This is a genomic window from Natrialba asiatica DSM 12278 (assembly GCF_000337555.1).
Classification (GTDB): domain Archaea; phylum Halobacteriota; class Halobacteria; order Halobacteriales; family Natrialbaceae; genus Natrialba; species Natrialba asiatica.
In genome coordinates, this window is record NZ_AOIO01000033.1 from 54,881 (window position 1) to 112,551 (window position 57,671).

Genomic DNA, 57,671 nt, shown 5'->3' on the forward strand with positions numbered 1-57,671 from the left:
CGGACATCGTCGAGCGGTTCTCGACGGCCGCGATGAGCCTCGGTTCGCTCTCGCCGGAGGCCCACGAGAACAACTCGATCGCGATGAATCGGATCGGGGGCAAGAGCAACACGGGCGAGGGCGGCGAGCCGCCGGAGCGGTTCGACACCGAGCGCGAGTGCAACGTCAAGCAGGTCGCCTCGGGCCGCTTCGGCGTCACCTCGACGTACCTCTCGTCGGCCGACGAACTCCAGATCAAGATGGCCCAGGGGTCAAAGCCCGGCGAGGGCGGTCACCTCCCCGGCGAGAAGGTAAACGAGATGATCGCCCACGTCCGCAAGTCGACCCCGGGCGTCGGCCTCATCTCCCCGCCGCCGCTGCACGACATCTACTCCATCGAGGACCTGAAACAGCTGATCTTCGATCTGAAGGCGGCAAACGAGGAGGCGGACATCAACGTCAAACTCGTCTCCGAGGCCGGCATCGGCACGGTCGCCGCCGGCGTCGCGAAGGCAAACGCCGACGTGGTCCACATCTCGGGCCACTCCGGCGGCACGGGTGCCTCGCCGCGCACGTCGATCAAGAGCGCCGGCCTCCCGTGGGAACTCGGCCTCGCCGAGGCGAACCAGATGCTCAGTGCAACCGGCCTGCGCGACCGCATCCGCGTCTCCGCCGACGGCGGGATGAAGACCGGCCGCGACGTGGCCGTCGCCGCCCTGCTCGGTGCCGAGGAGTACGTCTTCGGCACCGCCTCGCTCGTCACCTCGGGCTGCGTGATGGCCCGCCAGTGTCACAAGAACACCTGCCCGGTCGGCGTCGCCACCCAGCGCGAGGACCTGCGCGAGCGGTTCCCCGGCGAACCCGAACACGTCATCAACTACATGACGTTCATCGCCCAGGAACTGCGCGAGATCATGGCCGAGTTAGGGTTCGAGACCGTCGACGAGATGATCGGGCGGGCGGACGCGCTCGCCCAGCGCGACACCGTCGACCATCCGAAAGCCCGCTCCGTCGACCTCTCGGCCGTGCTGGCCGAACCCGCCGGCGACGTCCGCCGGAAGATCCGCGAGCAAGATCACGAACTCGATGCGCAACTCGACTACGAGTTCATCGACGCCGCCGCGGACGCGCTCGATGGCGGTGAACCGGTCGCGCTCTCGGCGGACGTGACGAACGTCGACCGCGCGGTCGGGGCGATGCTCTCGAACCGGGTTACGAGCCGCTACGGCGAGGCCGGCCTGCCGGAGGACACGATCACGGTCGATCTCGAGGGGACCGCCGGCCAGAGCTTCGGTGCGTTCCTGGCGAGCGGGGTCTCACTGCACCTGAACGGCAGCGCGAACGACTACGTCGGCAAGGGCCTCTCCGGCGGCAAACTCACCGTTCGGACGCCCGACAGGGCGAGTTACGATCCGACCGAGAACATCGCGATCGGCAACGTCGCACTCTACGGCGCGACCGACGGGCAGTGTTACATCAACGGCGTCGCGGGCGAGCGCTTCGCCGTCCGCAACTCCGGTGCCAAGGCCGTCGTCGAGGGCGTCGGCGACCACGGCTGCGAGTACATGACCGGCGGCGTCGTCGCCGTCCTCGGCGAAACCGGGACGAACTTCGCGGCCGGCATGTCAGGCGGCGTCGCCTACGTCTACGACCCCGACGGCGAGTTCGCCGCCAGGGCGAACACCGGGATGGCGACGCTCCACGAGGACCTAGAGGAAGAAGACGAGGAGATGCTGCGGCGACTCGTCGAGAACCACGTCGCCTACACGGGCTCCGACCGCGGCGCGGACCTGCTCGACGACTGGGAACGCGCCCTCGATGCGTTCGTGAAGGTCATGCCCGAGGCCTACCGCGAGGCCATCACCGAGCAGGGATCGGACGACGTCCGCGGCGAACTGCCGGGAATGGCCGAGACCGAACTCGAGGCCGAGTCGACCGGATTCGCTGCGAGCGACGACTAGCCCATCCCGCGCCGAACGATCGGTTCCGCCGTCACCGTCAGTTTGCGGCTCGGATCAGTCGCGGCCGAGCGTGTGGAACTCGTCGTTCGGGCGCATCTCCGCGAACATCGCCATCCGATTGCTCAGGTTGTAGAACGCCGTTACGGCGGCGATATCCCATATTGCCTCCTCGCTAAAGCCGGCATCGCGGAGTCGTTCGAGGTCGGCGCGTTCGACCTCGGTCGGGCGCTCGGTGAGCGTCACGGCGACGTCGAGCATCGTGCGGTGAGTCTCGTTGATATCCGCCGTTCGGTAGTTCGCGACGAGCTGGTCCGCCAGTTGTGGATCATCGGCGTAGATGCGGACGAGTGCGCCGTGGGCGACGTTACAGTAATAGCAGTGGTTGACGCCGGAGACGGCGACGACGATCAGCTCGATTTCCTCGCGCTCGAGCGCCGCGTCCTCGACGAGCGCGTCGTGGTACTGGAAGAACGCCCGGAAGTGCGACGGCTTGTACGCGAACGCCGAGAAGACGTTCGGCGTGAACCCGGCCTCCTCGGTTTCGGCTTCGATCCGCTCCCGGAGGTCCTCTGGAAGAGCCGCGAAGTCGGGGACGGGAAAGTTTGCCATCGCGTCGTCCGCGAGCGTCGGTGTTGCGTCCGTCGCCGAATCGGTGTCGTCGGTGTCTGCCATACCTGCCAGTTCACACGTCGGGATAATAACTCACGGGCCCTGTCCGCCCACTCGTCCGCATCGCTGGGTACTGCTACGGAGGATACCGCGACGGAAATCTGAACTCGCTCCTCGTGCGCTCGGTACGGCGTTCCGTGAAGAAAAACGGATTCGCTAGCCAGCAGCGACCGGTCCGGCTATCCGGATCGTCTCTCGTCGCGGTCTTCGTCCCGGTCGCCAACGGGATCCCGTTCGTGGACGTGGCGTCGGTTGCTCATATCGCTGGTTGCGTCCCGATCACTGCTCGTATTTCTTCCGTGCTCATCGTCCCCGCGCGGCTCCCGATCCGACGTGTCGGTCCAGTGCCCTCGCTCCGATCGGTGTCCCGCCTGCCGGTACTGGAGCCCGCCGCCGGACTGGTTCTGCGGCGCAGTTTCCGTCTCCGATCCCGAGCGATCGCCGTCGTCGAGTGAGCGGGCGTCTCGTCTCCTGCTTCGACGGTCCAGTTGACTGCGCTGTGGGTGTGGTCGCCGCTGCGGATCGGACGTTGCCGCCGGCTCGCGCCGGGATCGCCGTTCCTCCGGCGGTTCCCGTGACTGGCGCCGCTCTCGGTGCTGTCCTTTCGCCTGTCTCTGTCCTCGGGTGCGTTCCTGACGTCCTTCCCGATCGCTCCCTCGCTCCGGTACTCGATCCGATTCCCACTCCGACTCTCGGTTCGGCAGTCGACGAGTTCGGCCTGGCTCCTGACTGTGCCGTTCCGCTCCTTGATGCCGGCGCTCGTCACCTTTTCGCCGAGGTTCTGGCTCGGGCTGCTGTTGCGACGTCGACTCCCGGACCCCCTGGCTACGCCGGTGCCGGCCCGCCGTCGCCTGTCCCTGTTCCCTCCGTCGAGTATTCTGCGGGCGGTTTCCCTGCAGTCTGTCGTCGGGGGCACCCGGCTGCTCTCGCCGTGTCACCGACCGATTGCGCCCTCGGCGGTCCGGTTCCGAGTCCGGGGACCGCCGTCGGTGCTCCTGTGGCTGTGCACGATGGGATCGGCTCGACTCACTCGTACTGAACTCGGGTTGGGCTCGGTGGCTGCGACGCTGAGGGGGGTCATCGTGTCCACCGACGCGTCGCTGTCGTGGCTCGGGTTGGGGGTGGTGACTCCGCTGGTGCTGTGACTCGGGTTGTTGTCGGCGCTGATCGCACTGTCGGGAGCGAGCCCGTCGATCGGTCCCTTGATCGCCGCGAACTCGGTCCCGGCCCCCTTTGTGGGAGCGGTCCGGCTGTCGGGCCTCACCGCCGTATTCGAGCGAGTCCGCGTCTTGAACGTTCGTTTCGAACTGGCTGTGCTGATCCAGCCGTCGAGACTGGCCGTGCTGGGCCGATCGGCCCGCCGGCTCCGGGTGACGACCCGGCTCGTTCTCGGGCATCCGTCGCTGTCGCTGTTGTTGCGGTGGCTGTTGTGGGGGTTGGCGGTGCCCACGTGGTTGGTCTCGTTCCCGCGGTTCCGACTGCCTCGAGCGCTGTGACTGTTGGGGAGGCTGCTGGCGCGGCTGCTGGAATCGCCGTTGTTGTGATCGTCGCCGGGGCTGTCGCTGTCGTGTGGTCTCCCGAGGACGTTCCTGTCGTCGGCCTTCTCGCCGGCCGCGGTCAGTCTCTCCCTGCCGGTCGTGGCGGGCTTCACCGCCGTACTCGAGCGAATCTGCGTCGTGAATATCCGTTTCGAACCCTCGTCGATGGTCGCTCTGAGAGCGATAGCGGGAGCGGTTGCGGTCCGAATCCGACGACCGCGTTCGCCCCTGTTCGTACTGCCGAATATCGCCGCGAGGGCGTCGTTCTCCGAACCGACCTCGTTCCTGTCGGTCACGTCGGTTCGATGACTGGCGGCGCTCGTCATCCCGCGGCCAGCGGCTCTGTTCTTGCCGCGGTTGAAGGTCCCGTACCCGGCGTCGGTACTCCTCACGAGCTGGGCGCTCGTCTCGGTCCGTGGTCGGGCGCTCCTGTTCGTCCGTCCGTCGGTGTCGGCGTTCGTTGCGGTCGTTCATGGGTCTCGATCGTGTGAAACGGAACTGAATTCCGGTCGTCCGTCACCGTGCGACGCATGCGTCCGCCGACTGCAGTCCGTCCGTCGGCGGTGCTATGCAGATCGTGCGGATAAATCCTGAGCGCGCGTAAGCGTGCATCCCTCCTGTCGGCTCGTAGCCCGCCAACGACTCCCGCTCGCGCCCGAGACGGACCGTTCCGCTATCGTTTTCCGCCATCCTCGAGTGGATCACGTATGGACAGCGCACTCGTCATCGGTGGGACGCGCTTTATCGGCCGACAGCTCGTGTCCGACCTGCTCGACCACGGCTACGACGTGACGCTTCTCAATCGTGGCACGCACGAAAACCCCTTCGTCGACGAGGACCGCGTCGATCACATCGAAGGCGACCGGACGAACGACTCCGCGCTCGAAGCCGCGGTAATGACCGCCGATCCCGCCGCCGTCTTCGACTGCGTCGCCTACCAGCCAAGAGACGTCCAGGCGGCGACGCGGATCTTCGCGGACTGTGCGGCCTACGTCTACGTCTCGAGCGGCGCAGCCTACGGCCGCGAGGACATCCCCAAGCGGGAAAACGAGACGCCGCTCGAGCCCTGTACTCGGGAGGAAGCGACCGACGACACCACGGCGACCTACGGCAAGCGCAAAGCCGAGGGTGATCGTGCGATCGCAGCCGCTGCCGAGCGCGGCGTAAACGCCATGTCCGTTCGTCCCTGCATCGTGTACGGTCCACACGACTACACCGCACGCCTCGACTTCTGGATCGACCGCGTGAATCGCTTCGACCGCATTCTCATCCCGGGGGACGGCACCAACATCTGGCACCGCGCCTACGTTGACGACGTTGCCAGCGCGCTCCGACTCGTCGCCGAACGCGGCGCGGCCGGCGAGGCGTACAACGTCGGCGACCGCCGCCTCGTCACGATAGAAGAGATGATCGATCTGATCGCCGACGCGCTGGAGACGACCGTCGACATCGTCCACGCCGGCCCGCGCGAACTCGCCGCCGCAGAGATCGAACTCGCTGACTATCCGCTCTATCGCGAGTACCCGCACGTCCTCTCGACGGCGAAACTCGCCGACCTCGGCTGGGAGTCGACACCCCCCGAAACGGCGATGGATCAATCCGTTGCGGACCACCTCGCAAGCGACCGGACGGGACGCGAGAACGGGCCGGACCGCGACGCCGAAGCGCGAGTTCTAGAAATTCTCGATACGGTCTGACACTGCCGAGTACAGTACGGACAGCGGGACGGATCGGCGGGCGGTCGTGTCGGGTCGAAACTGTCGTGAATGCCGAGGATGCCAAGGATGTCGCGGATGACAAGAAAAAACACGTATATCCCGTGGGTGAATCAGGGCAACTATGTTCGAGAAGTCGACGTGGATTCGCCTGCCACGAAACGTCGTCGTCGGGCACGGCGTCCGGTCGTCGGTCGTCGAGGTCGTCGACGAACTCCACCTGCAGGGCCGACCGCTCCTCGTCACGAGTCCGACGCCGCGAGCGGTCGCGGCGGAACCGGTCGCCGCCGATTTCGAGGCCGCGGGGATCGATCCCGCGATCGTCACGATCGAGTCCGCGACGTTCGAATCCGTCGAAACCGTCATCGAAGCCGCCGAAGCCGAGGCCGCCTCCTATCTCATCGGCGTCGGCGGCGGCAAGGCGATCGATATCGCGAAGATGGCGAGCCACCACCTCGACGTGGGATTTCTCTCGGTGCCGACGGCGGCGAGCCACGACGGGATCGTGAGCAATCGCGGCTCGGTCCCGGACGGCGATACGCGCCACAGCGTCGCGGCCGAACCGCCGCTGGCGGTCGTCGCCGACACCGAGGTCCTGGCCGAAGCTCCCTGGGAGCTGACGACCGCCGGCTGCGCCGACATCATCTCGAACTACACGGCGGTGATGGATTGGCGACTCGCGAAGCGGCTCAAGAACGTCGAGTTCTCCGAGTACGGGGCCGCGCTCTCTGAGATGACCGCGGAAATCCTCGTGGACAACGCCGATCACGTCCGGCCCGGCCTCGAGGAATCCGCCTGGGTCGTAACGAAGGCGCTCATGTCCTCCGGCGTCGCGATGAGCATCGCCGGCTCCTCGCGGCCGGCGAGCGGGGCCGAACACCTCTTCTCGCACCAGCTCGACCGGCTGGCACCGGGTGCGGCGCTGCACGGCCACCAGGTCGGCGTCGGCTCGATCATGACCGCCTACCTGCACGGCGGCGAGCGCGGCATCTGGCGGGACATCCGCGACGCCCTCGACAGCATCGACGCGCCGACGACCGCGGCTGAACTCGGACTCGACGACGAAACCGTGCTCGAGGCGCTGACGACGTGCCACGAGATTCGCGACCGCTATACGATCCTCGGTAACGGGATGGACGAGCAAGCGGCTCGCGAGGTAGCGACGAAGACGGGCGTTATCGACTGAGCCGCATCGTCACAGTCACCGGCCCGCCGGAATCGTCGGCACGACGCGGAACAGTGAACGGCGTAACCGATGGCTTCGGTGCGCCAATGCCGCGGTGTTTCGGCGCCGCGTTACTTGCGTCGCGATTTGGTACATTCAAAAGAATGACTCGATAAGGGCCAAGAACGTTTACTTACGAATGGCGTTTATCGTCACTGAACCGCATGGACCAGCGCGACTCCATCGTTCGCCTCGATCTCACGAACGAGTCAGTGACGAGCGAACCGGTGCCAGAGGGCTGGCTTCGAGCGTACGTCGGCGGGAAGGGGCTCGGCGCGCGGTACCTGTACGAGGAGGTGTCCCCCGGTACCGATCCGCTCGGCGACGCCAACGCACTCTGCTTTCTCGTCGGCCCGCTGACCGGCTACCTTCCGGGTGAACAGCGGTACGTCGTCGTCACCAAATCACCGTTGACGGGAACGTTTCTGGATTCCTACGCCGGCGGCTCGATGGCGGCTCGACTTGCGGGCTCGCTCGGCCGCCACGTCGGCGTTCTCGTTACCGGACGCGCCGAGCGACCGGTCGCCCTCTCGATCGCCGACGGCACCGTGACGATCGAGTCGGCCGACGAATGGTGGGGACTCGACGCTCGAGAGACGGACGATCGAGTTCAGGACGCGAGCGTCGCCTGCATCGGTCCCGCGGGCGAAAACCTGGTCTCGTACGCGACGATCGCGTCCGACGGCGGCGAGCATCACGCCGGACGCGGCGGTGCGGGCGCGGTCATGGGTGCGAAACGGCTGAAGGCTGTGGTCGCCCACGACGAGCCGCCGACGGCCGACGACGAACTTCGCGCGCTTCGACGCCGGGACGTGGCGGCGTTCGCCGACGACGAGACCGGCCGCTGGCACGCCGCCAGCGAAACCGTAGAGACCATCGATTTCGCGAACGAAGTCGGCGTCTTGCCGACTCACGGCTGGCAAGAAGGGACGTTCGAGGGAACCGACGACATCGGTATCGAGGCCGTCCGCGCGGCCGCGTCCGATCGGGAACGACCCAACAGTCCCGTTCCGGGCGGGTTTCGCGTCGAGAGCAGTGTCGGTGACGGTGACAGCGACGGTACCACCGAGAGCGTCCCGCGCGGAGCGACGCCGATCTCGCTCGGCGCGGGGCTCGGTATCGACGAGTTCGACGCCGTCGCGACGCTCGGCTCGCTCTGCGATCGGCTCGGCCAGGACGTGATTTCGAGCGGCAATGCGGTCGCGTGGGCGATCCGCGCGAGCGAGGAGGGCCACCTCGATCGCGACCTCTCGTTCGGCGACGACGACGCGGCGCGCGAACTCATCGAAGAGATCGCCGCGCGCTCGAGTTCGCTCGGCGACGCGCTCGCCGACGGCGTCGAGGACGCGGCCGCGGCGTACGGCGGCTCGGCGTTAATTCCGTCGATCAAGGGGATGGCGTTGCCGTCGTACGATCCCCGCGGCGCGTCGGCGATGGCGCTCGCGTACGCCACGAGCGACCGCGGCGCCTGCCACCGGCGGGCGCGACCGGTCGAAGCGCAAGCGCTCGCGGGAACGGAGTGGTCGGTCGGCGATCGGGTGGATGCCGTCATCGCGGAACAGGATCGGCGAGCGCTCCGCTGGAGTCTCGTCGCTGACGATTTCGTCGCCGAGGCGCTCTCGCCCGACCGTATCGAAGAGTGGCTCGCCGCGGTCGGCCGCAACCCGATCGCCCTCGATCGGATCGGCGCACGCATCTGGACGCTCGTTCGCCTTTTCAACGTTCGCGAAGGGTTTTCTCGGGACGACGACACGCTTCCACAGCGGTTGACCGAGCCGATCGACGGCGGGCCGAACGACGGGGCTGCGATCGATCCCGCGTCGTTCGAAGCGATGCTCGACCGCTACTACGAACGCCGCGGGTGGGACGACCGCGGCCGGCCGACGACGGCAACGCTGGAACGGCTCGGCCTCGACGAGTTCGACGAGTTCGACCGCTCCGACCAGGCGGGTGAGACGCGATGACCGACCGACTCGATCTCGACNGGCCTCGACGAGTTCGACGAGTTCGACCGCTCCGACCAGGCGGGTGAGACGCGATGACCGACCGACTCGATCTCGACGAACTCGATGCGGGCGAGGAGGGCGAAGAGTGCGAAGAGACGCCCGACGCGAACCCGGGTGACTGGTTCTGGCGCGGCGAGGGAGATCCCGTGGACGAACCGGAGCCGAAACGCGTCGCCGGGCCCACCGCGGACGTAGAGGACGTGGAGGGCGCGGGCGAGGAGGACGCGCACGCGAAGAACGACGGCGGTGAACGGGACGCGGACGAGTCGGATCCGACGCCCCAACCTGCGCCCCACGTCCCCCGAACGGACGCGGGAAAACCGGCCGGGATACCGACGGAGTACGGGGGTGCCGGTGCTGGTGGCCACGCTGGCGGCGACGTCGGTACCGGCGCGTCGGAGGAACCGCCCGCCGAACCGCGACCCGCGGGGTCGGCCGCGGACGGACCGCACGGAGGCGGCGTCGACGACATGACGATCGCGTTCACCTACGATGCCCTTCGTCGGATCGCAAACCCGGCGGCCGTCTTCGCGGACGCTTCGACCTGGGCCGACTGGATCGGAATCGTCGGCGATGTCGACACGCACCACATCACATCGTTCCAGCGAACGCACGCCCTCGACGCCGACTTCTTCACCGGTAGCGGGACGAGTTCATCCGAGCGGCTCCGCGGTATCGATCGCACTTCGATGTTCTACGCGGAACGGATGGTCGTCGTCGGCAGCGCCGAATCCGACGAAACGATCGCCGAGGCCGCCGACTGGGAGTACGTCCCGGTCGAGAGCGCCGCCGAGAAAGCGGACTGGGATCTACAGGGGTGACTGTAACGACACGCGATCGGCGCGGCGGTTCTCGCCCCTAGAGCAGGAACCCGCCGATCAACGCGGCGATGAAGAGGACGGCGACAATCGTGAGCGCCTCGTACCGATAGCCTCGCCCTTCGGCGGTGTCGGGCGTTCCGAAGACGACCCCGACGAGTCCGCCGACGGCGACGACGAGGACGGCGATGGCGTAGATCGAGTACAGGAGGCTTGCCATACTCTATCACGCCACGCGAATCGACGTAAATCCACGGGCGAGTCGTCGGATTTCCGACGGCATCGTACGCAGCGCACGCGCGATGCTGGTCGTGAAACTGAAACCACGAAAACCCCGAGTCCGGCCCTCAATCGTCGCTGGTACTGGGAGACTCGTCACCGGCGGGTTCGCCGCCCGGCTCACCGCCGTCGGCGGCCGTGCCGGAAGCGCGCTGTTCCCGACGCCGGCGCAGGTAGCGCGCCCGCAACACGTTGCCGTACATCGAGAGCACGAGTCCGAGAAGTAGTACGAATATCCCCGTATTGATGCCGATCGTTCGCAGAACGCTGCCCTCGGCGAACACCAGCGTCTCCGGAACCGGATAGCCGCCGTAGTCGAGGCTGGCCATGAGGACGCTGACGATGCCGACGACGACCAGCACGCCCGCGACGTTCGTTGCCCACCGCCAGGACGGACGGAGCCGAAGTCGCTCGATCCCGGTCGTCTCGTACTCGTCGGGGTCGTCGTGGAAGTTCGGCGTCTGATCCTTCGGGAGGAACGCCTTCATCTCGACCGGGTAGAACGCCGGATGGAAGCCGTGCTCGAAGGTGTGGAACATCACGCCCATCAGCATGATAATCCCGAGCAGCCCGTGGAACGCGACGAAGGCCATCGCGACCGACTGGGAGTTATAGAACTCGATCAGCCACGTCTTCTGCCAGATGAGCAACCCGGAGATCATCAGCAACACGAGTTCAATCGTGAAGATCCAGATGACGCCCTTGCCGACGTAGGAGATCAGCGGCACCTCGTCGGCCTTGTACCCCGCGAACTGGCGGGCCGCCGGGTGGCGCTCGTCGGCCCGTCCCAGCGCGAATTTGATGTCCTGGATGAACGCCGCTACGTCGTCCGGGCTCGGGAGAACCGCGCTGAAGTTGGCTCGACTGGCCGAGCGAATGAGCATGTAGGGGACCCAGAACCCGGTCAGGGCGATCAGCGAAAAGCCGGCGAAACGGTGGATCGAGAGCACCCCCCGGTTGCCGCCCATCAGTTCGACTACCCACCACAGTTCCGTGTTGAAGGCGATGGCGTACCCCGTGAAGAACAGGAGGAACACCGCCAGGGCTAGCAACGAGTGGAATATCGTCGTGGCGCGTGAGAATTTCCCGTGATCGAGGTTCGTCACGCGCGGTCACCTCCACTGGCAGCGGCACCATCGTCGCGCGACGGCCCGCTACGGTCATCTCGGCCCGACCCGCCGTCCGGCGCTGTCGCCGGCTCTGGCTCCTGCGTGCGCGTCCCGCTCGGCGGACGCATTTGCGTCGCCAACCGGCGGAACGCCGCCCAGTGGATAAACAGCATCAGGAGGATGAAGATCCCCAGGACGACGTCCGCGAAGTGAACGATTGCGATCAGGGCATCGAGAACGGGTTCGGTGTTGCCGAGGACCCAATCGGCACCGACACCGCCGCCGTCGACGGTCGGCCGAACTCGCAGGACGGACTCGAAAAACGGGCCGCGCCCGGAGACGAGCGCGACGGCACCGACCGCCAGCGCGAGACCGATCAGGGCGCTGATCCAGAACGCGATTCGATCCGATCGATCGCCGGACGCCGATTCGGCGGTTTCCGGTTCCGGTTCGCTCTCGCGTTGCTCGGTGGCGGATTCCTCGGCGTATCCCCCGTCGGCCTGTTCGTCGCGGGCATCGCGGATCGATTCCCCGGATTCCCGGGCCGATTCCGTGTCGCCGGGAGCGTCGGCGTCGCTCGAGGTATCCGGTACGTCCGCTGGCGAGTCGTCGCTCGGGTCGGTCGGCCCGCCGGCGCGGTCGTCGTGGTCGTCGGGTGGTCGTTCGTCGCTCATGGTCGGAAGTCACTGGAAGAGTTCAGCATCGTCGGCCCCGAAGATGATCTCCATGGCCTCGTTGTTGAAGAACGGTTGGCTGTCGCGTTGCTCGAGTTCGTCGGCGATTTCGCCGGCGCCGCCGACGAGGATGGCGTCGGTGGCGCACTCCTCGGCGCAGGCCGGTCCCTTCTGGGACTCCTGGCGCTCGCGACAGCCGGTGCATTTGTCCATGATGCCGCCGGTGCCGAAGATCTGTGCGACGCCGTCGTTGCTGTCGGGGAACTGCGGGGCACCGAACGGACAGCCCGACAGGCAGTACTGACAGCCCACACAGAGGTCCTCGTGGACAGTCACGAATCCGTCGTCCTCCTTCTGGAGGGCGTTCGTCGGACAGACCGAGACGCAGGGGGCGTTCTCGCAGTGGTAGCACTGCATCGGCAGACTCGTCTCGCCGGGGTTCTCGCCCGCTTCGAGCCGACCGGTCTTGTCGGCGTTTTCTCCCTGCGGTCCGGCGACCCCTTCGGCCATGGTCGTGATGTCGATGCGCTGGTTCTGGATCTCACGGTCCCAGGTGCGTTTACAGGCGACGACGCAGCCGCCGCAGTCGATACAGGCCTCGACGTCGGGGAAGATCCGCATTCCCTCGCCGGTGCTCATGACGCCCTGGCTCAGTACCTGGCCAGACGGGTCGTCCTGTTCTTGTCTCATAGTTGTTCAGCTCCGTCGTGCATGTCCCACTCGCGGACGTCGTACTGTTTCTGCGCGCCGAGACCGAGTTCGTCTTGCGGGTAGTCGATGAACGCCATGTCGAGGTCGTCGACGACTTGCTGGGTCGCCTTCTGGACGTGAACGACGCCCGATTTCGTCTCCTGCATCTGGGTCTCGGCGTCGAATCCGCTCGGCGTGATGATGTTCGCGCTCTCCCCGATCGCCAGCGGTTCGGTGTCCCCGGGCCAGTTGGGGCTCTGGTCCTCGCCGTGGAAGACGCCGCCCCAGTGGTAGGGAAGGAAGATCTCCTCGTTGTTGACACGGTTGGTCACCTTGGCCTTCACGAGGATCGATCCCTTGTCGGCCGAGGTGACGACGACGTGGTCGTCGCCGCCGACGACGTCGAGTTCCGTCGCCAGGCCGGGGCTGATTTCCGCGTACATGTGTGGCTGGCGGTCGGCGGTGTACTGGTTGTTCCGCGTCTCGGCACCGCCGCCCTGGTGTTCGACCTGCCGGCCCGAGGTGAGGATCACGGTCCGGCCGCTCTCGGCGTCGCTTCCCAGTTCCGTGTGAACGGCCTCGGTCGCCCGTTGCTGGACGGTGGCATTGTTCTGGTCGAGCCGCCAGAAATTGGTCTGTTCGCCGTTTGCGGGCCATTCCTCGGTGAGATCCGGTCGCGGGCTCTCGACGGGTTCCCGGTGAACCGGCACCGTGTCGAGGAAGTTCCAGACGACCGCCCGCGCTTTCCCGCGGCCGGTCGGCGGATCCGGCTGTGCGGCGTCGTACTCCTCGTACTCCGCGGGGTCGACGTCCACCTCGTCGCCGTACTCGTCGGCGATCGCCTGCGCCGCATCGTATACCGATTCTTCCTCGTCGAGGGCCATCTCCACCGGGAGCGTCTGCGTCGAGGGGTCCGTCGGGTCGTCGGGAAGTATCGTCGAGTAGCCGGGGTACGATGGGACGCCCTCGATCTCCTGGTCGTCCCACCACGGTGCCTCGAACGATCCGGCGATCAGGTCCAGGCCGTCCTCGCCGTCCTGATCGTAGGTCTCCTGGAGCGGATACTCGTTATCGACGTTCATCTCGTCCCACTCCTCCGGCGTCGGCGCCTGCGTGCCCCAGTTCTCGCGGAAGTCGTGTCCCCCCTCGCGGGGATCGGCCTCCTTCGTCCAGATGATCGGCGAGCCGGGATGATCGTCGCCCCAGTACGGCCAGGGGAGCGACCAGTAGTCGCCGTCGACCGGCGTCCCCGTGTTCTCGGCCCGCAGATCGTCCGTGCTGAACGCCCAATCGTACTCGTGGTGCTGTTGGAGTTTTTCGGGCGATTGCTGGTAGCCGATCGAGCGCGTTCCGAGGTTGATCTCCCGGAGCGCGTCTTCGTAGGAGGTCCGTCCGTTGTGAACCTCCGGGCCGGTTCCCCAGTCGAAGTGCTCGCCGAAGCCCATGTGCTGGGCCAACTCCTGGAAGATTTGCAGGTCCGGTTTCGAGTTGTGCGCCGGCGTCGCAACGCGCTCGCTCCACTGGACCGATCGGTGCGAGTTCGTCACGGACCGCACGTGCTCGTACTGACTCGAGGCGGGCAACAGGAGGACGTCGGCGTCGTCCGGCAGCGTGCCGGCGACGGCGGGGAAGACGTCGACGACGACCAACAGGTCCAGTTCCTCCATCGCCTGTTTCATCCGATCCATCTCGCTGATCGAGTTCGCCGAGTGTCCCCAGAAGAAGGCCATCTTCAACGGCTCCGGCTGGTACAGATCCGACTCGAGCAGTCGGTCTTCCTGCCCGAGCGCCGCTTCGTACCAGCGGGCGACGGTCAACCCCCGCTGGAACATCATCGACTGCGGATCCGCATCGTCGATCGGTGCCTCCTCCTGGAGGCCCTGTTCTTCGCCCCCTTCCTCGTCGTCTTCCTCCTCGTCCGGTGGTTCACCTTCGTCTTCCGACTCCGATTCTCCCTCTTCGACCTCGGTCGGGACCTCGAGCCCCTCCCACATCTCGTCGGGCATCCGCTCGAATTTCTCGTACAGCTCCTCGAACGACGTGCTCCCGCTGGTCCAGGGGCTCCGATCCCAGACGTCCGTCCAGTGATCCCACGAGCCCGGCGAGTCGACGCCGTAGTAGCCCGGCAGGATGCTCGAATCGACGCCGAGGTCGGTCGCGCCCTGCACGTTCGCGTGGCCGCGCATAACCTGCAGGCCGCCGCCAGACCGGGCCGCACTCCCGGTCGCGAGGCTGAACAGCGCGTACGAGCGGATGTTCTGGGTTCCGTTGTTGTGCTGGGTCCCGCCCATCGCCCACTCGACCTGAATCTGTGGACTGTTCTCGACGATCAGGTCGCCGATCTCCTCGAGATCATCCTGCCCGATCCAGGTGATATCCGAGACTGTCTCGAGATCGTACTGCTCGAGTTCGGTCTCGACATCGGGCCAGCCCATCACGCGGTCGCCGAGGAACTCGTCGTCGAGTTCGCCCTGCTCACGGACGTAGTTGAGCAACCCGAAAACCAGCGCGACGTCCGTCCCGGGGCGGAGCCGGTAGAAGTAGTCGGCGTGGGCCGACGTCTTCGTGTACCGGGGATCGATCGAGACGATCGTTCCGCCGCGGGCCTGCCCTTCGAGGATGTGCTGCATCGCGATCGGGTGGGACTCGGCAGGGTTCTGCCCGAGGATGATGAGCAGGTCGAAGTTGCGATAGTCGTTGATCGTGTTCGTCATCGCGCCGAAGCCCCACGTATTGGCGAGGCCGGTGACCGTCGGCGAGTGACAGATCCGCGCCTGGTGGTCGACGTTGTTCGTCCCCATGAACGCCGCGAACTTGCGGCTGGCGTAGGCCGCCTCGTTCGAGTGGTGGGCGCTCCCCAGCAACATCACGCTCTCGCGGCTGAACTCGTCGATCGTCTCCTCCCAGGTGTCGGCGATCTCCTGGTAGGCCTCGTCCCAGGTAACCCGCCGCCACTCGCCGTCTACCTTGCGCATCGGGTGTTTCAACCGCTTGGGCGAGTGTTCGGTTTCGAGAATCCCCGCTCCCTTCGAACAGAGCGAGCCGTTGTTGATCGGATTCTCGAACCAGGGTTCCTGGGCGACGAAGGAATTACCGTCCTTGACCGCCTTGAACCCGCAGCCGACGGCGCAGTAGTTACAGATCACCTTCGCCATCTCCGCGTCGTCCGGAACCCCGTCGTCCGGTTCCTGCGTGCCGCCGAGGGCGTGTCCCGCCGCGCCACCGCCGAGGAACACGCCGCCGGCGAGCGCGCTGGCTTTCATGAACGAGCGCCGATCGAGATCGATCGTGACGGGATCGTCCTCGACGCTCATGACACTGCACCTGTTTCCGCGTACCGTCCTGTTCGCTCCAGGATCATGCCATGGATACTCATACCTAGGAGTACCGTTCTACATCAAACGGTATGAATATTTGCTTAAGGAACCTACGTGGAAATTATGGTGTAGTTATATTATTCGAATATTCATCCGATATACGCATACATTTTCGACGCTATTACTAATCTCTGAGGACTGTGTGTCTGAACGGTCATAACGCTATTACCTTGTCATGGTATAGCACAACTGGATGAACGTTGGGAGTTTCGTCTGCTCCTGTGCTAATACGTGTTCCACCGACCTCGAGGGTGTTCGAGAAGGGATCGAAGGGGTCGATGTCGCGGCAAGTTCGAGTTTACTCTGTGCGGACGGGGTGCCCGCGATGGAACAGGTGATCGACGAGTACGACCTCGATCAGTTGGTCGTCACCTGTCCGGAAGCGACGGCACAGCGGAAACTCGAGCGCGTCGCCGAACAACAGGGGATACATCCGGATGCGATTTCGTTCGTCGATCAGCGCGAGAGCGCGGGCTGGGTTCACGACGAGAGCGGCGCGACGGCCAAAACTGCCCGAATCGTCAACGCTCGAACGGCCGGCCTCGAAGCCGAGTCCGCCTCCCGATCCGTCTCCGCCGAGGCCGGCGACAGCGTCGCGGTCGTCGCCGATCCCGAAACCGCGGCCGCACTCGCCGACGACGCCGCCGTCACGCTGATCGCCGACGGGAACGAGTACGTCGGGTCGACGGCCAACCTCGACGGCGTTACGATCGAGCGCGGTCGAGTCACCGACGTCGACGGCCGGTTCGGCGAGTTCACCGTCCGTCTCGAGTCGCGGGTCACCGAAGACTGCGTCTCCTGTATGAAGTGCGTCCGCGAGGGACCGGACGAGATGGTCACGCGCTACCCGGTCGACATCGATCCCGAAGCCCCCGACGGCGAGTGGACCGGCGTCTGTCCCACCGACGCGATCGAGACGGACGGCGTCGAACGCAGCCTCGAGTTCGATCAGATCGTCTATCCCGCCGCGACCCGCCGAACGCGGGGCGGTCGCATCGGCTTCTACACCGCGCCGATCGACGCCGCGACGATTTCGGCGGTGAAAAAGCACCTCGGCGGGATCGAGAAACCCGACCACCTCGACCTCGAGATGGACGTTTGCGCGGCGGGTGACTCGAGTCAACCGGGGTGTACCGAGTGCGTCGAGGCCTGTCCTCACGACGCGGTCGAGCGGACGCGGATCGACGAGGTCGAATTTCACAAGGACGCCTGCCAGAACTGCGGGGCCTGCACCAGTTCCTGTCCGACGGGCGCGACGATGCTCCGCGAGCCCTCGAACGAGCGGCTCGCCCGCGAGGTCGAGGCGCTGTGCCGGCCGACCGACGCGGAGGGCGGCCGACTGCTGAACCGATCCGGGTCCGACGTGGAGCGCCCGATCGTCGCCTTCGTTTGCTCCGAGGAGGCCGACGACGCGCTGGCCGAGTACGGCCGCCTGGCCGCCGCGGGCAAGGCGGACATCGAGTATCCGCCGATTCTCCCCGTGCGCGTCAACTGCGCGGACACCGTCGGCGAGGCCCACGCCGTGCACGCACTGGCCTGCGGTGCCGACGGCGTCGCGATCGTCGGTTGCGGCGACGACTGTCACCACTCCGGCCCGGATCCGAAAACCGAACTCGTCGACCGGCTCAACCGGGCCAGTCGGGACCTCGAACTGGGCGAGCGGTTCGCGTTCTTCGCGCCGGAGCCCGACGGTCACGAAGCCTTCGTCGAGGCGATTTCGACGTTCGCCGCTGAACTCGAGACCTCGCCGATTCCCGCCGGCGAACACGAGGCAGCCGGCGAGATCGACACCGCGGAACGAAGTTCCGCGAGCGGCCGGACGCAGTCCGGCGATGCCGACCGGGAGCACCCGGCGTTCGACAGCCACGGCTGGACCTTAGAGAGCGTCCGCGCGATCGTAGAACACGTCGACCCGGATCGGGAGGTGATCCGCGGCCTCAAAGACTTCGGACGGATGGAAGTCGAGGACGGGTGTACGTTCACCCCGACGTGTTCGACCCTCTGTCCGACCGACGCGATCCGCCGCAACGAGGAGACGGCCACGCTCGAGTTCAACCACGAACAGTGCGTCAACTGCGGGCTCTGCGAGGAGGGCTGCGTCGAAGATGTCATCACGGTGCGCGACGGGCTCGATAGGTCACTGCTACCGGAGAACCGCGACGGAGAGCCGTGGATACCGGTCTTCGAGGGCTCGATGCGCGAGTGTGCCAACTGCGGCACGCCGTTCACGAGCGAGGGATCCGCCCGGAAGATCCAGGCGGAGGTCGGCGAACTCGTCGCCGGGATCGCCCCGAACGCGTCGGGCAGCATCTTCGACTACTGCGGCGACTGTCGTGCACAACTGCTGTACGACCGGGGTGAGAGCGAATGAGCGTCGACCAACGCGCGCTGTACGTGGCGCGACTCGAGCTGGTGAACTTCCTGATCGACGCGTTCGCGGACGCGCCGAGCACGGCGTTCGTCGAGACGCTACTGGACGACGGAATCACGGTCCCCGACGGGAGCGTCGGCGAAACGCTCGATCGCGGCTTCGAGCGGTTGGAGACGGTTCTCGACGAAAACGAGGGACGCGATCCCGAACTCGTCCAGGACGAACTCGAACGCGAGTTCACGCGCTTATTCGTCGGCCCGCGGCCGCCGATCCTCCCGCACGAAACGTACTACCGCGAGGACACCGACTTCCGCGGGACTGGGCTCACCGAGGTCGAGGCCGGCTACGGGGCGGCCGGTTGGTCCCCGCCCGACGACTATCCCGAGGAGAACGATTACGTCGCCGTCGAACTCGCATTTCTCCGGAATCTGATCCGGCGACAGCGCACGGGCGACGAGGAGACGTTCGGCTACCAGCGAGTCTTCCACGAGGAACACCTCTCCGCGTGGATCGATGACCTCGCCGCCGATATCCGCGAGCGAACCGACGAGCCGTTCTATGCGGCCGTCGCCGACGTTCTCGAGGGGGATATCGCGTTCGAAGAAGAGATCGCGATGCAGATGGCCTGAGATCCCGTTCCGTTACCGTTCCGCGGCCGTCTCTTCGGGATTCGGCTCGCTTTCATCCTCGCCGTCGTCGTCGACGAACTGCGCAAGTACGTCGTCGGAGAACGAGACATCTCCGTCCCGTTCGCCGTCGTTGACGTAGTGCGGTGCCGTGTGCGTCCAGACCTTCCTGCCGCGTTTCTTGTCGAGACCGGCTTTCGTTTCCCAGTCCGTGTGGGTCATACGTTCATGTGTGACGGTACCACGGATATACTTTTGTGACGGTGAACTCGTCCGTCAGGCTTCCTGATCCGTTGGAACGATCGAAACGGGCGACCTGCCACGGCACTGCTCACTCACCGTCCGGGACGCGGATCGGCTGGCGGTGAGCCCGACCCGCCTTCGTCTTCGAGGAACGCCCGCGCGAACAGATCGACGTGCAATTCGAGGACATCCGCGGGGTCGATGCCGTACGCGTCAGCCTGTCGCTCGAGAAACGCCTCGAGTTCTTCGCTCGGTTCGTGCCGAATTGTGTCGCCATCGACGTCGAACGCTACGTCGGTCGCACCGGCGACGAGGTGTTCGATCTCGAGCAGCGCCTGCTCGGCTTTGACCTCGAGTGCGTCCGTCTCTTCCATGAGGCGGTCGTCGCCCCAGTCGGCTGCAGCGGTGCGAAACCGATCGCTGACGGTGATCGACAGCGTCATGACGCTTCCCCCTTCCTGTTGCACGCAAGCGGCGAGCGGGACCGGCTGTCGCCGTTCTGCCGGATCCGATACCGATCACCGCGCTCTCGGGATCCGAGTCGATTCGACTGTCTGCAGCGGGAACGAGGATGTGTGTAGCCGTCGACCATCGAAGTACAATACGAGCTGACGTTCGAGTCGGGTAGCGGGCTACTCATCGGGTGGCCACTCCTCGGGTGTCGGTTCCGGTTCGCCGAGTTCACCGAACGCGACGAGGATGAGAACGAGAAACGCGGCCATCACGAGCAGGCCCATCACGCCGCCGAATCCGTGCTGTCCGACCCAGTTACCGGGAGTAACTCCTCCCATCTGGGTGACAATGCGAGCTCCGATCAGCCCGGTCCACACCGCGGCGAACAACAGTCCGAACGCGACGAGCGAATTGTGCTCGACTGCAGTTCGAAGTCCCATAGCTCTCTCATCACCCTCCACCGTGAAAACGTACCACGGCAACAGTAAGCAAACCCCACAGTCACGGGTTTGAACCGATCGGCGAACCGATCGGAGGCTATCGGTGACTGGTCAGGTGAGGATCTCCGCGCTTTCGGGTGAGAGACCGACGGAAACATCCTGTCTCGTTTTTTCGGAGATTTGATCGAGATTCCGCGTCAGCACCTCGAGAACATCGTCGGGCTCGGGATAGACGAGGACGTTCCCGTCGTCGTCCTCCATGACGAGTTGCGTGTCGTTGATCTGCACCTGCTCGTTACCGATGCTCGCGACGTAGACCGATAGCGCTTCGGCACCGCCGGTGTCGCCCTCCTCGACCATCGTGACGTACAGCGAGTCGATCTCGATCAGGTCCTTGTACTCTCGAATCGTCCTGGCGCAGGCGACCATGTCGTTCGTCACCGCCGTCTTCTGCGGATTTCCATGATCCCCGTTATAACAGTGCTTACAGACCCGAAGCTCCATTCGCATGCGGGATGATAACAGACGAGGACTATTATAATCGCCCGTTTGTGAGCTAATGTCAAGGGACGGCTCCTTCGTCCCCGGAACTGAATGGACTCGCGCTCCGAGATGGCGCGTCGACCCGAAATCAGACGTGTTCGTCGAGGAAGTCGGCAATCGCCGAGTACGCCTCGATACGGTTCTCGAGTTTCGAGAAGCCGTGTCCCTCGTCGTCGAAGACGAGTTTCCGTACCGGAACGCCCTGTTCGCCGGCCCGATCCGCGATCTGTTCGGCCTCCCCGACCGGCACGCGCGGGTCGTTCTCGCCGTGGAGGACGAACAGCGGGGCCGCGATATCCTCGATGTTGTTCGTCGGGGAAATCTCCGCCAAGAACTCGCGATCCTCGGCGAGGCTTCCGTACTCCGCCTCGCGGAGTTCGCGCCGCCAGTCGCCGGTGTTCTCGAGGAACGTGACGAAGTTGGCGATGCCGACGATATCGATGCCGGCGGCCCAGAGTTCGGGATACGTGGTCAGCGAAGCGAGGACCATGAAGCCGCCGTAGGAGCCGCCCTTCGCGATGATGCGGTCGGGATCGACGGCGGGGTGGTCTTGCAGCCACTCGACGCAGGCCTTGATGTCGGCGACCGAATCCATGCGGTTCTCGACGTCGTCGAGGGCCGCGTAGTCGGCCCCGTAGCCGGCCGAACCGCGGACGTTCGGCTCGAAGTAGGCGTAGCCCCGATCGAGGAAGTACTGCTTGACGCTCGAGAAGGAGGGGCGGCGCTGGCTCTCGGGGCCGCCGTGGATGTCGACGATAACGGGCGTCTCGCCGGCACCGTCGCTGCTCTCTGCGCCGGCGCTTCGATCGTCCGGAAGCGTGACGAATCCCGGCACTTCGAGCCCGTCGAAACTCTCGACGTGAACCAGTTCGGACTCGTCGAACGTCTCGCGCGGGATGCCCGCCGTCGGCGCGTCCGTCCACCGTTCGGCCTCGCCGGACTCGATGTCGACGACGAAGACGTTCGTGTTGACCGTATCCCCGGTCGTCGACAGCGCGAACCGCTCCGCGTCCGGACCGAAGCTTACGCCGCCCGACACGCCGCCCGGCAGGTCGGGCGCGGGGAACTCCTCGAACGCCGTCGGGTCGTCCGCACTGAACTCGCCGACGGTGAGTTCGGTGTACCCCTCGACGTTCTGGGAGTACACGAACCGCCCGGTTTCGTCGTCCAGCGCGATGCCGTCGACGTTCCACTCGTCCGCGACGACGGTCTCGAGTTCAGCCGAGGCGACGTCGAGGTAGGCCAGCGAGAGGGTGTCGGCGTCGCCGCGGTCCGTGACGAGGTAGATCCCCTCGCCGTCGGGTGCCCAACTCGCACTTTGATAGCGAACGTCGCCCTCGTGTGGTGTGAGGTGCTCGATCTCGGTCGTCTCGAGGTCGAGAACGTACAGGTCCTGGTCGAAGTTCGAGTAGGCCTGGGAGACGAGCAGTCGGGAGTCGTCCGGACTCCAACCGGCGAGCGAGAGCCAGCCGTCGCCCTCGTGGAGAAGGGTTGCACCCTTTCCGCGTTCGTCTCGGTGCTGGACGTACACGTCGAAGACGGCTTCGTCGCGGCGGTTCGACGTGAACGCGAACCGCTCGCCGTCGTGGCTCCAGCCGCCCCATCGGTGCTTGGCGTCGGGCATCGCCGTCAGATTCTCGATTGCACCCGTCTCGGCGTCGAGACGGAAGAGTTGGGCGCGCTCGTTCCCGCCCTCGTCCATCCCGAAGATCAGTTCCGGGCGCTCCGGGGACCACGAGGCGAACGTGACGCGCTCGTCGGCGAACGTCCGCTGTTGGGGCCACTCGCGCGGGCCGTCGAGCGTCCAAACCTGCGGGGTGCCGGTCGTGTCCATCAGAAACGAGAGTTCGTCGCCGTCGGGGCCGAACGAGACCCCGTATGCGCTGCGAATGTTGAGATAACGATCGATTTCGTAGGCTGCCATAGCAGACGGTGCGTGTGGCGGGCCGGTAGTCGTTTGGGTTCCGGAGACGGAGCCCCGACAATAGCCGGTGGCTACCGTCATTTCAAAATTGAAACTGTCACGGCGTCCGCCGTTCCCACCGTAGTCCCCGCCGAGGCGGGCGACTATCTCCGTTTGCGTTCACTTTCAACCGCGCTCGAATCGAGTGCCTGGCAGGCGTTGATACTTGTAGCCCTGGCATGCGAGTGACAGCCTTCGGCTCGTCACCCACCGAATTGCTGTGCTTAACAAAGGCCACACAGGGGAAGCAACGACCAATGACTGGCGCGGACGCAACCGACGAACCAACTACTGAGGGGAACGGTTCAGTGGGGGTGGTCATGGTCACGATTCTGGTCGTTCTCGTCGCGTTCGGGACGACTGTCGCTGTCGTCGGCCCGGAACTGGGCGGTGGAGACGGTGAGCCCTCGACGGGAAGTGGATTCGGCGTCCTTGAGACGAACGGCGACGACGACGGGGCCAGCGGTGCATCGACGAACGATACCGGATCGACCACACCGAACTCGGGCGAGCGGGAAGAAGACGAAAACGGGTTCTCGATGGGGTCCGGTGAGGATGCAGATGACGAAGGTGCGGCTGATGAAGATTCGGATAGCGAGACCGGGGATGAAAACGGAGAGAGCGACGACCGAGAGACCAGTGATGAAGACGATGGGACGGACGAAACGGAGGATGAAAGCGAGGAAGACGGTGATGGTGAAGATGCGGCTGACGACGGTGAGGGTGAAGACGAGGATGGTGGCGGAGAGGATGAAGACGAAGGTGACGACGGTGAAAGCGGGGATGAAACTGACGACGGTGACAGTGACGCCGGAGCGGACGAAACCGACGGGAGAAACGGTGATCGTGGCGAAGACGAACGCGAGGACGAAACCGACGAGAACGATGACGGTGACGCCGAGGACACCGGCAACGAGGAGACCGACGACGAAACAGAAGGCGAGAGCGACAGCACCGACGCTGAAACGGACGGTGCAGACGAGACCGGCGAGACGGAGACACCCGGCAACTCACAACCCGACGAGGACAGTTTCACGGATCGACTCGACTCGGCTATTGAGGGTGCGATGAACGATCTTCGCGAAGACATCGCTGACGAGAACAGCGACGAATGAGACCGTTGAGCGACAGTCCGCGAACACCCGATTATGGCTTTCGGGCCGTCGCCGCAGGGCAGCCATTCGCAGCCGATCAATTACTGAACCCGTTATTCGGTCCTTCCGCTATTCATCGGCGCTGGCGAAAGCGGGAGTGCTCACCGGCGTCCGTCCACCGACCCGTCGCGTATCTAAGTCGAACTCGGGCGACTGCCAGGTTTCCCAGTGGTCCTCGTTTTCAGGCTCCCCGAGGGCGTGCAGGACTTCCACCCTGAGCGTGTACGTCCCCTTCGGAACCGGCCGCATGTTATCGCTCTCCCCGGCCTGCGTCAGTCCCATCCACGGGAACTCGTAGTACGTGTCTGGACTATCGCTTCGTGAGAGGTACCGATCTTCCATCGCGAGATACTCGTGCCCGCGCTTCTGATCGACCGCGTATATCCGCATCTCACGCGGGAAGTGCCCGAAGAACGCCTCGACGATCGGATAGTCACCTTCCGCAACGGTGAACTCATAGCCTTCCTCGACCGGTTCGGTGATCGGATTCCCGTCTTCATCTTCACCAACGATCGCCGATACTCGCGGTTCTTGCTCGACGAACTCGTCGACACTCTCATAGTATCCGAACAGTGGGAGCTCGTGATAGTCACCATCGTAACCGGCGTATGGAACCCGAAGCGTCGCTGCGGTCTCGTCCGTTGGGTCAAACTCGATGTAGCCGCCGTACTGGTGATTCGGGAGCCCAAACGCGGGCGCAGTCAGGTGGACATCGACTTCCGCAGCGCCGCCTGCAGGCACCGCGACGGTCTCCGGCGCTTCGAGCGTGCTTCCGGCTCCGTAAAACGACGGTGCGAACGTGTTACCCGCGGTACCGATCGCGCCGACGTGAGCGATCGAATAGACGATTTCCTCGTCACCATCGTTTCGAATCGTCACTGTGGCGTCGGTTCCAGCCCCATCACCGACAGCGATCTGTCCCGGAGACACCCCGTGGTTGGCTTCAATCGCCTCGTCAATCTGGATCATCCCAGCACCTTGTCGGAAGCTATGATCCAGGCCGAGATCCGGCGCAAGCGACCACGGCGCGGGTTCGGCCGTATTCTGGAGTCGATCGCGTACCTCGACCGGATCGAGACCCGACTCGGATTCACACAACAGTGCGACTGCGCCAGCGACGTGTGGGGCGCTCATCGATGTTCCCGACAACATCGCGTACTCGTCTAGCGCCAGTGGATACGTGGAGGTAATCAGGCCCCCCGGCGCTGTGACGCTCGGGCCGAACTCGAGTTCAACATCCTGCCCGTACGAACTGAAATCCGACAACAGGCCGCCGTTCGGATTCGGAACGGTCGCTGCGTCGCTTGTGAACTCGAGCGAGACGTCGGTACCGTCTTCGAGGAGCGCCGCGAGCGATTGACCGTCGGTATCGCTGAGCCCGGCACTCCAGACGCCGTCGACACCGGCGTCTTGGACCGTCCCCGAGAAGAGTCCCGAGACGTTATTGTAGATCACGACGCCCGTGGCACCGGCTTCGACGGCGTTCAGGTACTTCTGTGCGAACGAGCAGTGGCCGCGCTCGATCAGGGCGACATGGCCCTCGGGGAACTCGTCGAAATCACCGCTATCGCAGCCGAAGTAACCGCTTTCACCCTCGAGTTCACTCGCGCTGGGGAGTGCGAGTGGCGCAGATTCACCCTCGGTTGGGGGTCGTTCTGCGCCGGTCATCTCGAGATACGGGACCGGCTCGGTACGGTGGTCGACGCCGAAAAGTTGCGCTTCGAGGTGGGTGTTCTCGGCACTAGCGACGCTAATGATATCGTGGCCGTTCGCCGGCGCACTCATGCTCCAGGTACCGAGTCCGCCATCGTTGCCGGCGGAGTTGACGACGACGACGCCCTGTGCGACGAGTTCGTTACTCGCTGCTGTCGTCGGGTACTCCTGCCCCCACGCCAGCGTTGCTCCGAGTGACATGTTTACGATGTCCATGCCGTCTTCGTAGGCGTCCTCGAGAGCCGCGACGATAATGTCGGCTGAACTCGAGCCGACGTCGAATATCTTGTACGCGCCGAGTGCCGTATCGGGGGCGACGCCGGAGACACCGTCTTCGGCTGCTGCATCCGCACCGACGATTCCGGCGACGTGGGTCCCGTGTCCCTGTCTGTCCATCGGATCGGGGTTCGGGTTCGGCTCCGAGGTAGCCGGATCGCTAGCGTCGAAGCCCTCGCCGACGTAGTCCCAGCCGTGGCTGATTCGGGGATGGTGTTCGCCGTCGGGGTCAGTGACGGTGCGGTCGTGCTCGGCGACAGCAGTATACGTCCCGTTTTGGTTTCCACTGCCGCCGAGGTCCGGATGGTTGTAATCGATGCCCGTGTCGACGACTGCAACGCGTTGACCGGCGCCGGAGTATCCGAGTTCGGACTGGGCGGTCGCAGCACCGGTCATTTCGAGTGCGGTGTCGAGCGCCGGCGATGCGTCTTCGGGCTCGGGATGGTCGACGATCGCAACCGGATACACCGCGTTGACGCTCTCAAACGTGCTTACCGTGATGGCGGTCGCTAGATCGGCGTCGACTGATAAGCCGTTCCACAGCGTGGTGTAATCGAACTGCTCCGTAAACTGGGCCTCCTCCCGACGAGCCTGTGCGCGCAGATTCGCTCGTTCGGATGCGTGAGCGTGCACGTTGCCGCCGCGAGCAGTCGGCGGTGTGTCTAGCTCGACGAACCATCGATTTTGCGCCCACCGGTCCGGGAGGTCATCACGATTCTCCCACGGTGGGGAGCGTTCCGGATCGATCGATACATCGTCTACCGAGTTCGTGTCGGCGAGCGTCGTTCCCGAAAAAACCGCCCCGAGGCCGACCACACTGGCGAGTTTCAGCGTCGTTCGTCTGTCGATTCGATGCTCGTCACCCTCCTGAAAGTTATCATTTACCATGGTTATCCGAGCGGCGGTAAACCGTCGAGCGTGTGTCCTCAGACCGCTGAGACGGGCGATCGCTCCTCGATCCGGTATCGGTCAGTCAATCGCGTTCTCGGTTAATTTTTCCTGACAGTCTCCGCTCAGTGAAATTATATGAAAGAATACACTCGTTACTCTAGTGGAATAGGAAATTGATTCCGGTAATTCCCATAGCCGACCGCTGGCTATCCAGCTGCGAAACCCGATGATCCTCGATCGTATCGATCCAGCGGCGTCCCTGATTGTCACGTCGTGCCGTCCGGCAGTATCCTTCGGACCACCTGTAACGGATTACACGCCGATCGCATAGCCGTCGCGTGATCAGGTGTGCAGCGACTTGCAATGGCTACTATAGCAATCGTCCTCGAACCGGAACCAGTCCGGAAACACAACCCGTTCGAGACGCAAAACGTCTCTCCAGGGAATAGATCCGTCTTCAAACACTTCAGAAGCGTTCGGCCGGCGCTGCCCACAGAGCGGATTGGTCGAGTACGAAAGAAGTGATTTTTTATCCTCTCGCTTCGTGGCCGTGGCATATGCGCGTCGCGTTCGTCTCCTCCGAAACGGTTTTCCACCACGACACCGAGGCGAACCAGCGACTCCAGACCGTTCTCGAACTCCTTCGAGACGCCGGCCACGAGATTCACGTCTACTGTACCCAATTCTGGGACGGCGAACACTCGGCGTTCGAACGCGAGGACATCACCTATCACGGCGTCTCCGTCGGCCCCGACGCCCGGGCGTCGTTTCTCGTTCGGCTGCCGTTCGTCCTCGCCGCTTCAAACCCCGACATCATCCACGCCAGTGCCGACCGACCAAAACAGGCTCTCGCCGCCAGTGTGGGCGCAACGCTCGCTCGAGCCCCGGCCGTGGCCGACTGGTACGGCCACGGCGGCCTCCCGACGGACCGCTGGCGACGACTCGCCGCGCGTTCGGTCGACCGGAATTTCGTCCCGTCGGAACTGGTCGCAACCTGGGTCCGCGAACTCGGCGTCGCCGAACGCGCCGTCGACACGTTTCCGAACCCGATCGATATCGACCGCATTCGCTCGGTCACGCCGGGCGAGCGCACCGACGTCCTCTACGCCCGTCGCCTCGACGACGGCGCGAACCTCGAGAGCCTCCTGCTCGCACTCGCCGAACACCGGACGCGAGACTGGCGAGCCACCGTCATCGGCGACGGCCCCGAACGAGCGACCTACGAACAACTTACGCGAGACCTCCGCATCGAAGACCGCGTCACCTTCGCCGGCGACCTCTCGCTCGACGACCGGATCGCCGCCTACCGCGGTGCCCACGTCTTCGCCCAGACCGCAGAACGCTGTGTCTTCCCTACCGAAATGCTCCGGGCACTGGCCGCGGGCTGCGTCGGCGTCGTCGAATACCACGCCAACTCGAGCGCCCACGAACTCGTCGAAGGCTGGGACCGCGGCTTTCGAACCACCAGCGAAGACGAACTCGGCGACGCGATTCTCGACGCCGGTGAACTCGAGTTCCGCGACGTCGACGACCACTTCGCGACGTACGACCGAGACGACGTTCGCGACCGGTATCTGACGACCTACCGGGCGCTACAGGAGTCGGCGGGTATTTTCTGATCGCGAAGACGGGCAGACGGGTATATAATCGTCTGCTGAGAGGGCGTTCGTATGAGCGACGACGGGAGAATTGCAACCGACGGCATTGCTGAGCGAGAGTGCGGCGAGCCACAGCGCGAACCCCCCTGCGAGTTCTGCCACATCGCCGCCGGAGACGAACCGGCTGCCCGCCTCTACGCCGACGAGCAGACGGTCGCGTTTCTCGATCGACAGCCGGCCGTCACGGGCCACACCCTGATCGTACCGCGCGCACACGAGGGAGAACTCTTCCACCTCGACGCGGCGGCAACGGCTGCGGTGTTCGAGACGGTACAGACGATGACCGACGCGCTCGAAGCCGCGCTCGAACCCGACGGATTTAGCGTCTTCTACACGAGCGGACCGCTGGTCGGGACCGTCGAGCACGCGCACGTCCATCTGGTCCCGCGGTTCGAAGACGATTCCGTGTCCCTGGCGCTGTCGCGCCGTCGCCTCGGCGAGTCGGATGCGAGTGAACTCGTCTCGGCGATTCGAGAATACTGCTAGTCGGATCGAGCGTCAGAGTTCGAATTTCGCCGCGGCGGTCTCCATGTCCTTGTCGCCGCGACCCGAGAGATTGACCAGGATCGTCTCGTGGTCGCCGCGTTCGGCGAGTTCAATCGCGCGGGCGACGGCGTGACTGGACTCGAGCGCCGGGATGATCCCCTCCGTTTCGCTCAGTTCGCGAAACGCAGCAAGCGCCTCTTCGTCCGTAATGCCGGTGTACTCACAGCGGCCGACGGCGCGGAACATGGCGTGTTCGGGGCCGACGCCGGGATAATCCAGGCCGGCCGAGACCGAGTGTACCTCGACATCGTCGTCGAGGACGCGCGTCTTCATGCCGTGGATGGTGTCGTCCGTTCCCTTCGCGAGCGGGGCCGCGTGTCGGCTCGAGTTCGTCCCTTCGCCGCCGCCTTCGGCACCGTAGAAGTCGACGTCGTCGTCGCGGAAGGCGTGGAAGAGTCCGATGGCGTTCGAGCCGCCGCCGACGCAGGCGACGGCGGCGTCGGGGAGGCCGCCGGTTCGCTCCTGAAACTGCTCGCGGGCTTCCGTACCGATGACGCTCTGGAAGTCCCGGACCATCCGCGGGAACGGGTCCGGACCGACGACGCTGCCCACGAGGTAGTGGGTGTTGTCGACGTTTTCGGCGAAGTCCTCCAGCGCGGCGTCGACGGCGTCCGCGAGCCCCTGCCCGCCGCGGGTCACCTCGTTGACCTCGGCTCCAAGCAGCCGCATCCGGAAGACGTTCATCGTCTGGCGCTCGGCGTCCTTTTTCCCCATGTAGATTTCCGTCTCGAGACCGAGCAACGCGCCGACCATCGCGGTCGCGGTGCCGTGCTGTCCGGCTCCGGTTTCGGCGATGAGTCGGTCCCGCCCGGCGCGCTTCGCGAGTAGAGCCTGTCCGAGACAGTTGTTGATCTTGTGTGCGCCGCCGTGGAGCAGGTCCTCGCGTTTGAAGTAGAGTTCCGCGCCGTAGCGCTCGCTCAGGTTCTCCGCGTAGTAAAGCGGCGTCGGTCGTCCCGCGAACTCCTCGAGATAGCCGCGAAACGCCGTCTCGAACTCGTCGGTCGCCGCCACCTCGTCGTAGGCGCTTGCAAGTTGCTCGAGCGGCTCCTGTAGCGGCTCCGGGACGTATCGCCCGCCGTACCCTTCGAACTCGCCACCGCTCTCGTCTCCGCCGAACTCTCGTTCAGGCATATATCCGGCTTGTCGGGCCTCACCGGCAAGTAAGTTCTGCGCTCGGAGCGCCGACGGATCGCCCTTACAGCGGTTCGCGAAAGAATAGGAAAGTATCTCCGTTACCTTCGACGGACGTTCGATTTCGACGCAGCGGTACGGCGACTCGAAGGCTGCGGACCGCTCACGCCGACGGGAACGCCAGTAGAAGCACCGCGAGCGACAGTATGCTGGCGACGAGCAGCGCCAGCAGCACGACGAACGCGGGCGTCACGCCGGTCTGTCGCAACTCGTCCAGCCGGATTTCGGTCCCGAGGCCGACGAACGCGACCAGGAACAGCCAGTTGTATGCGTTCTCGAGCGAGGCCCGCTGTGCCGCCGAAAACGCGCCGAGGCTCGAGAGCACGGCGAGCACGAGGAAGCCGAGGACGAACTTCGGGAACTCGCTCCAGAGCGTTCGAATCGTCGAGCTCGCGGCGCCGGCGGACGGAGCGCTACGATCGCCGTCCGTGCGATTCGCTTCTCGGGCGTAGTAACTGGCGTACGCGAGGACGACGACGCCGATCAGCGCGTTGCGCGCGAGCTTCGTTATCGTCGCCCACTGGCCGGCGATGTCCGAGTGGGCGAAGCCGACGGCGACGACGGGCCCCGTCGAGAACATGCTGATTCCGGCCCAGATGCCGAACACTCGCCCCGACAGACCGAGCAGGTCGCCGATCACCGGGTAGATCGCGATCGTCACGGCGTCGAACAGGAGCACCGTCGCCGCGGCGTAGGCGACGTGTTCCTCCCGGGCGCGGATCGCACCAGCGACGGCGACGACGGCCGAGACGCCGCAGATGCTGCTTCCCGCCGCGAGCAGCGAGCCGAGCCGATCGGTCAGCCCGAAGACGAACCGCGAGAGGAGTTCGACGACGAGCAGCGTGGTTCCGACCACGGCAAGGATCGCGAGGAGGACGAGCCAGCCGGCGTCACGGACCGCGCCGAGGGAAACGGACGCGCCCATGAGGACGATACCGGCGCCGAGCCAGAGTTTGTGCGTCGCGATGCCCGGTTCGAGACGGGCCGGAACGCCGACCGCGTTGGTCAGGACGAATCCGAGCGCGATGGCGAGGAGCAGGTGGTTGAACCCGATAACTGGAGCGAGCGCTCGGGCGAAAAACGCACCGATACCGAGGACGGCGAGCCCCGGAAGGAGCCGGTGAACCGCCATCCGTCACCAAGGGATCTGCAGTTCGAGTAGGCCGGTCGTGACGATGATCGTCGCGGCGACGACGCTCTGCGAGTCGCGTTCGAGTCCCGTCCAGCGGGACCGAACGACTGTGACACCGGACTCCCATCGATCGAGCGACATTCGTTCGGATGCACCGGACCCGCGAACTTAACGCTTGTCGATTCGTCAGTGATGCAGGTGTATATTGCATCTTTCTGTGACGCGTGAACGTGCCGACGAGACGGCTCTCCGGTCGCTGACACGTGCTCACTCGGTCTATATCCGGTTCCCGCTCGTACGACGAAGTCTTCCCGCCGAGGACGCCGAGAACAGTAAGGACGACACGGACTTCCTCGATCGAGCCCACGAACTCCTGCGTCGAGCGAGCGACGCGGCCGACCGAACGGTTCAGAAATCTGGTCGACTCGCTCAACGAGGGGACGTCCGAGGAACAGGACGGGCACAGGACGCAGACGGAACCGGGACCGAAACCCGACCGGATCGACGAGGTGGCGAAAAAACTCGACGGGCTCGAGTCGGAGGCGGCGGGGACGGCCAGCGAGCACATCGCAGCAGATCGGGACTGCTGTCCGGAGTACCTGGACGGGGTCGAAGAGGAGGACGGAGATGAAGGCGGGAACGGGAACGGAGATCGAGACAGGTGAACAGAGAGCGGAGACGTGGGTAAAGACCGGGACGGGGTGAGCGGAGGGCGGAACGAGGACAGGAACAGAAACGGAGAACGGGACGGGCGGCCGAATGCCGATCATCCGTCACCCGACGCGTCAGATTGCTACCGGTCGACGCTTCCGAGCACGATATCCAGACTGCCGAGCGAGGCGATCAGATCCGGGACGTACTCCCCCTCGGACATCTCGGGGAGCGCGGAGAGGTTGTGAAAGCACGGGCTCCGAATCTTGAACCGGGCCGGTTTGTTCGACCCGTCCGTTCGGAGATAGATGCCGAGTTCACCCTTCGCGGACTCGACTGCGCGGTACGTTTCGATGTCCGGGTCCGGTTTCAGCGTTCGCGGGACGTTGCTCTGGACGGTCCGCTCGTCTTCCGGCCAGTCCTCGATCAGGTCGAGACACTGCTGTACGATCTTCGCCGACTCCTCGACCTCTCGCATGCGGACGAGCACCCGCGCGTGATTGTCGCACCCGTCCGCCGTGACCACATCCCAGTCAAGGTGTTCGTAGTAGCCGTACGGATCGTCTCGCCGCAAATCGTAGTCGATGCCGGATGCGCGGGCCACCGGCCCCGTACAGCCGTAGTCCTTCGCGACATCGGGTTCGAGAACCCCCGTGTTGACCGTCCGAATCTGGAAGATTTCGTTACCGCTGATGAGGGCGTGATACTCGTCCATCTTCGCCGGCAACTCGTCGAGAAACGCCCGGCACTTGTCGATGAACTCGTCGCGAGGCTCCGGCAAGCCCCAGGCGACGCCGCCCAATCGGAAAAAGTAGAACATCATCCGCTGACCGGTCAGATCCTCCAGGATGTCCTGGACGACCTCGCGGTCGCGGAACGCGTACTGGAAGATCGCCGTGAACTCGCCGTACACGTCGAGTGCAAAGGTGCCGAGCGCGAGGAAGTGACCGAGCATCCGGCCGAACTCGGTCGCCATCGTGCGAAGAATCTGCGCGTACGTCGGGACCTCGATAGCGGCCACATCCTCGATAACGCGGGCGACCGCCCACTCGTTCGGCAGGTTCGCCGTGTAATCCCACCGGTTCGAGTAGGGGATGATCTGGTAGCGATAGGTCCCCTGTTCGCACATCTGCTCCTCACAGCGGTGGAGGTAGCCGACATCCGGGTCGACATCGACGACCGTTTCGCCGTCGAGGGTCGCCTTGAGGTGCAACACGCCGTGGGTCGCCGGATGGTGCGGTCCGATGTTCAGGACCATCGTATCCGTCTCGGTTCTGTGGTCGGACTGGAGCGGATTCGCGTGTTCGGCGTATTTGACGACTTGCGGTTTGGTCTGGTCGTACTCTCGCGACAGCGGATGGCCCTGCCAGGAGTCGGGAAGGAGGATTCGCCGCGGGTCGGGATGGCCCTCGTACTCGATGCCGACGAGATCGAATATTTCTCGTTCGTGCCAGTCAGCGGTCCGAAAGACCGGCTCGGCGGTCTGAGAGACGGGCGCGTCCGTCGGAAGCTGAACGACGAGCGTCACCTCGTGGGTTCGCCGGTCGTATTTCGTCACGTGCAGGAGCGACTCGTAGCGATCCTCGTACTCCTGGCCCGTGATACACGAGAGGTGGTCGAACCCCGCCTCGTCCCGAAGGATGGTCAACACCGTTTGCACGTCGTCGGGTCGGATGACGAACGCGGGCGCGTTCTCGTGGTCGTCCCGCCCGACGGTGTACCCAGCCAGCAGCGATTCGAGTTCGGACTCGTCGACGCCATCCTCGCGGCGGTGGTCGTACTCGGGATCAATCTCTGCGCGGGTGCGCTGTGATGGGTCGCTCATACTGGATCGGTCGCCGACGTGGCGACGGTTCCTCGGAGCTACAACCGACCGTAAAATGAGAATTTTCCCGCCTTTGGGTGACTGTCAGCGAGAGCGGACGGGAGAAATAGCGCCCGCTCTCAGGTATCGGTGTCGACCTCGTCGGTATCGGACTCGTCGTCACCGGTCACGTCGGATGAGCCCTCACCGCCGTCTTCGGCCGCCCCATCCTCGTCACCGGATTCCGCTGCCGTATCCGACGCTCCTTCGTCCACCGAACCCGAATCGCCGCCCGGCGTCCGCTCAGGTTCGGTGGCTTCGGTCTGGACGGGCTCGGCCTGTTCGGGGTCGGGACCAGTCGCCTCCGAAACCTCGTCCCTCGTCGCCGACTCGGAGACGTCAATTTCGAGCGGCTCGTCGTCGTCGGTGTTCCGTCGCGGATCGTGCTCGTCGGAGTCGAGTTCTGGCTTCGAACCCGTCGGCGACGCCGCCTCGTTCTCGCCGTCGACGAACTCGATTCCGGACGACGCGTCCTCGTCCGCGGTCTCGTCACTGGGGGTCGACTCCTCGGTCGTCTCGGCGAACGACGCGAGTGCAGTCTGGGCGCTGCCCTCCTCGCGGCGCTTTCGCAGCCCGTAGCTCAGCAGGCCAAGGCCGGCAGCGCCGATCGGAAGCGAGCGGAGCCGCCCGCGAAGCAGCGAGCGAAGCCCGGAGAGGACCAGAACCGCACCGCCGACGACTGGCAGCGTTCCGGGGGCGGAAACGGAATCCGCGTTCGGCCCCGTCGGAAGCATCGTTCCGGAGCCGTACTCGTCGCGTTGCTCTTCACCGTCGCCGTGATCTGACGGATGCTCTCCTGTCATCGAAAGACACCGAGCACCGAGCGGAAGCGATCGGGCTCGTCGGCACTACGCGCTCCTGACGGTTGAAAGTTAGACCGGCAACTGACTACCGAAACCGATCCGGGCCATTGGAACCGGATCCCGACCGGCGACTCACCACTCGAACCGCTCCGGATCGCGCGTCGCAAGCGCCGTCCGCACCGCGGCGACGTTCTCCGGCACGTCGTGGACCCGAACGATATCCGCTCCCCGATCCGCCGCCAGCGCACTCGCCGCAACCGTCGCCTCGCGGCGCTCACCCGCCTCCCGACCGACGCGGGCGAACATCGACTTGTGAGAGTGGCCGACCAACACCGGACACCCGAGCGCGCCGAACTCGTCGATCCGGTCTAACAGTTCGAAGCTCTCGGCCGCGGACTTGCCGAAGCCGATCCCCGGATCGACGACGATCCGGTCTCGGTCGACGCCCGCCTTCTCCGCGAGCAACACGCGCTCTGCGAGCTGGTCGATCACGTCTTCGACGACGTCGTCGTAGGCCACCTCGCGGCCCGGCACGACCGGCGCGTCGATGCTGTGCATCACGACCAGCCCCGCGTCGTGGTCGGCTGCGACGAACCGCATCTCCGGATCTTCGAGCCCCGACACGTCGTTGATGATGTCCGCGCCGGCCTCGAGCGCGGCGTCCGCCACCGCGGCCTTTCTGGTGTCGACCGAGAGTTCGACGTCGAGTTCAGCGAGCCGTTCGACGACGGGCACCACGCGATCGATTTCCTCGTCGGTAGGGACGGGATCGGCACCGGGTCGAGTCGACTCGCCGCCGATGTCGATCACGTCCACGTCGGCCTCGACCATCGCCTCGGCGCGCTCGACGGCGTCCGCCAGCGCGCTGAACTCGCCGCCGTCGTGGAAACTATCGGGCGTGACGTTCAGGATGCCCATGACTGCGGTGCGGTCGTCGGTCCAGGGGCGGGTCACGGCGTTGTTTGCGTCCGCGTCCGTCTCCATATCTACAGCTACAGCTCCATCTCCATCTGCATCCGCGTCATCGCCGGGGACCGAGAGTTCGAGCGTGTCTGCGAGTTCGCGCGCGACGGTGTCGAGTCCGTCGCCGTCCGCCGGCGTCGACGTGAGCGTCTCGACGAGCCGTTCGAACTGCTCGAGCGTGCCCATCAGTACGGCATCGACGCGCTCGTCGTGCTGGCGGTCGGTTCCCGACAGGACGCATTCGCCGTCGAGGCGCACCAACTCCTCCCGGAGGCGATTCGCCTGTCGAGCCTGGAGGTTCGTCCTGACGACGCGATGGACGGCCTGCTCGTCGAACCGGTCGACATCGCCCGGGGCGACCTGTGCCGATTCGAGCGCGTCTCTGGCGTCCGTCCGGTCGCGGATACGCTTCGTCACGCCGGTCGTCGTCCAGCGCGAACGCGCCTCCGCGACCGCGAACAGCGACCCAGCGACGAGCACGCAGTCGTCCGCACCCGCCCGCTCGAGCGCCATCGAGAGCCCGTCCTGAACGCTCCGGGTCGTCTCGACGGCCGGCGCGCCGGCGTGCTCGAACACCGTCGCGAGCACGTCGCGGTCCTCCGCCCGATCGAGACCCGGCTCCGTCGTGACCACCGACGCCGGCGTCGGCAACGCCGCGGCCATCTCGCGGTGATCCTTGTCGTGCATCGCCCCGAAGACGAGGTGCAACTCGCTGAACTCGTAGGTGTCGAGCGTCGCCGCGAGTTGCTCGCAGGCACCGGGGTTGTGCGCGCCGTCGAGGACGACGAGCGGGTCGGTATCCATGACCTCGAACCGACCGGGCCAGTGGGCGTTCCGAAGTCCGCGGGCGAGTTCAGCGTCGGAGATATCGGTAACTTGCCGAGCGAGGGTGGCGGCGATACCGGCGTTTTCGGCCTGGTGTGGACCCAGAAGCGGAATTCGGGTCGAGACGGCCCAGTCGTCGGCGTCGATCGAGATGGCGGCTTCGGTGTGGTTCACACGGCCGTTGTAGGAGACGCGGATGTCGGGGGCCGCCGAAGTGGAGTCAGTGTCTCCGTCCGCTGTCGCCTCCGTTTCGGTCTCCGCTGGCGCGCCGTCGTCTGCGTCCGGCCCGTTGCTCTCGTCGTTTTCGCCTCTCTCATCGCTCGCGTCGCTTTCGTCGCTCGAATCCTGATCGGCGCTGGTTCCCGCGGCCACACCCCTCGATCCGACTGTAACGACCTCGCCTGCAACGTCGCGAATCGCATCGAGCGTCGGCCCCGAAACGCCGGTGACGAGGGGCGTGTGCTCGTCCTCGGGGGCGACGTGGGCCTTGTCGCGCGCGATCTCGGCCTCGGTCTCGCCCAGGATACCGGTGTGTTCGAGCGTCACGCTCGTCACCGCGCTTGCGACGGGATCGACGACACTGGTGGCGTCGTAGCGCCCGCCGATACCGACCTCGAGCACGGCGACGTCGACGGCCTCGCGGTCGAACTGCCACAGCGCCATGGCCGTCATCGCTTCGAAGAACGTCGGCGATTCGCCGGCCGCAGCCCGTTCCGTCAGATAGTCGTGAATCGCCTCGACGTACGCACAAACCGCAGACCGGGGCATCTTCCGTCCGTCGACCTGCACGCGCTCGCGGAGGTCCTCGAGATGCGGAGACGTGTAGAGTCCGACCGAGAGCCCGGCCTCGCGAAGCGTCCGCTCGACCATTCGCGCCGTACTTCCCTTCCCGTTCGAGCCGGCGACCTGCACGAACGCGACCCCGTCGTGGGGGTCCTCGAGGTGGGCGAGCAGCTGTGCCGTCGACGCCGTCCCCGGCTTGGGTCGAAAACGCCGCAAGCCAAAGAGAACGTCCGCCGCCTCGTGATACTCCATATCCGAACCACAGAGCCAGCCCGCTTTAGGGTGTCGGACTCGGGTTTCGGGTCGCTCCCTTCACCCCTCCTCACGCAGACTGATGATCGACGAATCGGCCACCGTTCCAGCCGCGCAGCCGCGATCGGAGCAAGTTCTCGAACGCCGCAACGATGAGGAGGCCGACCGCGTAGGGGCCGAACAACATAATGTGGACGGGGCTGTCGGTCGCGGTGAACACCTCGATCGTCAGAAAGTACGGTACCAGCAGCGCGAACAGGACTGTCGGCAACAACAGTCCCCGCGCCAACAACGCTGCGAGCGGAACGGCAGCCACGGCGGTTGCACCGACGAAGACGACCGCTGCTGCTACCCGCGGGTTGATCCCCGCTCGGAGCACGAGTCGCGTCGTCCCAACGCCGAGGGATCCGGAACCCACCGCGACCATCCCCAGCATTGCGGTGCGCGAGAGCGGCATCGACGGTAGATTTCGGAGCCGCCGATCACCGAGTCCGTAGCCGCGACGAACGCCGAACTCGACCAGTCCGGCGATCAGTAGCAAGGAAAGCCAGACGTACCACGAGTTCGCGTAGCTCGAGATATGGGTCGGTCCCTCGACGATGACGTAGCCGCCCAGTTCGCCCCACTCGGGCATCGGCGTGGTGAGTTCAGTGTAGACGGTTCCGAGGAGGACGGCGACGAAGCCGACCGCGGGCGTCAGCAGGCGGGTGTGTGCTGAGACGAACAGCGAGACGAAGCCGAGCGCGAACCCGGTCGCTGCGAGGACGGCGAGTTCGGGCGGCGATTCGAGCGCCGGATAGTCCGCGCGGGCGAACAGCGCGAGAACGGCGACGACGTTGGCGGCTCCACCCAACGCGGCGAGTGCGAGCGTAGACGGCGACGGACGGAGGGATGAACGCGTCATTCGTACCGGTGAGTGGTGGCGTCGACTGACGGCTTACTCGAACGACGGGTCGGCGCTCACGCCAGCCTCGCGTCGCTCGTCGGACGACTCCTTCGTGACTTCGAGGAACGCATCCTCGAGACTGCGCGTCTCGCCGGTTTCGGCGCGGGATTTCAGCGTCTCGGGGTCGTCTTCGGCGACGAGTTCGCCGCCGTGGAGGACGCCGACGCGGTCGGCGAGGTCGTCGACGACGGAGAGGATGTGCGTCGAGAGGAAGATCGTCATCTGCTGGTCGGCCAGTTCGGCGATCGTCTCGCGCATCGTCCGAGCGGCGCGGGGGTCGAGACCGCTGGTCGGTTCGTCGAGGAAGGCGACGGCGGGTTCGTGGAGGACGGCCTGGATGACGCCGACCTTCTGGCGCATCCCCTTCGAGTAGTCCGAGATCCGTTTGTCGGCGTCGGTCGTGAGATCGAAGCGAGCGAGCAGGGACTCGATTCGCTCCGTCGATTCCGCTTCGGGGAGGTCGCGCAAGCCGGCGGCGTACTCGAGTTGCTCGCGGCCGGTGAGTTCGTCGTAGATCGGCGGCTCTTCGGGCAGGTAGCCGATGTGGGGCGTGACGGCCTCGCGGTCGGTGATCGGGTGGCCGGCGACGCGTGCCGAACCCGATGTCGGCTTCGTCAGCGTCGTCAGCATCCGCATCGTCGTCGTCTTGCCCGCGCCGTTCGGCCCGAGGAAGCCGTAGACCGTTCCGCGCGGGACCTCGAACGTCAGATCGGAGACGGCACTCGTCTCTCCGTAGTGTTTCGTAAGCCCGTCGGTCGCGATGGCGGGGGCCGTTTTCGGGGTCGGGGACGCAGTGTCGAACTCGGGGGCCATACGCCCCGTTTTCTCTCCAGGGGGTTAAATTTATGACATTCCGTCTTTCCCGCTGCTGGGGAATGACAGCGATCCAAATTGTTTATCACTCCCATCGTCGAAGTGTCGGTATGGCCCGTGACCCGCCCATTCTCGTCTCCTTCCTCCATCCGACGCAGCCACCGACGGGTGGTCGCCGATGAACTCGCGTGCGACTCTCGTCGCTCGAACGGAGGTCCGTCGAACCGTTCGAACGGTCGTCGGTAACCGGACGAAACTCCTCATGATGGCGATTGTCGCCCTCCTCGCGCTGGGGCCGATGACGGCACTCGGCGTGTTGTTCCTGCCGACGTTCGGCGAGGAAATCGCAACCGGAACCGTCGACAACGCGATGGCGACTACTATCGTGACGGGTGTCGTCGCGCTCGCGTGGATCTTTCTGATATTCATGGCGGCGATCAGGACGGTCACCGCCGCAGCCGATATCGATCAGCCGGCGGTGCTCCTGCTCTCGGCACCGCTTCGATCGACCGTTATCGGCATCGTCTGTGCGGAGATACTACTGTTTGCGATTTGGCTCGTTCCACCGGTTGTGGTCTTTTCAGCGGCGTTCGCGAGCGGTGCTGGAACGGTCCTACCGGCGCTTGCGATTCCGGCTGTCGCCCTTTTGTTGCTCGTCACCGCGGTCCCCGTCGGGTTCGTTATCGGAACCTGGGTTCGACACCTGCTGACCGTCTACGAACCGATCGCCCGGTATCGCACACCGCTCATTATCGTTCTCGCAGTCGCGTACTTCGGCTCGATATCGCTCGGCTGGTTCGACATCCTCGCCGGAATGCTGTTCGACGTTCTCGGAGACGGCCCGCTCGGCTGGTTCGGACATCTGTTCCTCCTCGGGGTTCCGAACGTCGATCCCTCAATGGGTGCGATCGTCGGCGCACTCGTCGGCTCGGCCGTCCTGGTTCCGCTGATGATCGGTGCCGGCGTCGTCTCCGCACGAGTTCACTGGTACGCCGATCCCGCGCGGGTTGAAGACGACGCGAAGGCGACAGCGGAGTCCGAGAGTCGCCTCGACGGAGTTTTAGAATACGGCCTCTCGAAACAGCTTCGAACGCTGACGCTGACGACGATCCGGCGGACGAAGCGCGCTCCGATTCGGCTCATGTACGCCGCCTATCCGCTGTTCGGGTCGCTCTTTTTCGCGCAGGAGATCATTCAGACGGGCGCGGTGCCGTCGTACATCGCCGTCATGCTCTGTCTGTACGTCGTCTGGGGGACCGGTGTGTTGTTCTCGCTGAACCCGCTCGGGGACCTCGGCCAGACGCTGCCGGCGGTGTTGTCCTCGCCGGTTAACGGAACGACGATGATTCGCAGTCGGATGATCGCGAGTTCGCTCGTCGGCGTGCCACTCGGCGTGCTCGTGGCGCTGGCGGCGGGACTCGCGAGTCCGATCTCGCTCGAGTCGACCGCGGTTTTGCTCGCGGGGACGGTTCTCGGCGCGCTCGCCTCGCCGGCGCTGGCCGTCGGTGTCGGGTCGGCGTTCCCGCGATTCGGGAGCGTCTCGATCACCGGCAACCGCGAGGCCGTCATGCCGAGCAAGATGTCGTTCGTCGTCTATACCGCAGGGATTATCTTCCCGATCGGGGCCGCCGTCGTGCTCTATACCGACGCTGCGGCGCTGGTCGCTCAGATCGCAACGGCGATGGCCACGATGCTCCCGCAGGTCGAAGTCGGGCTGACGGCGAGTCAGGTCACGATGATGGCGTGGATAGTGGTAGCGATCGGCGTCGTCGCACCGCCGGTCGCTTATCGGTACGCGGTCGAGCGGTTCGACTGGTACGCGATCGAGTGAGCCGGCCGGGAGGACCCGTTACACCGGCGTGATCCACTCCCCTTCGACGTAGTGCTCGACCGACAGCGGTTCCGCGTCGAGCACGTCCACTGCGAGAGCTGTAGTTTCGACCGTCGTCGAATTCGTCTCGTTCCCGTCGCCGTCGGAGCCGGCGGAGCCATCGGAGCCGGCGGCGGCCCGCTCGAGGATCGTCCCGCCGTCACCGACCGCGACGTCGTACGATGATCCCGTTGCGACGCCGTCCAATTTGGACTCGATTCCGGTTTCGTACTGTTGCCACTGGCCGGCGGATTGGCGTTCGTACAGTGCGCCGCCGTCGCCGGCCGCGAGGCCGTCGGTTCCGTCGCGGTCGATCGCGCGGATGGCCCGTCGGGCGTCGTCGACGACGTGAGGCGTCCAGCGGAAGCCATCGTAGCGGTAGACGATCCCGGAGCCGGCGGCGACGTTCACGTCTCGCTCGCCCCGACTCGCGAGATCGAAGAACGCGCCGCCCGCGAAGTCGATGCCGATCTGCTCCCACGTCACCCCGCCGTCGGCCGTTTCCGCGACGAACTGACTCGTGCTGCAGACGTGCCCCGCGTCCCGAGAATGACAGTCGATAGCAGGGATCGTCGAGCCGCCGCCGGGTTTGATTACCTCCGCGTACTCGATCGCGCCGCTGTCTTGACGGATGCCGACGAGCAGTTCGCCGGACCCGTTGACGAAGTAGAGGCGCTCGTTCTCTCCGGCCGTTCCCCGTACGGTGCAGTCTTCCCACGTGCTCGTCTTCCCGTTCGGCGCGGAGTAATTCGTCAGGGTCTGCGTCTCGACGTCGTACTCGCCGATGACGCCGCTTCCGCCGACGAACCAGACCGCCCGTCCGTCGTCGGTGGCGTCGACGCCGGTCAGGCGGCGGCTTCGGGCTTGCGGGCCATACGCGACGACCGTCTGCCAGCCGTCTTCCCGCCGGGCGAGGACGTTGCCGTCGGCACCGACCGCGAACGGCCCCGCGGCGGTATCGACGGCGTCGTTGAGCGCCTTTCCGGTCGGTGAATCAGCCTGTTGCCACTCGGTCTCGTTCGTTTGGGCGGCCGCCGATCCGAGCGCGAGAACGCCGGTTGCTGCCGAGACGGTCGCGAATTGAAGGACGTCGCGTCTGGTCTGTTCGGACATGGGTCGCGATCCGGGGTAGCGGCTGAACAGGGAAAAGGATGTGAGATAGTATACATATCTGCACCGAACGTCGCGATCCGCTCGCGTCGAGGAACGAGATCAGTTCGCCACCGATCGCTGCGTCTCCGTCGGGGTCGACGACGCTGACGGCGTACGTGGCCTCACTCGGACGGATCGAATCATCTGGCGATGGCGCCGCACGGATCGACGGTGAAACCACACCGAGGATCGACGGCGTTACTCCGACATACCCCACCGGGCCGCTCCCTTCGGGCGGTCGGTCACGGACGCGACCTCGAGTTCACCCTCGAAGCTCTCGAGTCCTTCGACGTACGCCTCGGCGCTCGCTTCCGTCGAGAGGTACGGCACTTCCTCTTCGACGGCCATCTCGAGCGAATCGCGGTCGCGGCTGACGACGAAGTCGACCGCGCCCTCGCGGATCGCCTGCGGCACGTCGTCGAAGACGACCACGTCGAAGTGGTTCTCGAAGCCCGCAACATCGAGGTCGACGACGGCGGTACCCTCATCGATGTCGTTGTGGGCCGCCTGCTGGGCCTTCCAGTAGGCCGTGCCGAACTCGCTCGCGGTGCCCATGACTTCGCCGGTCGATTTCATCTCCGGGCCGAGACGCGGGTCCGAACCCGGCAGGCGGTCGAACGGTAGGACGACCTCCTTGATCGAGGTGTGTTCGGGCACCTGTTCCGTCGCGTCGAGGGTCGAGAGCGTCTCGCCGGCCATGACCTTCGCCGCGAGTTTGGCGATGGGAACGCCGGTCGCCTTGGAGACGAACGGAACGGTCCGCGAGGAGCGCGGGTTCGCTTCCAGGACGTACACCTCGCCATCGCGGACGGCGAGCTGGACGTTTAACAGGCCGCGCGTCTGCAGCGCCTCGGCGATGTCCTCCGTGACCTCGCGGACGCGGGCGAGGGTGTCGTCGTCGAGCGAGCGCGGCGGGATCATACAGGCCGAGTCGCCGGAGTGGACGCCGGCGCTCTCGACGTGTTCCATAATGCCGCCGATCAGCACCGAGCGGCCGTCCGAGACCGCGTCCACGTCGAGTTCGATCGCGTCTTCGAGGAAGTCGTCGACCAGGATCGGCTTCTCGGGGCTGACGCGGACGGCCTCCTCGATGTAGGTTTCGAGTTCGGCGTCGTCGTAGACGACGTCCATCGCGCGGCCGCCGAGCACGTAGGACGGCCGCACGAGGACGGGGTAACCGATGTCGTGGGCCAGATCGAGCGCTTCGTCCTTCGAGAAGGCGGTGCCGCCCTCGGGCTGGGCGATCTCGAGTTCGTCCATCAGGGCGTTAAAGCGGTCGCGGTCCTCCGCTAAGTCCATCGCTTCGACGGAGGTGCCCATGACCTCGCAGTCGAGGCCCCGACGCTCGAGTTCGTCCTCGAGCGGTTCGCCGATGTTGACGGAGGTCTGGCCGCCGAACTGGACCATCACGCCGTCGGCACCGGTCGCCTCGGCGACGTCCGCGACCTCCTCGGCAGTGATCGGTTCGAAGAACAGCCCGTCGGAGGTGTCGTAGTCGGTCGAGACGGTTTCGGGGTTGTTGTTCACCACGTGCGCGTCGATTCCCAGCTCCCTGAGCGCGCGGACCGCGTGGACCGAGCAGTAGTCGAACTCGACGCCCTGGCCGATGCGGATCGGGCCGCCGCCGACGACGATCACGCTCTCGATGTCGGGGTCGATCTCGAGTTCACCCGCGGCGGCCATCCCTTCGTACGGTCCGGTTTCGAACTCGTTCTTGCGCGCGGAGTAGTAGTAGGGGGTTTCGGCTTCGAACTCGCCGGCGCAGGTGTCGACCTGTTTGTACGTGCGGCCGGGGACTTCCTGTTCGACGGTTCCAACGTCCGAACCGGCGGTAGCGGCGATCGACGTGTTGGTGTGGCCGGCGATGGCGGCTTCGGTGAAGTCGCCCTCCTGTGCGGCGAGCGTCGAATCGGCGATGTTCTTGTAGCGCTCGGTGTACCACTCGAAGATGCCGGTCAGGTCGACGACCTCGTCGAGGGTGTAGCCGCGCTCGAAGGCCTCGAACATAGCGTACGGACGGTCGGGGGACGGCCGTTCGAGGTAGTGCTCCTCGAGTTCGTCGTCGCCGACCTCGGCCCAGTCGACGTCCGGCTCGTATTCCGAGGAGCGAAGCGCCTTCAACAGGCTCTCCTCGAAAGAGCGGCCGATGGCCATCGCCTCGCCGGTCGATTTCATCGCCGTCGTCAACTCGAAGTCGACGTCGTCGAACTTGTCCTTGGGCCACCTCGGAACTTTCGTAACCACGTAGTCGATCGCGGGCTCGAAGGCGGCGGTCGTCTCGCCCGTGATCTCGTTTTCGATCTCGTGGAGGCGCTTGCCGAGGGCGACCTTCGCGGTCACGCGGGCGATCGGATACCCCGTCGCCTTCGAGGCCAGCGCGGAGGAGCGGGAGACGCGCGGGTTCACTTCGACGACGCGGTACTCGCCGCCTGGCGTGCCGTCGTCGTGCCAGGCGAACTGGATGTTACAGCCGCCCTGAATGCCGAGTTCGCGGATCACGTCGAGCGCCGCGGTGCGCATCTCCTGGTGGCCCTCGTCGGGGACGATCTGGGAGGGGGTGACGACCGTCGACTCCCCGGTGTGGATGCCCATCGGGTCGATGTTCTCCATGTTGCAGATGATGATACAGGAGTCGTCGGCGTCGCGCATGACCTCGTACTCGTACTCGACCCAGCCCGCGATGGACTCGGTGATCAGCACCTCGCTGTTCCGGGAGAGGCGCAGTCCCTTCCGAACGCGGCGCAGGAGTTCGTCCATCTCCGCGACGACGCCCGATCCGGAGCCGCCGAGCGTGTAGGTCGTCCGGGCGATGACCGGGAGCCCGCCGACCTCGTCGACAGCGTCCCGTACGCGATCTTTCAGGTCGTCCTCGGTCAGTTCCGAGACTTCCTCGTCCGCGTCGAGCGAGATCGTCGTGGACTTGGGCACCGGCTGACCGATCTTTTCCATGCGCTGGCGGAAGAGGTCGCGGTCTTCCGTCGCGTAGATTGTCTCCAGGGGCGTGCCCATGATGTCCACGTCGAACTCCTCGAGGACGCCCTCCTCGGCGAGTTCGGCGGTGACGTTCAGTCCGGTCTGGCCACCAAGGCCGGCGATGACGCCGTCGGGGTTTTCCTTCCGGATGATCTCGGCAATGGCGTCGGTCGTGATCGGCTCGATGTACACTTCGTCCGCCATCTCCGGGTCCGTCATGATCGTCGCCGGATTCGAGTTCACGAGGACGACGCGAGCGCCCTCCTCCTGGAGCGCCCGGCAGGCCTGGGCTCCCGAATAGTCGAACTCGGCGGCCTGCCCGATCTGGATCGGGCCGCTCCCGATGAGGAGGATCGTGCGTCCGTCCCCTGCTGTATCGTTGTCCGTACTCATTGGTCTTGTCCGTTCGAAGTTCGTACATCGTAATAAGCCCCACGATACAGTACGATTCTCGAAATCAGTTTTCGAATTTCGTACCGGTGCGAACGCGACCCGAATTCTCCATCGTTCGGGCCGTTCACTCGACCACCGCTCGGATCGCGAGGTAACACGCCCGTTAGTCGGTGATACTGATGTCCAAGAATCGATATATAGGTTCGAGTTCGTACCTGGTAACGTAATGCAATCAGTAACCGGTATCGACGCGACTCGTACGAATCCGATCCGAACCGACGGTTCCGAACGCGAGGTGCTCGCCTAATGTTCGACGCGACCGGAGCCGATTTGCTCTTTCTGGTCTCTCGACTGCTCTTCGGCGGCGTCCTCGCGTTTACCGGGCTGAACCACTTCCTGGACGTCGAGGAGATGGCTGGCTACGCGGAGTTCAAGGGCATCCCGGCGCCCACGGCCTCGGTACTGCTCAGCGGCGTGTTGCTCCTCCTGGGCGGGCTCTCGCTCATCGTGGGCGTCTTCCCGGCGCTCGGAGCCGCCGGACTCGCGCTCTTCTTGCTCGTCTCTGCTGTGACGATGCACGACTTCTGGAACGCCGACGGCGCGGACGCCCAGGACGAGTTCACGAGTTTCCTCAAGAACGTCTACGGAACGGGGGCCGCCCTGCTCTTTCTCGCCGTCAGCACCGTGCACTGGCCCTACGCGCTGAACGTCGGACTCTAGGGTTCGACTCGTAGCCTTCGGAGAACGAAACTCTTCTCTCGCCGTGCGAGCCGCCGGATCGATCACTATCTGTCTCTCGTGTCACACATCAGAAGACGTATTGAACGTGACCCGGGATACCAGGTACATGAACGAAACGGCGATTCGACGCCGACTCGATCTCATCATCGGGCTCCTACTGGTGAGTATCGCGCTTCGCCTCTTTCCGATCGCACCGGACGCCGCCCGCGCCGCCGTTCTTCTCTTGCTCCTCGTCGGCACCGGCGTCCTGCTCTGGCGGCTGAACGACGCCTTTCGATTGTAGCCCCCAAACCGCCGGGCTAGCGCTTCCGTCCCGTGTCGCCCCACCGACGCTGCTCAGACCGGCCGGTCGTGCTCGCTCTCGAAATCCCGCTGCCGGCGATACTGCTCGACGAATTCCGAGACGTCGAACTCGAGCATCTGCGACTCGAACTCGCTCACCGCCGTATCGTCCTCCGCGTGACTGATCGCGTGCTCCATCAACTCCACGACGAGTTCAACGACGATCTCGTGCAGCCGTCGGGAATCGAAGTCGGTGACCCAGACCATCGAATAGCCGACCGCGCCGTCGTCGCTCGCGTCGTGCGTGACGACCCGTTCCGGAAACTCCTCCAGCACGACGCCCATGAGGTGGGGCGTGCCGAAGTCGCCGAAGTCGTCCTCGGTGTCGATCGTCTCCTGGAGAATCGTCACGAGCGATTCCGGGAAAAAGCGAGACGGCGGATGCACGTCGGTGACGACCGCGTGGGACTCCCCGCAGGACGGACAGGTGAACTCGCGCATCCCGAGATCGATATCGTGCGGATCGATCGTCGCACCGCAGGGTAACTCGAGTTGCCGTTCGTCCTCGGGACCCGGCACGCGGGGTGTTGCCATCAGCTATCGTTGGGCCGGGCCGGCCATAAGCGCGACGACTTCGCTGCTCGTGAACTCGGGACGGAACTCGGTGAAAAGGAAACGGCGCGTTACGGCCAGTCGTCTCGAACCGGTTCCGAGTCTCCCGTCTCCTCCTCGACGCTCGTCGCCAGCACCCAGTCGGCCGCCTCCGCGGCATCGTCGACGGAGAGGTACTCCCACTCGACGTCTTCGGCTAACTGTTCGTCCGCGTCGTCGATGCCGACGTAGACGTAGCGCTCGGTGTCGAACTGGTCTTTGACACCCGCGAGACTCTCCTCCTTGCCGCGCGGACCCGAGAAGAAGTCCTGCCGAATGCGATTCTTTCGGGTGAAGTTCGTCACGACGTACGTCGGCTTCTCGGAGACGACGCCGATGTACTCGGTCCAGCCGCGGGCGTCTTCGAAAACGCTCTCCGGCGATGCGAACTCCTTCAACGCCTCGAGTTCGAACGCCAGGGTCATGTCGCTACCGCCGTTCATACTGTCTCAAAACGGTGCACCGGGGAAAACGGCTTCGATACGTCGGACGACGATGCCGTGTCGCCTCGCCCTGTCGTCGTGCTATTACTACCTTGACACGAGACGGCCAAGGCGTCAAGTTGATAGCGAGAGAGTCCTTCGGATTAGCCTGACTATGCCGCTCGCTTCAGCCGCGGCCGACGCAGCGCCGGCCGCCGGCCTCGAGTTCGCAGGCGACGCCGTCGCGCTCACACCCCCATCCCTCTCGGCGATCCTGAACTCGCCGCTGACGGACGCCCTCGCGTGGATCGCGATCGTCGCGTTCATGGGTGCGGCCCTCCTGCAGTGGTACGGGAACGTCGATTCGGCGCGCCTTCTGGCCGGGGGTGCCTGGGTCGTCTTTGGCGTCTTCTGGCTGACGATGGTGCCGTACTACTTCGCGGACGCCCAGAGTCCGATCAAGACGCTCCTCGCGCTCGCGGCGTTACCGCTGTCTGCGTACACTGCATACCTCCTCTATGGCGGTCGCACGTCGTTGCTCTTGCTCTCGAAGGCGGTCGCCTTTATGGGCCTGATCTACCTGCCAGCCGAGACGATACCGGTCGTTCGGACGTGGCTGATCGAGACGACGGCGGCCCAGACTCACTACGGGATGGAGCTGCTCGGACACAGTCCCGGACTCATTGAAGGGGCGAACGGCTATCAGAGCAAGTTCGCCTTCGATCCGTCCGAGACGGTGACCGGCCGGACGACCTACATCGTCCTCTCCTGTACCGGAATCGGGAGCATGGCGATCTTCGGCGGGCTGATCGCGTCGGTGACGGCACCGCTAAAACGCAAGCTCTCGGCGTTCACCATGGCGATCGGCGTCATCTGGGTTCTGAACCTCGGACGAAACATCTTCATCGGCCTGGCGTCGCCGTGGGGCTGGTTCCAACAAGAAATGCTGGTCTCGTTGCTGACGACCTACATGGGCGCCGAACCCGACCGCGTCTCGTTTCTCGTCTCCCACAACTACATCGCCCAATCGCTGTCGATCGTCGCCCTCCTCGGGATCACCTACCTCGTCGTCAAACTCGTTCCCGAGGTGCTCGCGCCCCTGGAAGACGTACTCTACATCCTGACCGGCACCGAGTACGACCTCTTCGAGGCCCTCGACGTCGAGGAGCGGCGGCCCGCGTACGCGCCGAGCGCCCTCGAACAGTAGCAAAACAGTGACTCCACGCCCACCCGACGTTCCGTTCGTCCTCCGCTCGCGCGCCGCCTTCTTTCCCGACTCGGCAACGCTCGTCGTCGCGGACCTCCACCTCGGCCGCGGCGTCTCCTCCGCCGTCGACGCTCCGATCGCCGACAGCACGAACGCGAGTTCACGAGCGCGCCTTGATGCGGTGCTCGCGGAGCTGGGGCCGGCGGCCGTCGTCGTCGCCGGCGACCTGCTGCACGCGTTCGATCGCGTTCCCCGCGGGGTCACCGACGCGCTGGCTGCGCTCGAATCGACGGTCGCCGATGCCGACGCATCGCTCGTCGTCACGTCCGGCAACCACGACGCGATGCTCTCGTCGGTGTTCGACGGGGAGACGAGAGCGGCGTGCCGACTCCCGCCCGCAGGCAAGAATGAGAACGAGAGTGAGAATACGAGCGAAGCCCAAGAGAGCGTGGTCGTCTGTCACGGCCACGAACCGCCCACCCTCGACGCCACCCTGTACGTCGTCGGTCACGACCACCCCGCCCTCTCGATCGAGGGCCGCAAACGCCCCTGTTTTCTCTTCGGTCCCGGGGCCTACGACGGGGCGGACGTACTCATGGTGCCGGCGTTTACTGAACTCGCCGCCGGAGCGACGGTAAACAGCATGTCCGCTCGGGACTTTCAGTCGCCGCTGGTCACCGACGCGAACGCGTTCCATCCGATCGTCTGGGACGTCGGAGCCGAAGAACCGCTGTGGTTCCCGCCGCTCGGCGAGTGCCGGCAACTGTTATAGCGTTCCGAACTCGCGGTCACGAATCCGTCAGTATCCGAAGCACGATTCCCAGCACGAGCGCGATCGGGCCCAGAATCATCCCGACTGGCGGAATCGGTGCGATGATGAGGACGATCCCGAGCAGGATCAAGATCGTCGATGGTTTGACCATACGAACCAATTAACGCCGAAACGGGTAGCAGTACGGCCGGCATTTACAGCGACTCCAGTATCACCACCAGCGCCGCATTCGTCGATCCCGCTCAGACGGACTGCTGGCAGTCAGTTCCATCGTCCCCGCGACCGTTCTGCGGTTGCGCCGAGAAATTAGGACAGCAGTCCGCCTCAGTCGTCAGCCGCGACGACGTGGTCGAGATCGAGTTCAGCGTCGTCCGCTGTGAGTCGGTACTCGCCGTCGTCGAGTTCGACGATGCCCTCGTGGTGGAGGTGATCGAGGTGGGCGTAGGCTTCGCCGGGGCCGTGGACGATGTGGATGCCGTCGAGGTCGCCGAACAGGTGTGCGCTGACGGTCCAGGGGTCCGCCGGGCCGTGGTCTGCGAGCACGTCGAGGACGTTCTCCGTTCGTTCGCGGTGGTGATCGACGATGGTCGTCGCGCGACCGCTCGGGTCCGTAATCGGGTCCCGGTGGCCGGGCCAGACGCGGTCGTAGTCGCGATCCGCAATCGTTCGCAGCGTCGTGAGGTACTTTTCGAGCGGCCGCTCGACGCGGACGTCAGCCCCGCCGACGTTCGGCGTGTAGACCGGCAGGAGGGCGTCGCCGACGAACGCTGTGTCGTCGTCCGCCGTTTCCGGCCCGTTCGCGAGTTCGAAGCAACAGAGACCCGCCGCGTGGCCGGGTGCGTGTACCGCTTCCAGCGTGCGACCGCCGACATCGATTACGTCGCCGTCCTCGATCGGCGTCGCGTCGACCGGTTCGCCCTCGAGCCGCGAGGAGGCGTCGACGAACTCGAGCAGTTCCGATTTGGGTCCCTCGGGAACGCCCCACTCGTCGAGGTACGCCCGTCGGCGCTCGTGGAGCGCAGCAGTCTCCTCGGGGTCCTGTTCGACCAGCGGCGCGTCGGCCTCGTGGACGTAGACCGTCGCCCCGCCTGCGTCCTGGACCTCACCGGCGAGGCCGGCGTGGTCGACGTGAAAGTGCGTCAGGACGATCGCGTCGACGTCGGCGAACTCGTAGCCGCGGTCTGCCAGCCCCTCCCGAAGGTCGTCGCGAACGTCGGGGGTTGCAACGCCCGTATCGACGAGTGCGAGTTCGTCGCCGTCCGGGTCCTCGAGCACGTAGGAATTGTTGTGTCCCTCGAACTCGTCGTTACCCAGCGAAATACGATCCATACCGAGATGCATCCGTCGAGCGATAATAACTCACTGGGTACCGGAACGGCGCGCAGGCAGAATTTGGGGGAGTGAAAGTGAGGGAGGGCGAGGCGGGAGTGAGTTTGTATCCGTGTGACTGAGCCTGTGTCTCTGTCTGTATACGACTGAGTCTCTATCTGTCTGTAGCTGTACGTACGAGCGAGTGTAAGAATCGGAACCCGTCAGCTCTCGAGTTCAGTTCGGAGCAACTGATTCACGTCGCCGGGATCGGCGCTGCCGCCGGTCTTTTGCATGACTTGGCCGACGAGGAAGTTGATCGCGCCGTCGTCGCCGGATTCGTAGTCCTCGACCGCGCCGGGATTCTCGTCGATGGCTTCGACCACGGCCTGCTGTACTTCGTCCTCGTCCGTCTTGCCGAGTCCCTCCTCGGCGACGACCTCGTCAGGCGTGCGACCGTCGTCGAGCATCGATCGGAGGACGGTCTCGCGGGCGTTCTTCGCCGTAATCTCGTCCGTTGCGACGAGTTCGACGAGACGAGTGACCTCGTCGAGTCGACCCTCGAGATCGGTAATTTCCATGTCGCGGTAGTTGAGTTCGCCGAGCAGGTTGTCCGCGACCCACGTGGCCGCGAGATCGGGATCGAACTCGCCGGCCACGTCCTCATAGAAGTCGGCGACCTGCTTCGTGGAGGTCAGTTTCGAGGCGGCCTCCTCGCTCAGACTGAACTCGTCCTGGAAGCGCTCGCGGCGGGCCGAGGGGAGTTCCGGAATCGAAATTTCGTCCTTCCAGTGGGAGACGCGAAGCGGCGGCAGGTCGGCTTCCTCGAAGTACCGGTAATCTTTCTCTTCTTCCTTCGAGCGCATCGAGACCGTGATGCCGCGGGATTCGTCCCAGTGGCGGGTTTCCTGTTCGACCGCGCGGCCGCGCTGGATGGCGTTCTTCTGGCGAGTCTCCTCGTACGCGAGCGCTTTCTCCGCGCCCTTGTGACTCGAGATGTTTTTGACTTCGGTGCGGTTGGCGGCGGCGAGCGCGTCCGCGCCGATCTCGTCGATGCCGTCGCCGGCGATTTCGTCCGCGGGGATCATCGAGAGGTTCGCGTCGATGCGCAGGCTGCCGTCGCGCTCGGCGTCGAAGACGCCCAGGTACTCGAGCACTTCCTCGAGTTCGGCGAGGAAGGCGCGGACTTCGCTCGGACTGCGGAAGTCGGGGGCGGTGACGACCTCCATGAGCGGCGTGCCGGCGCGGTTGTAGTCGACCAGCGTGTAGTCTGCGGTGTCGATGCCGCCGCCGACGTGCTGGAGGCTGCCGGGGTCTTCCTCCAGGTGGGCGCGCTCGATGGCGATCGTGCGGCGGTCGCCCTCGACGGCGACTTCGAGTTCGCCGTCGGCGCAGATGGGTTCGTCGTACTGCGTGATCTGGAAGTTCTTGGGCAGGTCGGGGTAGTAGTAGTTCTTGCGGTGGAAGCGGGTTTCCTCGGGGATGTCGGCGTCGATGGCCTTGCCGACCTTGACGGCGGCTTCGACGGCACCTTCGTTCAGCACCGGCAGCGCGCCCGGGAGGCCGAGACAGACGGGGCAGACGTTCTCGTTCGGCTCGTCGGTCTGATCCGTCGAGCAGCCACAGAAGATCTTCGTGTCGGTCTCCAGCTGGACGTGGACCTCGAGCCCGATGACGGTCACGAGGTCGCCCTGCTGGACGGTTTGGGCAGTCATTGAGCCACGATTCGGCCCGGTGGGGGTAAAGCGTAACGGGATCGTATCCTCGCGGCGGTCGTTTGCGGCCGCAGCTGCGACCCGGGCCACGGGTCGAGCGGCGGTCGGCCGACGGTCAGTACCGCCGCTCGATCACCATCCCCGACTCGCCGACGACGAGTTCGGGGGCGCGAGACGTGCCGAGCGCGATCGCGAGCGGGTCGTTTTGGGCCGGCAGCGTCGTTTGCGTCGTCCAGCCGTCGAAATCGCGCTCGAAGAGTTCGCCGGAGGAGGCGATCGCCAGCGCGTCGTAGCGGTTCCGGACCAGGGCCGTAATCGCCGTTTCGGCGAGCGACGCGCGCGACCAGTCGACGCCGTTGTAGGTCCAGACGGTGCCGTCGCCGCCGGCGACGGATACCGCCCCGGAATCGACCGCGGCGACGGCGTCGAAATCGATAGCCGCCGCATCGATTCCGATACGCGTCCAGGTATCGCCGCCGTCCCGCGATTCGAACGCACCGCCGTCCGTGTCGACGGTGTAGACGTACGACAGCGGCGTGATATCGACGTCGGTGACGCTCGAACCGGTACCGGGTTCGATCACCTCGGCCCACTCGACCGACGTGCCGTCGCGTTGCCCGTGGAGGAGTTCACCCGAGCCGTTGAGCGCCGTAATCCGTTCTTCGCCGGCGAGACCGGCGACGGCGACCGCCGTCCAGGAGGACGTCATCTCCTTCGGTGCCGAGAAGTCCACGGCCCGATCGGCGACGACGTCGTAGAGGCCGAGTGCGCCGCTATCGCCGGCGGCCCAGACCGCGCGGCCGTTGTTCGTCACGGCGAGCGAACGAAGCGTATCGGCCGTCCCACCGGGGCCGTTCGGAAGCGCGACGGTCCACGACTCGTCGCCTCGAGTCAGGACGATCCCGTCCTCGCCGACGGCGACGGCGCCAGTCGCCGTCGTTCCGACGTCGTACAGCGTCGCGTCGGTCGGAACGGTGGCCGGCGTCCACTCGGCGGTCGTCTCGCCGCAGCCGGCCAGCGACGCCGAGACTGAAACCGCAGCCCCGCCGATCGCGGCGAGGACGGTCCGCCGACGGACTCGATCAGGCTCCATCGCCATCGGTCTCGTCCTCCCGTTCCTGCTCGTGAACTCGAGTGCTCGACGGGCCGTTGTTTAGCCGCTGGTCCGGAGCGGTCGCCGCCGGTTCGCTGTCGGCGGTTTCGATCCCGGCTTCCGACGGGCGGCTCGGCGGGGACGACGGCGTGAACGCGCCGGGGGCGGACGTGCGTTTGAGGACCGCGGAGATGCGAACGACGTACGCGAAGAGGACACCGAGGGGACTGAACGCGACCGCGAGCGCGAGGCTCACGAGGACGAGCAGCGGGCCCTCGTGGGCGACCGGCGGATACCCGCTCGCGTAGATCATGATGACCAGGGTCGAGAGCAACAGCGCCGCGGTGCCGCTGTAGGTGATCCACCGGGACAGCCGCGCGAGGTCGCGCTGGAGGTAGATCGTCGTGAAGTACTGTCGCGTGGCGTCCGCGGCGACGAACAGTTCTCGGAGTTCGGAGAGCAGTTCCGACGCCCGGTCGGACAGTTCGTCGTCGAACCGTCGCCGAAACCGCCGTGCCTCGGTGGCGGCACCCGCGTAGTCGTGATCGATCGTCGGCAAGACGACGTCGAAGACGGAGTCCGTCCCGCCGGTTAGCGTCGACGAGAGTTCACTCGTGTGGTCGCGGGTTTGCGATGCGAAGCGGCGAATGGACTCGAAGGCGTCCATCGAACAGCCCGCAGTTTGGTCGTCGGTCGCGGTTCCGTCGTCGGATTCACATTCGGAGACGAGCGCGTCGGCGCGGCTGCCGAGCGTTCCGGCCAGGCGGGCGAGAAACGGTGCGGGATTGGTCGGGCTCACGCCGTCCCCTTCCGTCTGTTGCTCGATACGCGTGCGAAACTCCTGGACGCCGTCGATGCGATCCGTCAGTCGGTCCGGCGTGCCGAACAGCCGCGAGATGATCAACTGGTTGACCGCGACGACGATCGGAATGAACGAGAACAGGCCCGCGATCATCGTGCTGAACATCGTCGTCACGAAGCGACTCTCGCGAACCCCGATGACGTCGCTCACTCCGAGCAAAAGCGCGATGACGAAGATACCGCCGACGAATCCGCCGGCGATCACGCGACGGTCGCCCTCGAGTAAGAGCCAGCGGTGGCTGTCTCGACGGGATTTCGTTTCGGTGAACAGCCGGATGCCGATTCGAGCGCCGACCCAGAGCAAGCGCCCACCCACGAGGAGTCCGGCGACGGTCAGCCGAACGACGTAGACCGCAAGGGAGAGACCGAGCGATGACCCCTCATCACTGGAGCGATCGGACTCGGCGTGCGACCGCTCGGAGGGGGGTGTCGAGTCGTCAGCGGGGGTGTCGGCCGTTGAGTCGGCGTCATCGTGGACAGTTTCGTCGGCCGTCCTGGAGTCGCCGCGGTCGGGCGCACCGAGTTCAGTCGAGTCCCGTGCTGTGTTGGGGGGCGTTTGCGAGGCCGCAGTGTCCGGGACTGAGTCGGTCGATGTGGGATCGGGAGATGAGGGGTCGTCAGTCATGGGATGGGGAGTGAGATCGTGTGGTGCTGGGATCGTCCAGCGGCTGGTTGCAGCGGGCGGGTCAGAGGAGGGCCGAGACGAGTTCGAGCAGGCGGAGTGCGAGGGCGAGCAGGATGATCAGTACGGCGACGCGTCGCAGGATGGCGCTTCGCGTCGTCCTGATGCGGGCGCGATCCGACGGGTGAAAGCCGACGGTCCAGAGCGTTGCGATCGACCCGACGTTGATCGCGATGAGGTTGACGGCGACGACGACGAACGACCCGAGCGTCGCCTCGGGTGCACCCCAAGCGACGGCGACGCCGATGACGCCGATCGGCGGCATAAGTGCGGCGGCGATCATCACCCCGATCAGGTCCGTAATGCCCGTGGTTGCCATGCCGAGTCCGCCGGCGACGCCGGAGCAGATGGCGACGGTGACGAGCAGCGATGGTGGTAAGCCGTGGCTTCCGAGCCCGAGACTCGCCTCGAGATCGACGACGGAGGAGATGATCGTCGACGTCCGTGCGAACGCCGCAAAGGCGAGCGCGGTGACGAGGGCGACGACGATGCCAAGCAGTTGGAGTTTGACGCCGCGGACGAACAGCGGTCGGTCGTCGAGGACCGTCGCAACGCTTGCGGCCATCGCCGGGCCGAGCAGCGGAGCGATGACCATCGAGCCGACGAGGACGGGCAGCGAGTTCAGGAGGACGCCGGTGGTTGCGACGACGCTGCTGATCGCCGTCATCGTGGCGAAGATGATGAAGGAGGGGAGCTGTGAGCGGGCTTTCGACCGCAATTCGCTTCTGGAGACGCGTTCGAACGAGAGCCACTCCGGCCGTCGGTTGGAACGGTTGCGCGAGGAGTTGCTGCCGGCTTCGAGGATCGCCATCGGCGCTTCGACGATGATGGTGACGTTTCCGGTGATCGCCTCCAGATCGTCCTCGACCGGTTCGACCGCGTGTGCGGGCACGGGAACGGTAAGCGTCCAGTGCTCGCCGTCGGTGTGATCGGTGAGGCTGTACGTGAGATCGTGGGACTCGAGGACGGCCATCACCTCGTCGATACTCGGCTGTGTGTCTGCGAGTACCGTCAGGAGGCGCATATTCGACCGCCACGTTCGTCTCGGTGATGATCGTCGAACGCTGTCGCGATCGATCACAGTAGCGTGAGTGCATCGGCCTCAGACAGTGAATAGGTGGGAAACGTTCGATTGAGAAGCGAGCGGACGAGGTGGCGGATCACCGCGAGTTGGTCCCTGCCGGTGTCCGTACACGAGGTCCCACAGCGGCCGATCAATCCGTCCGTCCCGTCGAGGTACGTCAGGCGGCCACCGCAGTTCTGACACCGCGGCTCGACGTGGCTGGTCATCCACTCGACGGCGAACTCGTCACGAGCGAGTCGCTCGCCGAGTGCGTACCAGACGATGACGTCGCGCTCACCTCGGCCCGACGCCGCACGCTTCAACCGCGTGAGCGTGACCGCAGCGCGGGTGTACAGTTCGTCGTCCTGGCCGGCGTGTCGTTGGTGACAACGCCGGAAGTACGTCAGCAGTGCTCGCTTCGACGACCGTCGCTTTCCCGTCGTCAGTGGCGTCTCGAGAGCGACGTTCTGCAAACAGCCGTCTGCCTCCGGAGCGCGTTCCGGACGTCCGTGTTCGTCGTAATGGCGCTCTCGCGAGAGAGACGCACCGCTGGTCGGACAGAATGCGTGTTCACCAATCATTTGTTAGTTGTTGGGACGGCCGAACCGGGCACCGATCCGACCGGGTACCTCAGCGTAGCGGTGCCAGGGGGATAAACTGACACAGTAGTGAGAGAATCTAAAATAAATAGAGCGACCCATTTCCTACTCTAGAAACGTGTTATAGATGTTTTCTATATGTTTCTAATGTTTGTTGATACCTTATCCGTGCCCGGCCACTACAACGATTGCACCATGTCACGTGGTGATCTTCCAGCCATCGATTCGACCGATTTAGCACCGTGGTACTGGTACATACTGATCGGCTATCCCGTATTGAGTCTGCTCGGGATCATCTCGCTCGCCCGCCTCACTGGCGGTGGCTCGGTACTGGCTTCGAGTGTCGGCAGTATCGCACTCCTGATCGTCATCGTCGCCGCAAGTGCTATCACGCTGCCGGCGATCTGGCGGGACGCCGAGTTCGTTGCGACCGAAACCGATGCGTGGGACCCCGATCGGCAAATCTACGTCGGTGCGGCCGTCGCCGTCCCGCTGCTCCTCGGCGTTCTCTCCGGACTGGCGGCCGGGTTCGGAATCGCGATCGCAATCACCGTCCTCGGCTTCCTGCTGTCGACGGTAACTGTCTGTTCGGCGTACCTGTACAACCGCCACCGCAGCGTTGGATTACTCGCTCGCTGATACCGCCGAGAGCTATCGTAACCACTGCAGGTCACGGCACACCCGATCGCACGACGGCTCTGCGATCGGCGGATAACCCGTTGCAGTTGGGACTCTCGTTGCGGCGTG

At 65.2% G+C, this 57,671-nt stretch carries 50 protein-coding genes (1 of these 50 cut by a window edge); 17 read left to right on the plus strand and 33 right to left on the minus strand.

The genetic code is table 11. The features are described from left to right. Positions 1–1,940, plus strand: partial view of a glutamate synthase large subunit gene (gltB, locus tag C481_RS14440; protein WP_006109987.1) — the final stretch only. Its footprint begins 2,620 nt before the window's first position; 1,940 of the gene's 4,560 nt are visible here — the last part of the coding sequence; its start codon lies beyond the left edge, outside the window; the stop codon is at positions 1,938–1,940. Positions 1,941–1,994: 54 nt separating this feature from the next. On the opposite strand, the gene C481_RS14445 is transcribed toward gltB, so the two are convergent. The 3 genes from C481_RS14445 to C481_RS14455 all read right to left on the minus strand — a co-directional run bounded on the left by C481_RS14445 (position 1,995) and on the right by C481_RS14455 (position 4,539). Then, the gene (locus C481_RS14445) at positions 1,995–2,612 is read right to left on the minus strand and encodes a peroxidase-related enzyme (protein WP_006109988.1); all 618 of its coding nucleotides are present in this window, start codon (positions 2,610–2,612) and stop codon (positions 1,995–1,997) included. A 253-nt stretch (positions 2,613–2,865) separates the two neighbouring features. Continuing rightward, positions 2,866–3,525: a hypothetical protein gene (locus C481_RS14450; protein WP_241434690.1), complete on the minus strand. Its 660-nt coding sequence runs from the start codon at positions 3,523–3,525 to the stop codon at positions 2,866–2,868. A gap of 18 nt (positions 3,526–3,543) precedes the next feature. Further along, entirely contained in the window at positions 3,544–4,539 is a 996-nt protein-coding gene (locus tag C481_RS14455; protein ID WP_006109991.1) for a hypothetical protein, read from the minus strand. Positions 4,540–4,854: 315 nt separating this feature from the next. Here C481_RS14455 and C481_RS14460 point away from each other — a divergent pair, with 315 nt between their 5' ends. The 4 genes from C481_RS14460 to C481_RS14475 all read left to right on the plus strand — a co-directional run bounded on the left by C481_RS14460 (position 4,855) and on the right by C481_RS14475 (position 9,914). Then, the gene (locus C481_RS14460; RefSeq protein ID WP_006109993.1) at positions 4,855–5,844 is read left to right on the plus strand and encodes an NAD-dependent epimerase/dehydratase family protein; all 990 of its coding nucleotides are present in this window, start codon (positions 4,855–4,857) and stop codon (positions 5,842–5,844) included. A gap of 142 nt (positions 5,845–5,986) precedes the next feature. Next, positions 5,987–7,048, plus strand: coding sequence for an NAD(P)-dependent glycerol-1-phosphate dehydrogenase (locus C481_RS14465; RefSeq protein ID WP_006109994.1), 1,062 nt, complete (start codon positions 5,987–5,989; stop codon positions 7,046–7,048). A 203-nt stretch (positions 7,049–7,251) separates the two neighbouring features. Next, positions 7,252–9,051 carry an aldehyde ferredoxin oxidoreductase family protein gene (locus C481_RS14470; protein WP_006109996.1) on the plus strand — a complete coding sequence of 600 codons (1,800 nt, stop codon included), beginning with the start codon at positions 7,252–7,254 and terminating at the stop codon, positions 9,049–9,051. A 74-nt stretch (positions 9,052–9,125) separates the two neighbouring features. Continuing rightward, entirely contained in the window at positions 9,126–9,914 is a 789-nt protein-coding gene (locus tag C481_RS14475) for a DUF7124 domain-containing protein (protein ID WP_006109997.1), read from the plus strand. 37 nt (positions 9,915–9,951) lie between these two features. Here the strand turns inward: C481_RS14475 and C481_RS14480 are convergent, their stop codons facing one another. The 5 genes from C481_RS14480 to C481_RS14500 form a co-directional block, all read right to left on the minus strand. Then, entirely contained in the window at positions 9,952–10,131 is a 180-nt protein-coding gene (locus tag C481_RS14480) for a hypothetical protein (RefSeq protein ID WP_006109998.1), read from the minus strand. Positions 10,132–10,258: 127 nt separating this feature from the next. After that, positions 10,259–11,296 (minus strand): cytochrome b/b6 domain-containing protein, encoded by a 1,038-nt coding sequence (locus tag C481_RS14485; RefSeq protein WP_006109999.1) that lies wholly within the window; start codon positions 11,294–11,296, stop codon positions 10,259–10,261. Further along, a complete protein-coding gene (locus tag C481_RS14490) occupies positions 11,293–11,973 on the minus strand; it encodes a TDT family transporter (protein ID WP_006110000.1) in 681 nt (226 codons plus the stop codon). The genes C481_RS14485 and C481_RS14490 overlap by 4 nt, the downstream gene beginning before the upstream one ends. 9 nt (positions 11,974–11,982) lie before the next feature. Next, on the minus strand, positions 11,983–12,663 hold the full coding sequence (locus tag C481_RS14495; protein WP_006110001.1) for a 4Fe-4S dicluster domain-containing protein: 681 nt from the start codon (positions 12,661–12,663) through the stop codon (positions 11,983–11,985). Beyond that, entirely contained in the window at positions 12,660–15,977 is a 3,318-nt protein-coding gene (locus tag C481_RS14500) for a molybdopterin-dependent oxidoreductase (protein WP_006110002.1), read from the minus strand. Before C481_RS14500 ends, C481_RS14495 begins: the two co-directional genes overlap by 4 nt. 256 nt (positions 15,978–16,233) lie before the next feature. On the opposite strand from C481_RS14500, the gene C481_RS14505 reads away from it, so the two are divergent. Beyond that, a complete protein-coding gene (locus C481_RS14505) occupies positions 16,234–18,411 on the plus strand; it encodes a hydrogenase iron-sulfur subunit (protein WP_049904677.1) in 2,178 nt (725 codons plus the stop codon). Then, positions 18,408–19,040, plus strand: a complete 633-nt coding sequence (locus C481_RS14510) for a TorD/DmsD family molecular chaperone (protein ID WP_006110005.1) — start codon at positions 18,408–18,410, stop codon at positions 19,038–19,040. Before C481_RS14505 ends, C481_RS14510 begins: the two co-directional genes overlap by 4 nt. A gap of 12 nt (positions 19,041–19,052) precedes the next feature. Here C481_RS14510 and C481_RS14515 read toward each other — a convergent pair whose 3' ends face one another. The 5 genes from C481_RS14515 to C481_RS14535 form a co-directional block, all read right to left on the minus strand. Beyond that, entirely contained in the window at positions 19,053–19,259 is a 207-nt protein-coding gene (locus C481_RS14515; protein ID WP_006110006.1) for a hypothetical protein, read from the minus strand. A gap of 113 nt (positions 19,260–19,372) precedes the next feature. Further along, positions 19,373–19,723 (minus strand): hypothetical protein, encoded by a 351-nt coding sequence (locus C481_RS14520; RefSeq protein ID WP_006110007.1) that lies wholly within the window; start codon positions 19,721–19,723, stop codon positions 19,373–19,375. A 189-nt stretch (positions 19,724–19,912) separates the two neighbouring features. Continuing rightward, positions 19,913–20,173: a hypothetical protein gene (locus C481_RS14525; protein ID WP_006110008.1), complete on the minus strand. Its 261-nt coding sequence runs from the start codon at positions 20,171–20,173 to the stop codon at positions 19,913–19,915. A gap of 111 nt (positions 20,174–20,284) precedes the next feature. Further along, positions 20,285–20,683 carry a hypothetical protein gene (locus C481_RS14530; protein WP_006110009.1) on the minus strand — a complete coding sequence of 133 codons (399 nt, stop codon included), beginning with the start codon at positions 20,681–20,683 and terminating at the stop codon, positions 20,285–20,287. Between the two features lie 121 nt (positions 20,684–20,804). Continuing rightward, on the minus strand, positions 20,805–22,640 hold the full coding sequence (locus C481_RS14535) for a S9 family peptidase (RefSeq protein WP_006110011.1): 1,836 nt from the start codon (positions 22,638–22,640) through the stop codon (positions 20,805–20,807). 296 nt (positions 22,641–22,936) lie between these two features. Between C481_RS14535 and C481_RS14540 the strand changes: the two genes are divergently transcribed. Beyond that, positions 22,937–23,794, plus strand: a complete 858-nt coding sequence (locus C481_RS14540; protein WP_006110012.1) for a hypothetical protein — start codon at positions 22,937–22,939, stop codon at positions 23,792–23,794. A 108-nt stretch (positions 23,795–23,902) separates the two neighbouring features. Here the strand turns inward: C481_RS14540 and C481_RS14545 are convergent, their stop codons facing one another. Further along, entirely contained in the window at positions 23,903–26,710 is a 2,808-nt protein-coding gene (locus tag C481_RS14545) for a S8 family serine peptidase (protein WP_006110013.1), read from the minus strand. 560 nt (positions 26,711–27,270) lie between these two features. Between C481_RS14545 and C481_RS14550 the strand changes: the two genes are divergently transcribed. Both C481_RS14550 and C481_RS14555 read left to right on the plus strand, forming a co-directional pair. Beyond that, positions 27,271–28,332, plus strand: coding sequence for a glycosyltransferase family 4 protein (locus tag C481_RS14550; RefSeq protein ID WP_006110014.1), 1,062 nt, complete (start codon positions 27,271–27,273; stop codon positions 28,330–28,332). A gap of 51 nt (positions 28,333–28,383) precedes the next feature. Next, a complete protein-coding gene (locus C481_RS14555; RefSeq protein WP_006110015.1) occupies positions 28,384–28,857 on the plus strand; it encodes an HIT family protein in 474 nt (157 codons plus the stop codon). Positions 28,858–28,869: 12 nt separating this feature from the next. Here C481_RS14555 and trpB read toward each other — a convergent pair whose 3' ends face one another. The 3 genes from trpB to C481_RS22255 form a co-directional block, all read right to left on the minus strand. Next, entirely contained in the window at positions 28,870–30,048 is a 1,179-nt protein-coding gene (gene trpB, locus C481_RS14560) for a tryptophan synthase subunit beta (protein WP_006110017.1), read from the minus strand. Positions 30,049–30,211: 163 nt separating this feature from the next. Next, entirely contained in the window at positions 30,212–31,240 is a 1,029-nt protein-coding gene (locus C481_RS14565; RefSeq protein WP_006110018.1) for a YeiH family protein, read from the minus strand. Positions 31,241–31,243: 3 nt separating this feature from the next. Beyond that, on the minus strand, positions 31,244–31,381 hold the full coding sequence (locus C481_RS22255; protein WP_169331459.1) for a hypothetical protein: 138 nt from the start codon (positions 31,379–31,381) through the stop codon (positions 31,244–31,246). A 122-nt stretch (positions 31,382–31,503) separates the two neighbouring features. On the opposite strand from C481_RS22255, the gene C481_RS14570 reads away from it, so the two are divergent. Next, complete coding sequence (locus C481_RS14570) at positions 31,504–31,905, plus strand: hypothetical protein (RefSeq protein ID WP_006110019.1); 402 nt, start codon at positions 31,504–31,506, stop codon at positions 31,903–31,905. A 128-nt stretch (positions 31,906–32,033) separates the two neighbouring features. Here C481_RS14570 and C481_RS14575 read toward each other — a convergent pair whose 3' ends face one another. The 5 genes from C481_RS14575 to C481_RS14595 all read right to left on the minus strand — a co-directional run bounded on the left by C481_RS14575 (position 32,034) and on the right by C481_RS14595 (position 39,140). After that, entirely contained in the window at positions 32,034–33,716 is a 1,683-nt protein-coding gene (locus C481_RS14575) for an NADH-quinone oxidoreductase subunit D (protein WP_006110020.1), read from the minus strand. A 119-nt stretch (positions 33,717–33,835) separates the two neighbouring features. Next, the gene (locus C481_RS14580) at positions 33,836–34,558 is read right to left on the minus strand and encodes a prolipoprotein diacylglyceryl transferase (RefSeq protein ID WP_006110021.1); all 723 of its coding nucleotides are present in this window, start codon (positions 34,556–34,558) and stop codon (positions 33,836–33,838) included. A 132-nt stretch (positions 34,559–34,690) separates the two neighbouring features. Beyond that, positions 34,691–37,381 carry a dihydropteroate synthase gene (folP, locus tag C481_RS14585; protein WP_006110023.1) on the minus strand — a complete coding sequence of 897 codons (2,691 nt, stop codon included), beginning with the start codon at positions 37,379–37,381 and terminating at the stop codon, positions 34,691–34,693. 70 nt (positions 37,382–37,451) lie between these two features. Next, a complete protein-coding gene (locus C481_RS14590) occupies positions 37,452–38,285 on the minus strand; it encodes a hypothetical protein (protein ID WP_006110024.1) in 834 nt (277 codons plus the stop codon). Between the two features lie 33 nt (positions 38,286–38,318). Then, on the minus strand, positions 38,319–39,140 hold the full coding sequence (locus C481_RS14595; RefSeq protein ID WP_006110025.1) for an ABC transporter ATP-binding protein: 822 nt from the start codon (positions 39,138–39,140) through the stop codon (positions 38,319–38,321). 178 nt (positions 39,141–39,318) lie between these two features. On the opposite strand from C481_RS14595, the gene C481_RS14600 reads away from it, so the two are divergent. Continuing rightward, a complete protein-coding gene (locus C481_RS14600; protein WP_006110027.1) occupies positions 39,319–40,971 on the plus strand; it encodes a hypothetical protein in 1,653 nt (550 codons plus the stop codon). Between the two features lie 18 nt (positions 40,972–40,989). On the opposite strand, the gene C481_RS14605 is transcribed toward C481_RS14600, so the two are convergent. Both C481_RS14605 and carB read right to left on the minus strand, forming a co-directional pair. Further along, positions 40,990–42,123 (minus strand): WD40/YVTN/BNR-like repeat-containing protein, encoded by a 1,134-nt coding sequence (locus C481_RS14605; RefSeq protein ID WP_006110029.1) that lies wholly within the window; start codon positions 42,121–42,123, stop codon positions 40,990–40,992. A 237-nt stretch (positions 42,124–42,360) separates the two neighbouring features. Next, positions 42,361–45,528, minus strand: coding sequence for a carbamoyl-phosphate synthase large subunit (gene carB, locus C481_RS14610; protein ID WP_006110030.1), 3,168 nt, complete (start codon positions 45,526–45,528; stop codon positions 42,361–42,363). Positions 45,529–45,834: 306 nt separating this feature from the next. On the opposite strand from carB, the gene C481_RS14615 reads away from it, so the two are divergent. Continuing rightward, the gene (locus C481_RS14615; protein ID WP_006110031.1) at positions 45,835–46,248 is read left to right on the plus strand and encodes a DoxX family membrane protein; all 414 of its coding nucleotides are present in this window, start codon (positions 45,835–45,837) and stop codon (positions 46,246–46,248) included. A gap of 127 nt (positions 46,249–46,375) precedes the next feature. After that, a complete protein-coding gene (locus tag C481_RS21975) occupies positions 46,376–46,552 on the plus strand; it encodes a hypothetical protein (RefSeq protein WP_160164229.1) in 177 nt (58 codons plus the stop codon). A 53-nt stretch (positions 46,553–46,605) separates the two neighbouring features. On the opposite strand, the gene C481_RS14620 is transcribed toward C481_RS21975, so the two are convergent. Then, positions 46,606–47,145 carry a DUF5815 family protein gene (locus tag C481_RS14620; RefSeq protein ID WP_006110032.1) on the minus strand — a complete coding sequence of 180 codons (540 nt, stop codon included), beginning with the start codon at positions 47,143–47,145 and terminating at the stop codon, positions 46,606–46,608. Positions 47,146–47,234: 89 nt separating this feature from the next. After that, entirely contained in the window at positions 47,235–47,645 is a 411-nt protein-coding gene (locus C481_RS14625) for a DUF7124 domain-containing protein (RefSeq protein WP_006110033.1), read from the minus strand. A 154-nt stretch (positions 47,646–47,799) separates the two neighbouring features. On the opposite strand from C481_RS14625, the gene artA reads away from it, so the two are divergent. Both artA and C481_RS14635 read left to right on the plus strand, forming a co-directional pair. Then, on the plus strand, positions 47,800–48,831 hold the full coding sequence (gene artA / locus C481_RS14630; RefSeq protein WP_006110034.1) for an archaeosortase A: 1,032 nt from the start codon (positions 47,800–47,802) through the stop codon (positions 48,829–48,831). A gap of 7 nt (positions 48,832–48,838) precedes the next feature. After that, positions 48,839–49,603 (plus strand): metallophosphoesterase, encoded by a 765-nt coding sequence (locus tag C481_RS14635; RefSeq protein WP_006110035.1) that lies wholly within the window; start codon positions 48,839–48,841, stop codon positions 49,601–49,603. Between the two features lie 16 nt (positions 49,604–49,619). Here C481_RS14635 and C481_RS14640 read toward each other — a convergent pair whose 3' ends face one another. The 7 genes from C481_RS14640 to C481_RS14670 all read right to left on the minus strand — a co-directional run bounded on the left by C481_RS14640 (position 49,620) and on the right by C481_RS14670 (position 56,906). Continuing rightward, complete coding sequence (locus C481_RS14640; protein ID WP_049904678.1) at positions 49,620–49,754, minus strand: hypothetical protein; 135 nt, start codon at positions 49,752–49,754, stop codon at positions 49,620–49,622. Between the two features lie 173 nt (positions 49,755–49,927). After that, on the minus strand, positions 49,928–50,932 hold the full coding sequence (locus tag C481_RS14645) for an MBL fold metallo-hydrolase (RefSeq protein WP_006110036.1): 1,005 nt from the start codon (positions 50,930–50,932) through the stop codon (positions 49,928–49,930). 203 nt (positions 50,933–51,135) lie between these two features. After that, complete coding sequence (gatB, locus tag C481_RS14650) at positions 51,136–52,626, minus strand: Asp-tRNA(Asn)/Glu-tRNA(Gln) amidotransferase subunit GatB (protein WP_006110037.1); 1,491 nt, start codon at positions 52,624–52,626, stop codon at positions 51,136–51,138. A 115-nt stretch (positions 52,627–52,741) separates the two neighbouring features. Further along, positions 52,742–53,719 carry a WD40/YVTN/BNR-like repeat-containing protein gene (locus C481_RS14655; protein ID WP_006110039.1) on the minus strand — a complete coding sequence of 326 codons (978 nt, stop codon included), beginning with the start codon at positions 53,717–53,719 and terminating at the stop codon, positions 52,742–52,744. Further along, on the minus strand, positions 53,709–55,205 hold the full coding sequence (locus C481_RS14660; RefSeq protein ID WP_006110040.1) for a hypothetical protein: 1,497 nt from the start codon (positions 55,203–55,205) through the stop codon (positions 53,709–53,711). Before C481_RS14660 ends, C481_RS14655 begins: the two co-directional genes overlap by 11 nt. 61 nt (positions 55,206–55,266) lie before the next feature. After that, positions 55,267–56,286 carry a TIGR00341 family protein gene (locus C481_RS14665; protein WP_006110042.1) on the minus strand — a complete coding sequence of 340 codons (1,020 nt, stop codon included), beginning with the start codon at positions 56,284–56,286 and terminating at the stop codon, positions 55,267–55,269. A 53-nt stretch (positions 56,287–56,339) separates the two neighbouring features. Continuing rightward, positions 56,340–56,906 carry a hypothetical protein gene (locus tag C481_RS14670; protein ID WP_006110043.1) on the minus strand — a complete coding sequence of 189 codons (567 nt, stop codon included), beginning with the start codon at positions 56,904–56,906 and terminating at the stop codon, positions 56,340–56,342. 213 nt (positions 56,907–57,119) lie between these two features. On the opposite strand from C481_RS14670, the gene C481_RS14675 reads away from it, so the two are divergent. Next, a complete protein-coding gene (locus C481_RS14675; protein WP_006110044.1) occupies positions 57,120–57,563 on the plus strand; it encodes a beta/alpha barrel domain-containing protein in 444 nt (147 codons plus the stop codon). Positions 57,564–57,671 lie beyond the last annotated feature (108 nt).

Coding starts and splice junctions, on each gene's coding strand:
- C481_RS14445 (WP_006109988.1), bottom strand. CDS start 2,612: ATGGCAGACACCGACGACACCGATTCGGCGACGGACGCAACACCGACG.
- C481_RS14460 (WP_006109993.1), top strand. CDS start 4,855: ATGGACAGCGCACTCGTCATCGGTGGGACGCGCTTTATCGGCCGACAG.
- C481_RS14465 (WP_006109994.1), top strand. CDS start 5,987: ATGTTCGAGAAGTCGACGTGGATTCGCCTGCCACGAAACGTCGTCGTC.
- C481_RS14470 (WP_006109996.1), top strand. CDS start 7,252: ATGGACCAGCGCGACTCCATCGTTCGCCTCGATCTCACGAACGAGTCA.
- C481_RS14475 (WP_006109997.1), top strand. CDS start 9,126: ATGACCGACCGACTCGATCTCGACGAACTCGATGCGGGCGAGGAGGGC.
- C481_RS14480 (WP_006109998.1), bottom strand. CDS start 10,131: ATGGCAAGCCTCCTGTACTCGATCTACGCCATCGCCGTCCTCGTCGTC.
- C481_RS14490 (WP_006110000.1), bottom strand. CDS start 11,973: ATGAGCGACGAACGACCACCCGACGACCACGACGACCGCGCCGGCGGG.
- C481_RS14495 (WP_006110001.1), bottom strand. CDS start 12,663: ATGAGACAAGAACAGGACGACCCGTCTGGCCAGGTACTGAGCCAGGGC.
- C481_RS14500 (WP_006110002.1), bottom strand. CDS start 15,977: ATGAGCGTCGAGGACGATCCCGTCACGATCGATCTCGATCGGCGCTCG.
- C481_RS14505 (WP_049904677.1), top strand. CDS start 16,234: ATGAACGTTGGGAGTTTCGTCTGCTCCTGTGCTAATACGTGTTCCACC.
- C481_RS14510 (WP_006110005.1), top strand. CDS start 18,408: ATGAGCGTCGACCAACGCGCGCTGTACGTGGCGCGACTCGAGCTGGTG.
- C481_RS14515 (WP_006110006.1), bottom strand. CDS start 19,259: ATGACCCACACGGACTGGGAAACGAAAGCCGGTCTCGACAAGAAACGC.
- C481_RS14520 (WP_006110007.1), bottom strand. CDS start 19,723: ATGACGCTGTCGATCACCGTCAGCGATCGGTTTCGCACCGCTGCAGCC.
- C481_RS14525 (WP_006110008.1), bottom strand. CDS start 20,173: ATGGGACTTCGAACTGCAGTCGAGCACAATTCGCTCGTCGCGTTCGGA.
- C481_RS14530 (WP_006110009.1), bottom strand. CDS start 20,683: ATGCGAATGGAGCTTCGGGTCTGTAAGCACTGTTATAACGGGGATCAT.
- C481_RS14535 (WP_006110011.1), bottom strand. CDS start 22,640: ATGGCAGCCTACGAAATCGATCGTTATCTCAACATTCGCAGCGCATAC.
- C481_RS14540 (WP_006110012.1), top strand. CDS start 22,937: ATGACTGGCGCGGACGCAACCGACGAACCAACTACTGAGGGGAACGGT.
- C481_RS14545 (WP_006110013.1), bottom strand. CDS start 26,710: ATGGTAAATGATAACTTTCAGGAGGGTGACGAGCATCGAATCGACAGA.
- C481_RS14550 (WP_006110014.1), top strand. CDS start 27,271: ATGCGCGTCGCGTTCGTCTCCTCCGAAACGGTTTTCCACCACGACACC.
- C481_RS14555 (WP_006110015.1), top strand. CDS start 28,384: ATGAGCGACGACGGGAGAATTGCAACCGACGGCATTGCTGAGCGAGAG.
- trpB (WP_006110017.1), bottom strand. CDS start 30,048: ATGCCTGAACGAGAGTTCGGCGGAGACGAGAGCGGTGGCGAGTTCGAA.
- C481_RS14565 (WP_006110018.1), bottom strand. CDS start 31,240: ATGGCGGTTCACCGGCTCCTTCCGGGGCTCGCCGTCCTCGGTATCGGT.
- C481_RS22255 (WP_169331459.1), bottom strand. CDS start 31,381: ATGTCGCTCGATCGATGGGAGTCCGGTGTCACAGTCGTTCGGTCCCGC.
- C481_RS14575 (WP_006110020.1), bottom strand. CDS start 33,716: ATGAGCGACCCATCACAGCGCACCCGCGCAGAGATTGATCCCGAGTAC.
- C481_RS14580 (WP_006110021.1), bottom strand. CDS start 34,558: ATGACAGGAGAGCATCCGTCAGATCACGGCGACGGTGAAGAGCAACGC.
- folP (WP_006110023.1), bottom strand. CDS start 37,381: ATGGAGTATCACGAGGCGGCGGACGTTCTCTTTGGCTTGCGGCGTTTT.
- C481_RS14590 (WP_006110024.1), bottom strand. CDS start 38,285: ATGACGCGTTCATCCCTCCGTCCGTCGCCGTCTACGCTCGCACTCGCC.
- C481_RS14595 (WP_006110025.1), bottom strand. CDS start 39,140: ATGGCCCCCGAGTTCGACACTGCGTCCCCGACCCCGAAAACGGCCCCC.
- C481_RS14600 (WP_006110027.1), top strand. CDS start 39,319: ATGAACTCGCGTGCGACTCTCGTCGCTCGAACGGAGGTCCGTCGAACC.
- C481_RS14605 (WP_006110029.1), bottom strand. CDS start 42,123: ATGTCCGAACAGACCAGACGCGACGTCCTTCAATTCGCGACCGTCTCG.
- carB (WP_006110030.1), bottom strand. CDS start 45,528: ATGAGTACGGACAACGATACAGCAGGGGACGGACGCACGATCCTCCTC.
- C481_RS14615 (WP_006110031.1), top strand. CDS start 45,835: ATGTTCGACGCGACCGGAGCCGATTTGCTCTTTCTGGTCTCTCGACTG.
- C481_RS21975 (WP_160164229.1), top strand. CDS start 46,376: ATGAACGAAACGGCGATTCGACGCCGACTCGATCTCATCATCGGGCTC.
- C481_RS14620 (WP_006110032.1), bottom strand. CDS start 47,145: ATGGCAACACCCCGCGTGCCGGGTCCCGAGGACGAACGGCAACTCGAG.
- C481_RS14625 (WP_006110033.1), bottom strand. CDS start 47,645: ATGAACGGCGGTAGCGACATGACCCTGGCGTTCGAACTCGAGGCGTTG.
- artA (WP_006110034.1), top strand. CDS start 47,800: ATGCCGCTCGCTTCAGCCGCGGCCGACGCAGCGCCGGCCGCCGGCCTC.
- C481_RS14640 (WP_049904678.1), bottom strand. CDS start 49,754: ATGGTCAAACCATCGACGATCTTGATCCTGCTCGGGATCGTCCTCATC.
- C481_RS14645 (WP_006110036.1), bottom strand. CDS start 50,932: ATGGATCGTATTTCGCTGGGTAACGACGAGTTCGAGGGACACAACAAT.
- gatB (WP_006110037.1), bottom strand. CDS start 52,626: ATGACTGCCCAAACCGTCCAGCAGGGCGACCTCGTGACCGTCATCGGG.
- C481_RS14655 (WP_006110039.1), bottom strand. CDS start 53,719: ATGGAGCCTGATCGAGTCCGTCGGCGGACCGTCCTCGCCGCGATCGGC.
- C481_RS14660 (WP_006110040.1), bottom strand. CDS start 55,205: ATGACTGACGACCCCTCATCTCCCGATCCCACATCGACCGACTCAGTC.
- C481_RS14665 (WP_006110042.1), bottom strand. CDS start 56,286: ATGCGCCTCCTGACGGTACTCGCAGACACACAGCCGAGTATCGACGAG.
- C481_RS14670 (WP_006110043.1), bottom strand. CDS start 56,906: ATGATTGGTGAACACGCATTCTGTCCGACCAGCGGTGCGTCTCTCTCG.
- C481_RS14675 (WP_006110044.1), top strand. CDS start 57,120: ATGTCACGTGGTGATCTTCCAGCCATCGATTCGACCGATTTAGCACCG.